Genomic DNA, 57,671 nt, shown 5'->3' with positions numbered 1-57,671 from the left:
GATTAATACTTTAATTTCCACTTCTTTTTCAGCATTTTTAGCCATGTTGTTTAAATTCAGCATAATGACTAAAAACACGCCGACCAAAATCAATGTAACGGTAACAGCGCTGATGGATGCAAATGTCATCCATGTGTTTCTTCCGAGAGATTTAAAACTCTCACGCAAATGGCGCCCGAGAATTTTAATCATAAGAACCATACTCCCCTCTTGACTCATCACGCACAATAATTCCGTCTTCGATCGCGATGACCCGTTTCTTCATGGTGTTTACTATTTCTTTATTGTGTGTCGCCATCACGACAGTCGTTCCGCGGTTGTTAATCTCTTCCAGCGTCTTCATGACTTCCCATGATGTTACCGGATCAAGGTTGCCCGTCGGTTCGTCAGCTATAACGACGTCAGGATTGTTGACAATGGATCTTGCGATAGAAACACGCTGCTGTTCTCCTCCGGAAAGCTGGTCGGGAAACTGCCGCGCTTTATGCTTCAGCTGCACCAGATCGAGCACTTCGAGCACGCGTTTTTTAATGACTGACTGCTGCTCTCCGATAACCTCAAGCGCAAACGCTACGTTTTCAAATACCGTCAATTTCGGAAGAAGTTTAAAATCCTGGAAAACAACACCTATTTTACGCCGCACGAAAGGAATCTCTTTTTCTTTCACAGCCGCGAGATCTTTATGATTAATCAATATTTGCCCTTTTGTCGGTTTTTCTTCTCTGTAAATCATTTTAATAAAAGTAGATTTACCGGCTCCGCTCGGTCCTACGACATATACAAATTCTCCGGGATGAATCATGACTGACAGCCCGTTAATCGCTTTTACACCGTTCGGATAGGATTTATATACTTCTTTCATCTCTATCATGAAATCACCTAATCTTTTATTTATGTCTTGCAGCCATAGAGTTCGCAAAAATACTGCGGTTTATGGCCGATCTACCAGGAAACAGATGAAAAATCTGAAAGTTCCTTTTCCTCAGTACACTTCATTATACGTCAAATTTAGACATATTACTATTACAGTTTCTTTTCATTCCCAGGCCGTGAAAAAACCTTGCCCCTATAACAGGCAAGGTTTTTCTGTTATTTTTTCTGTGACAGCCATTTTGCGATCTTCGCGGCTTCCTCATCATTTACAAGATGGCTCGGCATATTGCCGCGTCCGTTTTTAATGATGCTTTCAATTTTAGCTTCATCATACTTCCCGCCGACTTCCTGTAAATTCGGACCTCCGCCGCCTTCTAAGTCTTTACCGTGACAGCCGATACAGCTTTGCTGATAAAGCTCTTCGCCCGCTGACGCAGATGCTTTCGATCCGCCTGAGCTGTCAGAGCTTTCTTTTTTCGATTCATTGGAACCGCCGCATGCCGCCAGCAGGACGGACATGGTCAGAACCAGCGCCAATAGCGCCCATTTTGATTTCATATGTAAGATGCACCCCTTCGCTATTATAACCCTGTTTATGCGCGTTTGAAACCCTCGCCGAGCACCTCGCTTGCGTCTGCGACAATGACAAAGGCTGACTCATCAATTTGTTTGACGATTTGTTTCAGTTTTGTGAATTCGGTCTGGCCGACGACACACATTAAGATCGGCCGGTCATGTTCCGTATACCCGCCAACTGCCGAAATCTTCGTCACTCCCCTGTCAATTTCCGTAAACACAGCCGACCTGACGGCTTCTTCATGCTGCGTTATAATTAAAGCCATTTTGGAGCGGTTGAATCCGACCTGCACGACATCAATCGTTTTGCTTGACATAAATACCCCAAGCATCGCATATAGTCCCTGTTCCACTCCGAAAACGAGCATCGCGCTCAGCACAATTAATCCGTCCATGATGGCAAGGCACGTTCCCAGTGAAAGCCCCGTGTATTTGTGGATGATCTGCGCCGCCAGTGCCGTTCCCCCCGTGGAGCCTTTGCCGAGATACACGATGCCGATTCCCGTGCCGATCCCGACGCCTCCGAAAATCGCCGCCAGCAGTTCATGGGTCGTCGCGGCAGGCAGGTCTCTTGTTAAAAAGACGGCAAGCGGCAGAACGATGGAACCGACAAGTGTCTTCATTCCGAATTTCCCGCCGAGAATGATCACTCCGGCGATAAACAAAGGGATGTTAATGATCCACTGCACGTAAGCCGGCTCAAAACCAAACGTCTCCAAAATGGTGCTGATTCCGCTTACTCCGCCCGCCGCTATACGGTTCGGCAGCAAAAATACGTTAAACACGACCCCTGTAATCGCCGCGCCGATCATGATATATATGTAATCTTTGATCAGCCGGAGCGGCTTATTGTGATTCACATCCATGCAAAATCCTCCGTTCTCCGATTTTCTCTCGATAGCATTTTAAGTCTTCCCGGCCTAGAAGTAAATAACAGCCAAATACCGTATTAATTTGCTAAAGCGCTATTGTGAAAAATGGAAAAAGAGAACGGATAAAAAAACACACCATGCCAAAGGCAGGTGTGTTCCCGGATTAAGACAGTTTAGAGCGTAAGTAGGCATCAATGAAGATATCAATATCTCCGTCCATAACCGCCTGTACGTTCCCCATTTCCGTATTGGTCCGGTGGTCTTTCACCATGGAGTACGGATGGAATACGTAAGAGCGGATTTGGCTGCCCCAGCCGATTTCTTTCTGTTCGCCGCGGATTTCGTCAAGCTCCGCCTGCTGTTCTTCAATTCTGCGCTGATACAGCTTCGCTTTGAGCATTTTCATCGCTCTGTCGCGGTTTTTGATTTGTGAACGTTCCGTCTGGCATGTAACGACTACATTTGTCGGCAGGTGGGTGATCCGAACGGCCGAATCAGTCGTGTTGACGTGCTGTCCGCCGGCACCGCTTGCCCGGTACGTATCAACTTTAATGTCTTCGGTACGAATATCAATGTCGATTTCTTCATTGAATTCAGGCATGACTTCACATGACACGAATGACGTGTGGCGGCGGCCTGATGAATCAAACGGAGAAATCCGCACGAGTCGGTGTACGCCTTTTTCCGCTTTTAAATAGCCGTATGCATTGTGGCCCTTAATGAGCAGTGTGACCGACTTAATTCCGGCTTCATCTCCTGGCAGATAATCAAGCGTTTCAACTTTGAATCCGCGTCTTTCCGCCCAGCGGGTATACATTCTGAGCAGCATGGAACCCCAGTCTTGGGATTCTGTACCGCCGGCACCCGGGTGAAGTTCTAAAATCGCGTTATTTTTGTCATATGGTTCACTGAGCAGCAGCTGAAGCTCAAATTCATTCAATTCCTTCGTTAATGACTTCAGCTCTTTCTCAAGCTCCTGCTGAAGATCCGTATCAGGTTCTTCTTTTAAAAGATCATGTGTCATTTGGAGCTCTTCATGAGACTCGCTCAGCTGATGATAGGAGTTCACGTATTCCTTCAGACCGTTCGCTTCGTTGATGACAGTTTGGGCCTTCTGCTGGTCATTCCAGAATTCCGGTTCCGCCATCTTTTCATCTAATTCTGCAATGCGGGCTTCCTTTGATTCGAGGTCAAAGAGACCCCCTGAAGTCCGCTAAACGAGAAGCCATATTTTCGAGCTCTGCCCTGATTTCTGATAATTCCATTCCATTCACCTCATTAAAAGATCCGGGGCGCCATAAGACGCAGACCCGGTCATGTTCGATGCATACAGTCGTGACTATTCTGTCCGGCCGCAGCAATTTTTATATTTTTTTCCGCTTCCGCAATGGCAAGGCGCGTTGCGTCCGATATCTACGACTTTGCGCACCGGCGCTTTTTTCGCTTGTTTGGCCTCATCGCCGTCCTGCGGCTGGTGAGCCGTCGTTTGGCCCTGAACAACTTCTTCGCGTTCCAGATTGCTTTCAATCTCGGCCTTCATGACGAATTTCGCCACCTCGTCCTCAATGGACTCAATCATGTGCTCAAACATAGCGAAACCTTCCATTTGGTATTCACGCAGCGGATTTGTCTGCGCATAGGCGCGAAGGTGAATCCCTTGACGCAGCTGATCCATCGCATCAATATGATCCATCCATTTTGAATCGACGGCACGCAATACGATGACTTTTTCGAATTCACGCATCTGCTCTGTGCCGAAATTCTCTTCTTTTTCATTATATTTTGTCATGATGCGATCCATGATCATCTCATGCATTTCATCCGGTTCTTTTCCGAAGATATCGCTCTTTTCTAGCGCGCCTTCATCAAGATACGTTGTATTCACAAGCTCCACGAGGCCGTCAAGATTCCATTCTTCCGGAAGCTCCTCTTTCGGCGTATAAGCGGCAATTGCACGCTCCAGTGAAGACTTGATCATGCCTTCCACAATGTCACGCAGGTTTTCAGAGTCAATGACTTCAAAACGCTGCTTGTAAATGACTTCGCGCTGCTGACGGAGCACGTCGTCATATTGGAGAAGCTGTTTACGTGAATCGAAGTTATTTCCTTCGACACGTTTTTGAGACGATTCCACGGCGCGTGACACCATTTTGCTCTGAATCGGCGTGGAGTCATCCATACCGAACCGGTCAAGCATCGCCATCGTCCGTTCAGCTCCGAAACGGCGCATCAATTCATCTTCCATTGAAAGATAAAATTGTGTGATACCCGGGTCTCCCTGACGCCCTGAACGTCCGCGGAGCTGGTTGTCAATCCGGCGGGATTCATGGCGTTCCGTACCGACGACTGCAAGGCCGCCAAGCTCTTTTACGCCTTCACCGAGTTTAATGTCGGTTCCGCGTCCTGCCATGTTGGTCGCAATTGTGACAGCGCCTTTTTGTCCCGCTTCTTCAATGATCTGAGCTTCACGCTCATGGTTTTTCGCGTTCAGCACCTGATGCGGAATTCCTTTATTCTTCAGAAGTTTAGAAATCAATTCAGATGTTTCAACGGCAACCGTACCGACAAGAACGGGCTGTCCGGTCATGTAGCGCTGGGCGACATCCTCCGCCACCGCCTTGAATTTCCCTTCCATTGAGCGGTAGATCAAATCCGGACGGTCTTCACGGATGACCGGCTGGTTGGTCGGAATGGACACAACCTGCATGTTATAAATATTGCGGAATTCTTCCTCTTCCGTTTTTGCGGTACCGGTCATGCCGGCAAGCTTTTCGTACATACGGAAATAGTTTTGGAACGTAATTGTCGCCAGAGTCATGCTTTCATTTTGAATCTCCAGGCCTTCTTTCGCTTCAATCGCCTGGTGAAGGCCTTCGCTGTAGCGGCGTCCTTTCATCAGACGGCCGGTGAAGGAATCGACGATGACAACCTGGCCGTCCTCAACAACATAATCCACGTCTTTCTGCATCGCCGCATGGGCTTTTAAAGCCTGATTGATATGGTGGTTCAACGCCACGTTTTTGACATCAAACAGGTTGTCGATGCCGAACGTTTTTTCAGCCTTCGTCATTCCTTCTTCCGTCAGCTGAACGCCCTTCGTTTTGACGTCATACGTATAATCCTGATCTTGCTTGAGTGTGCGGACAAACGCATTTGCCTGCACGTACAGTTTTGTGGACTTCTGAGCTTGTCCGGAAATAATCAATGGCGTTCTCGCTTCATCGACTAAAATGGAATCGACTTCATCAATAACAGCAAAATGAAGCGGGCGCTGCACCATTTGTTCTTTATAAAGCACCATGTTGTCACGCAAATAATCAAAGCCGAGTTCATTATTCGTTGAATATGTGATATCGGCCGCGTAAGCTTCGCGTTTTTCGTCTTTTGACAACGAATTCAGGTTCAGGCCGACTGTAAGCCCGAGAAACTCGAAAATTTCTCCCATTTGCTGGGCATCACGGCTTGCCAGATATTCGTTGACCGTTACGACGTGAACGCCTTTTCCCGTCAACGCGTTTAAATATACCGGAAGGGTGGACGTCAGCGTTTTCCCTTCCCCTGTTTTCATTTCGGCGATATTCCCTTCATGAAGGGCAAGGCCCCCCATCAGCTGCACTTTAAACGGGAACATGCCGGTTACGCGGCGTGAAGCTTCACGAACGACGGCAAATGCTTCGACAAGAAGGTCATCCGTCGTTTCTCCTTTTTCAAGCCGCTCTTTAAATTCTGCCGTTTTTTGTTTAAGCGCATCGTCAGAGAGATTTTCATAATCTCCTTTTACAGCATCAATGTCATTCGCTATTTTTTCGTATTTGTTCAGCGCACGTTTGGTCGGATCAAACATTTTATTTAAAATCCCAAGCATCTATAACGCTCCTCTATGTTCACATGCAGATTTCGCATGGAATAAATGATAATTTTCTGTCCATGTATACCTCTCATTATCATAACATACCTTTGGTTATTTCCAAAGAATTTGCAGATAAAGTATAGAGAAAAACCTTCCGCGCGTTCACGGAAGGCTGGATGGTTTATTCAGTCGGTTCAATTAATCCGTATTTGCCGTCATTTCGGCGGTAAACGACATTTGTGAGATTCGTTTCCGCGTTGGTGAATACGAAGAAATTATGTCCGAGCATATTCATTTGGAGAATCGCTTCTTCATTATCCATCGGTTTTAAATTAAAACGTTTCTGACGGACAATTTCCGGGCTGTCATCTTCAATTTCGTCCTGAACCGCTACGTTTGTATCAGCTGCGCTTCCGTTCTCGAAGTAATGTTTCGGAAGACCCTGCTCGCGGAATTTTCGGTTGACTTTTGTTTTGTGCTTTCGGATTTGACGTTCCAGCTTGTTTGTTGCGAGATCAATTGCATTGTACATATCCTCGTTATGCACTTCGGATCGAAGCGCCAGATCAGTCATCGGAATGGTGACTTCAACTTTGGATTCCTTATCATTATAGAATTTTAAGTTGACGTTCACATCGGCATTGACGCTCTGCTCGAAATATCGTTCCAGCTTGCCGATTTTTCTTTCCACATGATCCTTTAACGCAGGTGTAACCTCAATGTTTTCTCCTCTGATATTGTAGTTCATCAAAGAACGCCTCCCTTTATCTAAGGATATGTAACTATTTCTCTTTTTCCCCTTCTGATCCCTGCTGAAACGTTAAAATAATGTGTAAATTCGGTGAACGATGACGAATGGTGTCGGCTTATATCCGCTGCTTCCGGCAGGATTATCAGTATATGCAGAAGACGCAGGCAAAAGACCTGCCGCTTGCAGCAGGTCTAGTGAAGAACATACGGTTTGATGCAGTCGTGCGTCTGCTCCATCCACACCTTATAATGCGGCAGAAAGATGGTTTTTAAAAACTCCTGAAATGGAGCGGACGGGAAATCATAATCATTTAACATGCTGAAATCCTGAAAAATCTCGTCAAATGACCGAATCGCCGTCTCCACGCATTGGCACTCAACGATAGACAAGAGAAGCGCATGAGAGGAATCGAGATGAAAAAAAGCCTGAATCAAATCGTTGTAAATCCGTTCGCCCTCCGTCTTGAAAAAATCATCCTGTGTATCCAATAGGTAGCAAAGCCCCTCATCAATGGTAAAAAGAAGCTGGTAGTATGCTGACACCAAATGGTAATCGTTCAAACTTCTCAAAACACTCACCTATTTGCGTTTGTCGTAATAACGGCCGTCACTTGTCGTTTGATGATACGGATTAAAATACGTATTATGGTACACCCGTTTTTTCTTGAGTGTTTTTATTTCATTTCGGATGCTATCCTGGAGCCGTTTCACTTCTCCGGTAATCAAGCGGTCCATCGCGGTCACCTGCTGAAACAGCGTTTTTTCTTCGTCGGAAAAAGGCGGCTTTATGCCCGCAAGCATCTCCTCCCTTTTCTCCGTAAATGCTGTAAAGCTGCTGATGAGGCCGTCGCTTTCCGGGGCATCCTTCAATGCGGCGTACATGTTCTTCGTTTCATTATACAAAGAAAGGACATTGCTGTTCATCAGGCAAGGCCGCCCGCGCCGTGGCTGTTTTTCCGTTCGCTCTGCATGGCCTGTTTCCACGTATCACGAAATTCAGTAACTAGCTTTTCCGCTTCATCTAACAATCCTTCATTATTCTGCACGTTCGCTTCAATCAGGCGGCGGCGTATGTAATCATAGATTGATGACATTTGTTCAGAAATCTCAATCTCCCGGTTTAACGTGATGCTGAGCTCTTGAATGATGTTTTGCGCCTTTACGATATTTTCATTTTTGGCTTCAGGGTTGTTTTGCTTCATCGCCTGCCTTGCCAGCTTAATGAATCGCAGGCAGCCGTTATAAAGCATAAGGGTCAGCTCTTCCGGAGCGGCTGTAAAGACGGATGTCTGCTGATAAGCAGCAAAAGGATTATTTATTGCCATTTTTATAAAACCTCCAAGGTTATGATGTTGAAGATCCTAACATTGACGTGAGATATGAAGATTGGCTGTTCAATTTCTCCAATGCCGTATCCAGTGCGCTGAACTTTTTATAATATCTCGTCTCGATGTCATCCAGCTTCGTTTTCATATTGGAAATATTTGTTTCTATTTCATCCAGGCTTTTTCCGATGGCAAAGCTGGTTGATACCGAGCTTTCCGTACCCGCCTGTTTTGAAATTTGAATCTGCATTTTATTTAATGTGTCTTTTAATCTCCGGGCAATCCCCTGTTCCTCCGGGTTTTTGGTTTTCGCTGTATCAGGGCTGTCTGCATTAAACAGTTTAGCCACGAGAGCAGGATTCTCGGTAATTTTCTGTTTCAGTTTCGCTTCGTCTTTAATGACAAGCTTTCCTTGATCCGTATAACTATCAGACGTCTCAATTCCGAAATCGGCAAGCTGATATTTTTTTCCGTCAATCGTAACCGTTGAGTACAGATCAAGCCGCATCTCCGCCAAACCGTTCTGCAGCGTGCTGTCGCTCCGTAATAAACCGCTTTTGGCTTTTGCCTCCCACTGCTCAACCTGCTTATCGGTCATCGCTTCTCTTTGTTCATCGGTTAACGGCGTATAATCACGGTATTTTGATTCTGTCACCTTCTCGTTTGCGCTTTTAATTAACGTATTGTATTTATCAACGAAATCTTTAATGTTGTTAAAAATGCCGTCCGTATCAGTCGTGCTGTTAATCGTAACCGTTTTATTGCTGTCCGTCACGCTGTTCAGCGTGTATTTGATGCCGTTGATCGTAAAGTTATTTGACGTTTTTGTCATTTCAAGCCCGTTGAACGTAAACTTCGCGTTTTTCCCTTCGGCATTGGCCGTAAGTTCATTCGTTGTATCATCAACGGCAAAACCGAGCTGATCTTTCAGGAAGCTTTTAGTTGCGTCATCACCTGCGGCAAGGGCAAACCCTTCTCCCGTTTTATTGGAAGTAAACGCGATCGTATCCACATAATCCGTGCCGTTGGAGATTTTCTCTTTTAAGGCCGTCACCCCGAGGCCCGAGCTGTTTAGTTTGGTGACCACATCATCAATCGTATCGGTTGCGGCGATCGTGACGTTTACCTCAGTCGGCTTCGTTTCGCCCGGATTTGTGACATTGAATTTCAATGTTTGGCTTTGACCCGAAGTGAAATTGATGGCCCCTGAGGATTTATAAGTCGTCGGCGTAGCCAGCTGCTGTACAGACATGCTCGTTGAAATATTCTGTTCAGCACTGACAGCCGCCGCGCTGACACTGGAATCCGAACTTGTTACTGTTTTTTTATTCCAGTTTGTGGACATCAGCATATTATTAAATGTAGTGGAATACATGTCGGCAATCTGGGTATTCATTTCCCGATAAGCATCGCGCTTCCATTCAAGCGTCTGCTTTTGCTGGTTTAATTTATTAAGCGGCTGCTTTTCGGCATCCATCATTTTTTTCACCAGAGAATCTACATCAAGACCGGAATTAAGGCCTGTGATTCTTGTGACCATATGTACCCTCTCCTTTTCGGCGTTTAGTCGTAGACGGCTCTATGATAACAGTGAGTTTCCGACTGTTTATCATATCACAGCTCCATAAATGTATGATCTTATTCTTATATCGGTCAGATTAAAAGGTTTTCAATAATTTAACTGCAAATTATAACGTTTCATTTTGTCAATAGGGTTCTTTGGCATGATGAGGGGGAAAAGCTGCAGAAATAAAAAAAGACCCTGGAGAACCAGGATCTTTCCGTCATTAACCTTTAAGCAATTGAAGAACTTGCTGAGGCTGTTGGTTAGCTTGCGCAAGCATTGCTTGAGAAGCCTGAGTAAGGATGTTGTTTTTCGTGTACTCCATCATCTCAGAAGCCATGTCTACGTCACGGATACGTGATTCAGCAGAAGTCAGGTTCTCAGAAGAAGTACCAAGGTTGTTGATTGTGTGCTCTAAACGGTTTTGAACCGCACCAAGTTTAGCGCGCTCGCTAGATACTGTGTCGATAGCTGTTTTGATTGTTGTAAGAGCTGAAGACGCAGCTTTAGCTGAAGATGAGATGTCGATACCTTTTGTTACTTTAGAATCTCCAGCCACAGCACTGTCAGCTTGATAAACTAATTTATCAGCAGCATCATAGTAGCCATTCGGTCCTTTAGAACCGTCAGTTACAAGTGTTGCTTCATTTCCATCTTTATCTGTAATTTTAGATCCGTCAGCATTTGCTGTATAAGTTGTACCGACTTTCAGGCTTTCAGAATCCATTTTATTGATAGACAGGCTCATTGTTTGGCCTTCGTTAGCTCCGATTTGGAACGTAAGGTTTTTCGCAGTTCCGTCAAGAAGTTTCTTCGTGTTGAACTCAGTGTCAGTAGAAATTCTTGTTACTTCAGATGATAATTGGTCCATCTCTTTTTGAAGCTCAGAACGGTCTGAATCTGTGTTTGTATCGTTCGCCGCTTGTGTAGCAAGCTCGCTCATACGCTGAAGAATGCTGTGAGTTTCGTTCAATGCACCCTCAGATGTTTGGATAAGAGAGATTCCGTCTTGAGCATTTTTAGACGCCATGTCTAAACCGCGGATTTGAGAACGCATTTTTTCAGAGATCGCAAGACCCGCAGCGTCATCACCAGCGCGGTTGATGCGAAGACCTGAAGATAATTTTTCCATGTTTTTTGCAGCAGAGCTTGAACCTGCATTCAGCTGACGGCTAGTGTTAAGAGCCGCGATATTGTGGTTGATTCTCATTTTGTATTTCCTCCCTGAATTGTTTTTCGCACGTCCTTGTGCATTTGTGCAGCATCATTTTTGAAGAAAATTTTCCTCTCATTGGCTACACTATATATATCGGACGGCCGCTTCTATTGTTTATATTGAAAATAAAAAAATCCTCACTTTTTTTGTGAGGATAAATTAAGTAATAAATCAGTATTAAAAGATACAGCTCTGTTATTCTCTTCCAGGATAGACAAGTATATTTCCTTCCGATGAATATCCACGTGCTGCGGCGCTTCAATTCCCAGTTTCACTTGCTCTCCTTCGATGGCAATCACCTTGATTTCAATATCCGGCCCGATTTGAATGGACTCATTCACTTTTCTCGAGAGAACTAGCATGATCCTCCTCCTATCAAATGTTTTGTTTCATAGGAAGCATCATGTAAAATGATTTGTTTCGCCTTCATTTCCTTTTTATTCACGATAATCGGCGCTTTTAAATTGGCGGTCGTGTTTTCAAAAGGCTCTTCCAGCGTTAAAATCGCCATCACTTCGACGTCCTCTATATCTTCAATGTGCAAAAGCTCCAGAGTCGATTGGTCAATGTCAAATTCGTATCCTTTAAAGAAAATAAACGGACTGGCGACAATAAAGGCGATATGCTCCTGTTTGACAGACTGCAGCGCCAAAAACGGTGAATCTTCCGACAAAGGAAGAACAACAAATTGAGTCTCGTCATTAAATCCCGGCAGCCCGTTTTCAAATGAGATAATCTGCCCTTCGTCTATTCTGATTTCTCCGTGATATTTTGTTTTAATAATCATGCTTCACAATCCTTTACCACTTTCATCTTTTATTCTGTATTACCGTCGTCAACCGAAATCGTCACTTTAGGGTCTTGCCTCATATCAATCTGAACTCTCCCCGGTGTGTAATTCCATACCGGTTTATGGGCGGTGGCTTCAATTGAAGGTTTGCGGGCTTCAATATCAACCGTAAGCTTTGAAGGAATGCAGTCAATGTCAACGAGAAACTGCGCAGGCAGAAAGTCGCTGAATTCGCCGAATGGATCGGGCGGACTGACATCCGCTGCCTGACGGGCCATCACATTGCCGGTTTTCTTTTCGATAGCCGCCATTTCCTTCCCTTCTCTGACTGTTTTCGCAATAAACTCACTGCATGCTTGCGCACCTTTCTGGGCGGCTTCAGCGTTCAGCTTTTCAAATGATTTCAGATTTAAGTTCTCCCACGCCCTCGTCTGATCAATCGTCAGTTTGGCCGGCGTGCTTTCAATGTTCAGCTCTGCCGGCGGCTGCTCGATTTCCAGGTCAGCGGGCGGCTGTTCCATCTCGATTTCTTCCTTCTGAAAGGTTATACCGATTTTAGCAGGCACACTGTCAATAATCAATCTCGGCATCTGCATAGAGACCCCTCCTCTTTAGAGTGTTCTAGTAAAAAAAGCGATCTCCCTGTTGTGAGTCGCTTTTTTTATATATAGAAGACGTTTCATCTATTATTTCAGAAAGTCGATCAGTGACGGCTGAATGATATTCGCATTTACTGACAGCGCAGCTTTATGAACCGTCTGCTGAGATAAATAATCAACAATCACATCTTCCATTTCTACATCTTCATTATCTGACAATACTTTTTCAGCGGTAGCAGCTTGAGATTCCAACCTTGTCTTAATGAGTTCCAAACGGTTTGTTCGGGCGCCGATATTGGATTTTTCAGCATTCATTTTGTCAGTAAAACCGTCGATGTCTGACAGAATTTGATTTGAATCTGCTTCAGAAAGCGTACCTTTGCTTAAAGAAGCTTCTAATGAGTTGAGAAATTCAAATACATTATCTCCATTTTGAGCGACGCCCCCGAAAGCTGATTTCGGGTCAGAATTCACTTTCAGCACTGCCCCGTTCGAAATGTTGATGTTAACATCCGAAGCACTCGTGTAATTTTCATAGTTGTACGTATACGTGCCGTCGGCATTTTCAGTGATCGGCGGGACATCTGAATTTGTTCCGTTAAACAGGTAACGCCCGTTCACTTGAGTATTCGCGACAGAAACGAGCTGCTTTTTCAGCTGGCCGATTTCTGTACCGATTGCTTTTAATTCCGTTTCACCGTTCGAATCACTTTTTGCCTTAATCATCAAGTCTCGGATTTTCCCCATAATATCCGTCTCTGAGTTTACGCTGGATTCCGAGTTTTCCAGCCATGTGAAACCTTGCGAAACATTCCGCTGATACTGGTTGACCTGCGCAAGCTGAGTACGGTACTGCATTCCCTTCATTGCGACGACCGGATCATCAGAAGCTTTGGTGATTTTTTTCCCCGTAGACACTTGCTGCTGAAGCCGATCGAGCTTGTCATAACTTGAGCCGATAAATCGAAGAGAATTTTTTGCGATCATCCCTTGAGTTACTCTCATTTACTTATCTCCTTATCTTCCTCCGGTGCCCATACCGTTAATAATTTTATCGTATATTTGATCCTGCATCGTTATGATTCGCGCAGCGGCATTATAAGCGTGCTGAAACTGAATCATATTTGTCATTTCTTCATCTAATGACACGGCGCTGACTGATTGTCTCCGCTGATCGGCCGAAAGGGTGTTGCTTTCAGAGTTGTTCATAAGATTGGCCGCTTTTTGTGAATTAACGCCCAGCTTGCCGATAAGGGATTCATAAAAGTCATTAATTGTAGTGGTTTCACCGTTAATTGTCAGCTTGCTGTTCTGCACGGCTGCCAGGTTTGTCGCGTTTGTGCCGTCGCTTTTTTCTCCGTTTAACGACGCTGCGATATTGTCTGTAGACGCAAGGACTTTGTCACTGACTTTTATTTTCGCTGCCGCCCCTTTTACCGGCACCGCTTCATCCCCGCTGAAATCAAAAAATGCTGTGCCCTGTTCGCCTGTATAGGTCTTTCCTTTTTCGTGGACTGCATTAAACGCGTCAGCAAAGGAGAGCGCCATATTATCAAGAGCAGTCAGCATCTCAGGATAAAGGCCTTTTTCTTCTCCATTTGACATATAGCCGTATGACTCAATAAGACCTAAAAGTGAGCCTTTGCCGGTAAATGCATCCGCATTAACCGCATTGCTGCCGACGGATACGCTTGACACAAGACCGCTGTCCTGGTCGTAGTTGATTTTCATTTCTGAAACGGTTTTTGTATTACCATCAAGCAGTGTTCCGAGAGAATTGTTGTTTCCGTTCAGCAATTCCACGTTGACCGTGCCCTCAGCAGTCGCCAAGGCATGTCCGCCCGACTTATTATATGAAACTTTTATATTTGCCATAGAAGATAGTTGGTCAATCAATCTGTCTCTTTGGTCATATAAATCATTAGGAAGCATACCGCTCGGCTCAACTGCCGCTATTTGAGTATTAAGGTCATTCAGCTGATTTAAAATTGAATTGGCCTGATCCGCTGTGTTATCCAGGTTCTTTTTAATATCCCCCTGAATGTTAGTCAAAGAGCTTGATATATAGTTAAAACTCTCGACAAGAGATTTCCCCTGCTCCTGCAAGACTGAGCGCGCTCCCGTATTTTCCGGGTTCGTCGCCAGGTCCTGAAGGGCATTCCAAAACGAACTGAGTGATCCGTTTAATCCGTTATCATCAAGCTCTTTCATGACGCCTTCCATTTGCGACAATGAATTGGAACGGGCTGTATAGTAGCCTAATTTTGTATTTTCAGTTCTGTACTGATAGTCTAAAAAACTGTCTCTGACACGCTCCACTGAACCTGCTTTGACCCCGGTTCCGATTTGGCCGGCCGTCAGCTCACTGTTTTTTGATACAGCGGGGTAAGGGCTCGTCGATTGTAATGTGACGCGCTGCCTTGTATATCCTTCTGTATTTGCATTTGCAACGTTATTTGAAACTGTGCTCAATGCAGTCTGCTGCGCACTCAGTGCACGTCTTGCTGTTTCGAGCCCCATAAATGTCGATGGCATTGAAAATCCTCCGTTCTAAGCTTTTGAATCGAATAATGTCAAACGGCTGACAGGCTGGCGCGCCGCTTGCGGCTCTTTATAATTCATATTCTCTTTTTCATCCGGCATGATCATATCGAATGCCCCTGAGATGAATTGCAAAGCCTGAATCGTGAGCTGCTTATTCATCTCGTTCACTTCTTTCAGACGGTTAAGAAGCGCAGATAAAGAGTGAAATAATCCTTCAAGCTCCTGTTTTTCACTGCCTGAAGTTCTTGAGATACATGCAGCAATTGTGTTATCTTCATCGCGGCTGAGAAACTGGGAAGTTAACTTGATTCGCTCTTCTTCAGTCTGCCCGATTGCCTGAATATACTTTTGCTCTTTGGTTAATATGTTGGAAAGCTCTTTTGTTTTACCTGCTTTCAGCGCTTCCGTTTTCTCCTCAGACAGCGTGAGCAGATGTTCATGCAGTGCGCAAAGTCGCTTCAGTTGATCGATAATTGGCTTTGCTGACATTGGCTTTCTCCTTTTTATTGCTTTTTATAGAAATTCATTATTTTTTCAGCGATGCTGTTTGAATCTATTTTATATGTTCCGCTCTCTATATCCGCTTTCAGCTGAGCGATTTTTTCCTGACGTGTTTTAGTGACCGCATCTGACGCATTTTGAAGCTCTTTTGCATGAGAAGAAATTTCCACTTTGTCTTTCGGCTTTGCAGCCTCTTTTTGTACGGCTTGCTTTTCGTAATTTTTTTGGTATGGATTAACGGATTGTGTTCCGTACTGATTGATTTTCATTGGATTCCTCTCGCTTTCTGTTCGCAGTCTAATTCTTTTATCGACTGCGTTATCAGTTAGTTTAGGGAATCAGGTGTTTTTGGTATTATAGGCATAGTATGTGTCTTTAGTACCATTTTTCTCTTTGAATTCAGCAGCTGTTTCTTGGTTCATATGATCTAATTGCGACTCGATATCAGTCTGACAGGACTTGCAGAATTTCCCCGTCCTGATCGGATTTCCGCACCTTTCGCAAGGGTATGCCAAATTCGGAAGATGGCTGATTTGAATCCTTTTTTGTTTGATAAACTTGAGGATCAGCTCTTCTTCCACACCTGTTTCCTCAGTAATCTGCTGCATCGTCGACTGTCTGTTGATCTGCTTTCTTAAAAATTTATAGACGGTTTCAAATGCTTTTTCTTCTTCTTTAATACATGCCTGGCATACGGTCTGCAGGTTCGTTTTAAAAAATAGAGCATTGCATTTTGGACAATTTGCCAATTCACCCATCGTTTTAACTCCTATTCCTTCATTTATCTGCCTTATATTTCTATCAATTATATCGGCAGAAAAAATGAATGATTTAGCTCCTGATTAAAGTAAAAGAGGAGACCGATAACGCTTTGCCTGCTGTCAGCAGAGCTTCGGCAGCTTGATGCAGTGTGGCGCCCGTCGTATAAATATCGTCTATTAAAATGACGTTCATACCTTCGACGGAGTTTTCAGCAGCTGAAAACTTTTTTTCTGCGGAGAGCCTTTCTGTTTTGCTTTTTTTGGATTGTTTTTCATTGTTCAGTCGGATGAGGGGGTAAATGACGGGCATTCCGAGCAGAGAGGCCAGCAGCTCGGATTGATTGAATCCGCGTTCCGCCAGCCGTTCGCCGCTCAGCGGAATAGGGACGAGGGTATGTGTATTTGCCGGGTATGCCGCTTTAAAGCCGGCAGCAAAATCACGTTCAAATGCTTGAATGATTTTCGCATCACCCCGAAATTTAAACCGGGTCAATGCATCCTTCATCGCATCATTATACAAATATACCGAACGGTTCTGCCGCAGCAAAAAACGCTTTTCCGTTTTTGATTCCCGCGACATGCAATCAGTGCATTTTTCATTTGACTCCTGAGACCTTCCGCACAAACAGCATACGGGACCTTCAATTTTTTCGAATTGATTGCTGCATGCGCTGCATACCTCTTGTTCCGGCGCAAGGGAAAATAGAGATCTCCAGGTCAGTGAACTTGAAATTGGTGAATCACACAATAAACAATTCAGAGATATTACGCTCCTTCCCGATTTTCACAGAACTCGCTTGGTTTAACTGAAACAATCGCGGCTGATTCAGCCAGAATGACAAGCAGCGCCGTATTTTTCTGTTTATCAACCATCTCTGCTTTTGCATAAGCAACTTTCTTTTTATCAGTAACATATGCCGGTTCAGCCCGGTTTAATGAAAGAGCCAGTACATCATTTTTGCATACGCGGCATGTGCATTTCATATGAAGCTGAGGCATATGGCGGTCGAGAAGTTCCCTTAATATGATTTCTTTAGAATTGACAAGCATGTTGACAGCTCCTCATAGGAAAGTATGAGTATACTGTATCACGTTTTCTGAAATTAACTAGTCCAACAATTTACTTTTTTGTGCCAATTTGTTCATATGTTCTATATGTTTTTTTGCTTTTTTCATTCCGTTTGTCATTCCGAAATGAAACATGACGACATCACCGCTGAAATGTTTATAGTGCCTTCCCGTTCTGCCTGCGATCTGCACGAGTGCGCTCTCAGTAAAGATAGGTGCTTCCGCGCCGAGGACACATGTCTGAACTTTGGGTACGGTAACTCCTCTTTCTAAAATCGTAGTTGTTACCAGCAGATCAAGCCGGCCGTCTCTGAACCGTTTCACTTTATCCTTTCTGAATGTGTCTTCCGCATGTACGCCTTCTGCCCTTACGTTTAATTTCTGAAAATAATCCGTTGTCTTTTTCAATACGTGTACAGACGGAACGAAGAAGAAAACTGGCAGCCGTGATTGAAGTTTTTGCCGGACCCAATCCGTTACTGAGTGCGGCAGTTTTCCTTTCTCAAGCTTCTTCTTCCAATTGCCGCACCACAAAAAACGTGGCTCCGGGAGAGGTTTTCGATGATATCTGGCCGGTATGCGGACGCTTTTCAGCAAACCGGCTTCAGCCTTCTTTTTTAATGCGTCTGAAGGAGTTGCCGTTACATAAACAAGGGCGCTGTTGTTCTTTCTGGCTTTATCAACCGCGAATCTTAATGTCTCATCGGCTGAAAAAGGAAATGCATCCACTTCATCTATTATCATGACATCAAAAATATCACGATAGCGCATCAGCTGGTGAGCGGTTGAGATCATTAGCGGAGTTAAACTGCCTTTGTCTTCACTGCCGCCGTACAGAGCTGAAACTTCAACATTCTCAAATGCTTTTTTCAGTCTCGGCAGAAGTTCAAGCACGACATCTGTACGCGGAGTCGCGACACAGACCCGCAATCCGTGATTCAGCGCAAACTCTATACCCGGAAACAGCATCTCTGTTTTCCCTGATCCGCAAACCGCCCAGACTAACAGCTCTTGTTTCTCTTTTATTGCTTTTATAAGCGCGCCGGCCGCCTGCTTCTGTCCGTCTGTCAATGTTCCTTCCCAAGCAAGCTTTACAGGCGCCCAGCTGCTTTCTGAGGTTTGATTCCAAGAATATAATGACGTCAGTTCATCAGCCCTTCCCATTACGACACAGGCACGGCAATAGGTAATATGTCTTTTGGCAGAAGGCGCCCAGAATGCGGCAAAGCAGGATTGGTCAGACTGGCCGCATCGGCGGCAGACGAAACGGTTTTTCCTGCGGATGACAGACGGCTCGGCCGTTATATATTCTTTTTCTATAAAAGGACTGATACGCTGATCTGAAAACGGTATCTCAGATCTCAACAAATGCCTGCCGTAAAAGAAATCCCGCACCTCTGAAAATTCTGAAGCATCTTCGGACATCTCTCTGCCTCCTTTCTGCTCAAAGTATGCCTGCCGGGAATTTTTCTGTCGAATCCCGAAAATTAAAAAATAAAAAAATCTCCGCCCTTGAAAACGGAGATTTTCACTTAGTTTTTAAAGCACCAGCCGATTCCGATGGCGCCTTCGCCCAAATGCGTTCCGATCACGGCACCGAAATAGCTGTTATAGAATTCGACATGAGGGTATTTACCGCTTAATTCTTGAATAATATCCGCGGCTTCTTCCTCCCTGTTTGCATGAATGACAGCTGCCCGCATCGGGATTCCTTTACTTGCATCCTCCCCAAACAGCTCAAAAATTCTAGAAATCGCTTTTTTGCGTGTCCGAATCTTCTCAAAAGGAACAATTACCTTGTTGTCAAAATGAAGAATAGGCTTTACCTTTAACAGACCGCCGATAAAAGCCTGAGCACTGCTTAAGCGCCCGCCCCGCTGCAGATGTGATAAATCGTCAACCATAAAATACGCACGGACTGTTTTCTTCATTTCTTCCAGCTCTTTTAAAATCTCTTCCGGAGAGTCAACACCGTCTTTAATAAGCTGTGCCGCTTTTAATGCATAAAAACCTTGCGCCAAACAGCTGATCTCTGAATCAAACGGATAAACTTCGATATTATCAACCATAGCGTTTGCCGAAGCGGCGCTATTATAAGTTCCGCTGATTCCGCTGGACAAATGTATGCTTATGACTGCATCATATGTTTTGCCCAGTTCTTCGTACAATGCGATCAATTCACCGAAAGAAGGCTGTGACGTAGTCGGCAGCTCATCATGATTTTTTACTTCTTTATAAAAGCTTCTCCAGTCGAGCTCTGTTTCTTCGCGGAATGTTTTTTCACCGAAAACCACTTGAAGAGGAATCATATGAATATGATGTTCTTCTCTCATCTCTTTCGGAATATATGCTGTACTGTCTGTTACAACTGCAATATTCATCACTTTACCTGCCTTATTAAGTACTTAATAAGTATTTTAATAGATATGAAGCTGTAAAAAAAGACTTGCCTATTATGGCAAGTCTTCTCATACATGACTAACGCATCTCTACCCAGCCGTTTTTAATGGCTACGACAACGGCTTGTGTCCGGTCGTTAACGTTCATTTTCTGCAAAATATTACTCACGTGGTTTTTCACTGTTTTCTCACTGATAAACAATGATTCACCGATTCCGCGGTTGCTTTTTCCGTCTGCAAGCATTTGCAGCACTTCACATTCCCGTCTCGTTAATATATGTAATGGTCTCCGAATTTCCGGATAAACCTCATGCTGAGGATGAGCGGAAACTCCGCTTGTCGCAAGACGCCGGAATTCGTTGACAAGATTGTGGGTTACTTTCGGGTGAAGGTACGAACCGCCTTCGGCTACCACTTTCACTGCCTCAATTAAAGTATCCGCGTCCATCTCTTTCAGGAGATAGCCTCTTGCACCTGTTTTTAAAGCATGGGTCACATAGTTTTCATCATCATGGATGGAGAGGATAATCACCTTAGATTCAGGGTACAGCTCAACAAGCTGTTTAGTAGCCTCTACTCCATTTACATTCGGCATATTGATGTCCATTATGACGACATCGGGATGATAATGCTCGACGATACGAGCCGCTTCATCTCCATCGTCACCTTCTGCTACCACTTCAAAGGTAGGTTCAAAATCCAATATTCTTTTTACACCCTCACGGAATAGTTGATGGTCGTCGATAATAACAATATTTACTTTAGTCACACGCTACGCCTCCTTATCCTATTGTTCTATATACGCCGCTGTTCGGTCAATATGTCTTTTGGCTCTATTTAACAAATTATAGGCCGAGAGATAATGGAACCTTAATCATGATAAATGTCCCAAGACCTAATTTAGAGTCTATCGTTATCGTTCCTTCAAGCAGATCTACTCTTTCTTTCATTCCCAGCAAGCCGAATGACTTGTTTTTCTTTTGTTTAGCTTCCTTAATATCAAAGCCTTTTCCGTTGTCCTTAATGATAAGAACGACAAAATCAGCGGTTATTTCCACTTTTACCGTAATTTCCTCTGATTCTGAATGTTTGAGGGCATTTGTAACGGCTTCCTGAGCGAGACGGAAAAGCGCCACTTCAAATTGCGGGGCAAGCCTTTTGTTCTCCGTGTCTCCGATGCACTGAAAATGTATTTTCACCTTTCCGTTGTATTCTTCAGTTGTATAAAGATATTTTCTCAGTGTCGGAATCAGCCCGAGATCGTCCAATGCCATCGGTCTTAAATCATATATAATCCTTCTGACTTCGTAAAGAGCGTTCCGCACATTTTGCCGAAGATTTCTGATTTCCTGAAAGCCGTCCTCCGTGCCGCGGTCGCGGAAGATCCGTTCTATCAATTCCGATCTCATCATGACATTTGCCAGCATTTGCGCGGGACCGTCATGAATTTCTCTGGAAACTCTTTTTCTTTCTTCTTCTTGGGCTTCGATAATTCTTAAACCGAAATCTTGCTTAGCCTGCGCATCGGCAAGAAGAAGCCCCACTTGGCGAAGGTCTTGATTCAGGTAATTCAGAACGACGGTTATTTGGCTGACCAATGATTCTGACCGTTCAATGATTTCCTGAAGCCCCAAAAGCCGGCGTTCTAAATCATCTCTGCGCTCCCGCAGCTGTTTTTCACGTTGCTGGATCATCGTCAGTTCCACTTGAAGTTTGTGCGCCTTTTCATAGGCGTTGCGAATTTCTTCTTCGCTGAACTTATGGAAATTCCTGCTTACTTCAGACAAGCGGTTTCGTGCATGCCGAGTATGAACTTCAAGTTTGTCTCCCAGTTCAATGACATCGTAGACCTGCTGTTTGATCTGTTTGAGTTCTTCGACCAGCTGTTCATATTGCTGGCGCGACTGCTCTCCGATTTGAAAAACCTCGTCCTTGCTCCCGTCCACGGTTTTCAGCATTTTCATAAGTATAGAATCCAAAACTTTGGAGTCCATCTTCGATTTATTCATCGGTCTCCCTCCGTAACGGTGTTGTTATGTATTTTTATTATAAATGTAATTGAACTGCAATTTATGTCGAATTATAATGAAAGAATGCGTATATTCTAGAAAAAAACATTTTTATATAGTATCTTACTCTTTCATGATACCAAAATATGCGCAAAAATTCTAAAGTCTGTTCGAATTTGTAGAAACAAGTCTTTTAATGCTTGTCAGGAGGGTCCAGCAATCATGCTGCACAGCTATTTAACTGTTAAAGAAACGGGTGAACACGAGATTGTGATTGAAAAATCACGTTTTATCTGCCACCTGAGCCGTGCTGCTTCTGAAGAGGAAGCGCAGGAATTTATACAAAAGATAAAAAAACAGCACTGGAATGCGACTCATAACTGCTCAGCTTATCTGATCGGAGAAACGGATCATATACAAAAGGCGAATGATGACGGAGAACCAAGCGGCACAGCAGGCGTACCCATGCTGGAAGTGCTGAAAAAACGCGGCCTGAAAGATACCTGCGCGGTGGTTACCCGGTATTTCGGCGGAATAAAGCTCGGAGCAGGCGGATTGATTCGTGCATACGGGAAGTCAGTGTCTGAGGGGTTAAATCATATAGGGGTTACGGAGCGGAAGCTGATGCGGATTATGCACACATCGGCGGATTATACGTGGCTCGGCAAGATAGAGAATGAATTGAGGGAGTCAGTTTTTTTACTGAAGGATATCCATTATGCAGATCACGTCGAATTTGAAACGTACGTTGAAGAAAAAGACAAAGGCGAGTTTATAAAATGGATGACAGAACTGACGAACGGCAAGAGTAAGAATACAGAGGGAGAACTGACGTATTTAGAAACAGACGTCAGCCCTAAAGGAGACTAATGTAATGGCTGAACGTGTAAGAGTGCGTGTTCGAAAGAAAAAGAAAAGCAAACGAAAGATTATTTTCAAGCGGATTTTGCTGCTGCTTACCCTCGTTTTGTTAGTCGCTGCCGGGTTCGGCGGGTACAAAATATACAAAACGATCAATGCGGCAGATAATGCATATGATGCCCTTTCCCGCGGAGATAAATCAAAACTGAGGGATGAAGTCATCGATATGAAGAAAAAACCGTTCTCCATTTTGTTTATGGGGATCGAAAATTATGCCACTAGCGGAAAAGGCGGACGATCAGATTCTCTAATTGTCGTTACCCTTGATCCGAGAAATAAAACAATGAAAATGCTGAGTATTCCACGTGATACGCGGGTGACGCTTGCCGGCGACACAACCGGTAAAAAAACAAAAATCAATTCGGCTTTTGCTAAGGGCGGAGCGGATGAAACCGTGGCGACCGTAGAGGACTTATTAGACATTCCGATTGATAAGTATGTCACTGTGGATTTTAACGGATTTAAGGATGTTATTGATGAAGTCGGCGGAGTCAATGTAAAAGTGCCGTTTGACTTCGACGAGATGAGTGACGTCAGTAAAAAGAAACGGATTTACTTCAAGAAAGGAAACATGCATTTGAACGGTGAGCAGGCTCTGGCTTACGCGCGGATGAGAAAGCAGGATAAGCGCGGAGACTTCGGCCGGAATGACCGTCAAAAGCAAATCCTCAATGCGCTGATCGACCAAATGTCGAAGGCTGGAAATATTGCTAAAATTGATAAAATCGCTGAAACAGCGAGCAATAACGTACAAACGAATATCCGAATCACTGAAGGGCTCGCTCTTCAGCAGATTTACAGCGGCTTTACCAGCAAAAAGATTGATACACTGACCATAACAGGATCAGATTTATATTTAGGCGGAACCGCAACTACGCGCGGAACGTATTATTTCCAGCCGGACCCGGTCAATCTCGAAAAAGTACGGCAAACCTTGCAGAAACATTTAGATTATCCGTCCGGAAAAGGCACCGCAACCGATTCTGCTTCTGACAGCACCGGAACGGACAGTACGACTGGTTCAACTTCCGGCGGCACAGGAACAGACGACGGCACGACTGATTCGACTTCCGGCAGCACAGGAACAGACGGCACAACTGGTTCGACTTCCGGCAGCACAGGAACAAGCGGCACAACCGATTCAACCAGCGGTACTCCAGGTGCAAACGGAACGGACAGCACACAGTCCGAGAGCACAAATTCAAACGGCACAACAGGCTATTAACAGCAAACCCGATCCTTTGAGAAGGATCGGGTTTTTCTATATAATAAGAGAATAGCAGAATCCATAAAAAAGCAGACCATTTGCATGATCTGCTCTTTTTAATTTTTCTTTACCAACCTCTTGTAAAACTTGGTAAATGGTTTAAATTGTTCATTTACTAACCCTGTGACCTCTGCTATGATTTGCATAAATACAATCAATACAAAAATAATAAACAGCGAAAGCCATATGGTCGCGCTTTTCAGCAGGATTGCACTGACGCTGAAAATAAAGCCGATTAAATAAATGATGATGACAGCCGTACGGTGTGAAAGCCCGAAGGCCATCAGCCTGTGGTGTATATGTGACTTATCAGGCGCCGAGATCGGCTGTTTGTTTAAAATTCGCCTGATGACAGCGAATGTCGTATCAAAAATCGGCACGCCCAAAATAATGATCGGAATGATGATACTGAATAAAGTAACGCTTTTATAAAGACCCAATAATGAGAGTACTGAGATGACGTATCCGAGAAAGAGCGATCCGGTATCTCCCATAAATATTTTTGCCGGGTGAAAATTATAAAATAAAAATCCGAGTGTGCTTCCTATCACTACGAGAGAAAGTGACAGAATCAGGATTTTGCCTCCGGATAACGCCATTACTGCGATGGTGGACAGTCCGATGACTGACAGGCCCGCAGCGAGTCCGTCCAAACCGTCTATCAGGTTCATCGCGTTCGTGATACCGACGATCCATAACACAGTCAGCGGGTAAGCGACCCATCCCAATTCTAAGCGTTCCGTTAAAAACGGCACGGAGAAAAAGTCCATTTTCAGTCCCGTGCTCACAATCATAATGGCCACGGCTAACTGGACGAAAAACTTTACCTTTGCGCTTAATTGGTATTTATCATCAAGAATTCCTAAAATAACAATAATAAACGCGCCCACCGTGATGGCGGTCATCTTCGTTTCATTATATATGCCGGCCGCGAGCACCCCTGCCGCTACGCCGATAAAGATAGCCAATCCGCCCATACGGGGCATTATTTTATCATGTACTTTTCGGTTGCTGGGCTGGTCAACTGCACCTATTTTGATCGCAATTTTTTTCACGATAGGAGTTAGGATTAAAACCGTTAGCAGAGAGACAAAAAACGCAACAACTATGCGAAACATGCGTTCGTCAAGCATAAAGAAGTCTCCTTTGGAATTATATGAAGTCTTTTCTGATATTGAACCGTTCCTTCCATTATAATTCTTACTAGTTATTATAACAAGCATCATCAAAAAGAAACACGCAAATCAAAAAATGCGCTTTCCCTTTTAATGGGATTGCGCATTTTTCAATATACCCGTGCATTCGAGCATTCGGCCGAATAAAACGTTCCAATCCCGTCTCCGGGCCAATTCACGGCGCAACGCCTCATATGATCCGCTCCGTTCCGATGCCAGCAGGGCGTCACAGGCCGCGATGAACTCTGCGGGGTCGCTGCCTTCAACGTATTCATAAACGAAAGGCCTTTTGATTTTTGCCGTAGAAGTAAGGTTGCACCCGACAACCGGTTTCCCGGCGGCTAAAAATTCAAAAAGCTTGAGCGGAAATACCGCGTCATTATAAGGTGAATTTTTATAAGGCATAATGCCGATGTCGACGAGCTGCATATAGGACGGCACTTCATTCGGCGCGGCGGGTCCCGTCCATATAACATTCGGGCGTTCCAGAAGCGACTTGAAATCCGGGTCATCGTGAGCCGTGTTCGGGCCTACCAATAAAATCGTCCAGTCCGGCCGTAAATCTGCGGTTTCCGCCAAAAGCGCGAAATCAAGCTTCGGTTTGATTCCGCCGATAAAACCGAGAACGTTTCCGTTTCTTCCCCGTAAAATGTCTTCATCCGGCTGTTTATTTTCCCGTGAAAACAGGTCATATTCCACTCCGTTTTCAATGGTGAACACTTTCTGGCGCGGATTCTCCAGCTTTTTTCCGACCTCCTGGTGCAGAAAGTCAGATGTGCAGGTAATGGAATCCGCCCGCTGAATGATTCTCATTTCCGCCTGTTTAATGATGTTTCTTCTGACATTTGACAGCACGCCGGCACGGCCGCTGATCGGAGCGGCCCATAGATCGCTGCAATCGTAAATCACTTCATCCCAAGGGTAAAGATCTGATAGAAGCGGAAAACCGGGGAAGGTGTACCATAAGCAGCAGCGGGCCCCTTCTCCTTCTTCCTTCAGCACGGCCAGCAACGATGAAAGCTTATGCCTGTAGCACATATCTGTATACCTGCCGAATCGGAATGCTTTTTGCCGGAAGAGATCCTTTACCGCGAACTGCCGGATTCCCTCGGAAATTACGGTCATCTGTCCGTCATTTTCCCGCGGAGACGGACATACCCAAATGACGCTTTTCGTTTCTTTTTGCCGGGCGAGAAATTCAGCCAGCCGGTGCCGTCTGTATCTCAGCCGGTCATGACCCCATTCCGCCGCTCCGACGATTACGTGAACAATCGGTTCCACCTTCATCACCCAGCCCCTCTGACGCCTACAGCCTTTTCATGACCGCGTTTTTCGCATATTGCATAAAACACCATGAAGCCTTGATAAAGTGCAGGCGCTCAATTTCTCTATAGACAAACCATGTTTTTTTGGCGGCTTTCCACTTGTTGCTTGAAATCGAATTCTGCACAAGTCTGTATTCTGAAAGACACTCATTCAAACCGTAAGCTGTAAATCCCCTTTTCAGCAGGGAAAGCCAAGTCGCCAAATCCTGCCGCGTTCTGATATCAGGCATTTGAATCTGCCCCGTCTGCTCTCTGTCAATCATGACCGTTAAACATCCGATAATCGTGTTTTTTAAAGCTTCATCATATGACAGGCTTTCAGGCGCTTGAATCGTTTTATCCGTCGGCGTTCCGTCCTGCTCCATGACGCTGTAGCCCGTGAATGAAAAGGCGCAGGACCGCTCTGACATAAACGCCAGCTGTTTCTGAAGCTTTTCCTTCTTCCATCTGTCATCGCTGTCCAAAAATGCGACATAACGCCCCTCGGCATGCTCGAGGGCTGTATTTCTGGCAGCAGCGGCTCCCTTGTTCTCGTCTAAATAAACGACGCGGATCCGCTCATCCTTTTGTTCATATTGCCGTAAAATATCTCTCGTTCCGTCCGTTGAACAATCATCCGCAATGATCATTTCCCAATGCGGATGGCTTTGATGTAAAACGGATTGAATCGTGTCTTCGATATATTCACTTGCATTATAAGACGGTGTAATGACAGATACGAAAGGTTTCCAGTTTGTCATGGTCACATCTCCATCGCAGATTTTTAAAAGGACTCTCTAAAAAACTCAGGAATGACAATGAACATAAATGCAACTGCAATGCCGATCAAAACACCCAGAACCGCTTTCTTTTTCGGCGGCATGCCTTGTCCCGCCGTTTCACTCACCGGCTCTGAATTGATGACGCCGGCTGATTTCAGGTTCAGCTGTGTATTTTTCAATTCGTATAAAAATCTTTCCTTATCCACTTTGGCATCCGCGCTGACGGTTTCTCCTTCAAGTGCATCAATGCTTTGCCGGACCACTTTTGCCCGTTTCTCAAACAGCTCCTGATCATTCTTCAGAAATGTCTTCATGACGGCCTGAAACACCGATTCGGTCTCCTGCTTGTTTTGATCGCTGTAGCTGACCGTGATCAATGAATCTGATTGTGTTTCGACAGTCAGTTTACTTTTCACGGCCGTCCTTTCTTCGTCTGTTTTGTCAGGCAAAGCCTGTTTTAAAAAAGCATCGCTCGTCAAAAGGAGCGGAATTTCTTTTGTGTTGTTATAAAGCGGATGATCATAGTTTCCGGCGGCAATCGCGGCTTCCGATGTGAAACTGCTGCTTCCGGTGATTTTTGACGGCAATAGATAACCCGCCGCCCCCAGCACTACGGGCAGCGCAATGATCCAAATGATATTCTTTTTGATACGCCGGATTATTCTTGTCAACATATCCTTCATCTCGCATCTCCCTGTTTTTCATAGTACGCCGTAACGGCAGGCTCCTTTTGTAAACGTCTCAGAATATTGACCGCCGCAATCACGAGTGAGAGAAATACCCAGTGGAAAAATAAATTTGATACGGAGCTTGGGCTGATGCTGCTTACCAAAAAACCGGCCATTGCCGTGATGAGTCCTTCTGTGATCAGTCTTGACTGATTTTCCGATTTTCTTTCATGGCATTTATAAAGTGTCCAAAAAAGGTACAAATAGACTGTCAAATAGCCGAGCATCGCAAGCACGCCGAAGTTCGCCATAATCTCGACGAGCCAGTTGTGCACCTCAACTACGCCGCCCGTATCATAAACGGGCTCGGCTTTTAAATAGTACGAGACGTTTCCGGCACCCACTCCGAACCCCCAGGAATCAATTACGTAGTAAAAGGCGTTCTTTAAAAGATTCGCCCGCGCGAGGTTCGATGGAAGCGGGTGCTGTCCCGGCATCGCCTGCGGAGCTGAAAACAGATTCAAGACGGCATTTGTGATACGGCCCGCAAATAAAACCGCAAACAGCGCAGCACCGGCTCCCGCTGCGTACAGCGCGAGTTTTTTCAGCAGGGACGGCAGCAGGATGAAGACGTATACAGCCGCCCCCGCGCATATGCCCAGCAGGCTCGCGCGCGAACCGGTCAACATGATTAAATACAAAGCGCTGATCGCAAAGAGCAGGCTGACGGCTTTTACATAGCCGTTTTTCATATTTTTCACCGCCGCCGCGTACAGAAAGAAACTGATGCACAAAAATGTCGCAAAATCATTTTGATTAAAGAAAACGGACGTCGGATAATGCTGTTTGTACTGCGGCCCGTTATAAAGCGTAGAGCTCGGCAGTTGGTGGTGAGTAAAATGGTTGTAAAAGCCGATCGCCATCACAAAAATGGTCATCACAAGCCAGATGCCGTAAAAAACCATCAGCTGATCAAAGCGCTGAATAAACATGACGATGAGATAAATCAGAAACATGCCCATCGCCATTAAAGCTAAATATTTGATCCCGTACGTCACGGATTTTGCCCACAATAACGATATGAGACCGTATGTAAACCATAAGGCGAAAAACATCAGGATGCCTTTTACATTCACTCGATTCCATCTGTCAATATGATGACGGTTTGTCAGGATGCCGGCGATGTGAAGAGCGCCCGCTCCGATTAATAACAGCCGGTATATAAATAAGCTGAAAAACCCGAGATGGATCGCAAAGAAGGCCTGATTTAAAAATGTACACGCGATCAAGACATAAATGAGCCCCATAAACATCTGACCGTTTGTGGCAAAGGCCGATAGCAAAGCAAGACCGGCAATCCCGATCATGGCGGCAAGCAGCATCACGGTGATTTTTCCGAAGCCGGCATCCGCCCTGACCGCCTCCACCATGATAAATCCTCCAGTAATGACAGCGGCAAGCAGCACAAGAACATGTGCCGCTGAACGTTTGATAATCACATGGCAAACCCCTTTCCAAAACCGGCAGCCGAGCCGGACTGCCGAGAGCCTGAAGACAAATCTTTTTCTATCTTGCCAGTTCTTTTATTTGCCGATCGGCATGAACCGCCGGACGTCCGACGGAATGATAAGTGAATCCTGAAACCCGCATATATTCCAGCGGGAACATATTTCTGCCGTCAATGATGACCGGCTGTTTGAGCAGCTGCTTCGCCCTCTGAAGATCCATCTCCTTGACTTCCGGCCAATCGGTTGTAATCAGGCATGCATCCGCATTTTTGATGGCGCTGTACAGCTCTGTGTAATAGTCAATGCCGCCGTTTCCTAATACCGCAGACGCTTCGGGAATCGCGATCGGATCATACGCTTTTACGTGAGCGCCCTGCTCTTTAAGACGCGGAATGATATCAAGAGCCGGGGCGGAGCGGACGTCATTTGTGTGCGGTTTAAAGGCCAGCCCCAGTACGGCCACGGTTTTCCCTTTTACAGAACCGATGGCACGGTTTAATTTTTCCGTTATGAGAACCCGCTGCTTCTGATTGGTTTCAATGACGGCTTCCATCATTTGAAACGGATATCCGGCGCTGTTTGCGATATGCAATAAAGCCGTTGTATCTTTCGGAAAGCAGGATCCGCCGAACCCAATGCCCGCCTGGAGAAATTTATTCCCGATCCGGCTGTCAAGGCCGACGCCTTCTGACACGTGAGAAATGTCCGCGCCGACACGTTCGCAAATATTTGCGATATCGTTAATAAAAGATATTTTGGCGGCTAAAAAAGCATTTGCGGCATACTTAATCATTTCCGCGCTTTCAAGATTGGTCTTAACGATTTTCGTACGGAACGGCTTGTGAAGCTCTTCAATAACCGAAGCGGCATGTTCGCTTGTGGCGCCGATAACCGCCCGCTCCATCTGCATCGTATCCCGCACCGCCGAGCCTTCGCGGAGAAATTCAGGATTTGACGCGACATCAAACGGATATTTCCCCTTCGACGCTTCGCTGACGATTTGGTAAACGAGCTTTCCCGTCCCGACCGGAACGGTGCTTTTGCTGACAATGATTTTGTATCCGTTCAGCTGTTCCCCGATTGTTTGCGCCGCGGCCTTGATATAGGTCAAATCGGCTTCACCCGTCTTTGACATCGGTGTACCGACGGCAATATAGATGATATCAGCGGCTTTCACAGCCGGCCCAATCTCTGACGTAAAGGATAACCGCCCGGCACTGACATTTTTTTCAGCTAATTCCTCAAGCCCCGGTTCATATATCGGGATGACTCCGTTTTGCAGGCTTCTGATTTTCGCTTCATTGATGTCACAGCAAGTCACATGATGGCCGATTTCCGCAAAACAAGTTCCAGATACGAGACCTACATACCCTGTTCCTAATACAGCGATTTTTTTCACAGCTTCATCCCTCTTTCGAAAGGTTCTCCTCTTGCCCGGCCCGATTCATGACGGTCCGGTATTTCTCTTTCAGCGCTTTTGCGTTTTGGCTTGCGTCAAAATACATGCGGACGGTTTGATAAAGTTCTTCGGCTGTTTGCGTTGTCCATGCCTCTCCTTTTTCATATTGCAGGATGGATTCCGCCAGCGTTTCGGGTGAACCCGGTCTGATCAGCAGCCCCCGGTGTTTACCGAATAAAGAAGCCACTCCTCCGACATCAGTGCAGAGCACCGGCACCTTCAGAGCAAGCGCCTCAATGACCACAGTCGGCATGCCTTCGCTGTAGGACGGCAGGGCCATGATATCCGACGCCAGCAGATAGTCCTGTATCTTGTCATTCGGCACTTGCCCCGTGACGATGTGAGCGGCTTCCCGCAATGAGGCTGCGGCGGGTCCGTCACCGACAAAGACGGCTTCAAATCTTTCATCCAATGACTGAACGGCTTTTGATAAGTCGAAAACACCTTTCTCTTTGACAAGCCTGCCGATGAACGCGATCAGCTTTTTATCCGGAGGAAGGCCGAGCCGTTTTCTGATGGCTTCTTTCGTCTCGTTTCTTTTTTGGAAGGCGTCAAACGTGATGCCGATCGGAAGCACGCTGCAATCCGCTGCGCTGATCTTCTTCATTTGTTCCCGCAGACTGCCGCTGACGGCATAAATATCGGCAGCCTCCCGCACCGCAAATGTAAATGCGCGATGAGCGCTTTTGCTGTAATGCGGATAGACATTGACATCGCTGCCATGCAAGGTCAGGACATACGGAATTCCCAGAGCCTTTGACACAATGGCGGCCGCTCCGCCTGACGGCATGGCGAAATGCGCGTGAATCAGATCAGGCTTCAGGCCGTTCTTTTTGATCGCAGAAAGAACCGATGCCGCCATTCTTTTATGCGGCTGCGCCCATTTCAGCTGCCCGGGGACCGCCTGATAAAACGGCCGGTGTACGGACACGCCTTTCCGCCATTCATGCGCAGGCCTTATATCCTTTTGCCGATATGTCTTTTTCAGCAGCCGGAATGGCGCGGCGAGTTTCGGCCGCGGACAGATGACGGTCATCTCCGCGCCAAGCTTGCTCAGTTCTAGCGCCTGTGTTTCATGAAAAACGCCTTCCCCCGGCTTTTCACTGCTCGGATAGACACTTGTCATCCACAATACCTTCATAGCAAACGCCCTTTTCTTAATTTACTTTTCATCTGCGGATAAGCTTTGATTAAAAGAAATAAATAACACAATGCGCCGCAGGCTACTGAGATCGCCAGACGCAGCTTTACATCAAGGCTGATCCGCTCCGTTCCGAGGCTGGCTGTAAAGGCGATGACACCCATCGCCGCCGTAAGCAGAAACGGTTTGGCCACGGCTTTGAAGTAAGCCGACAGCCGCAGCTTAATGACATATGCCAACAGCCAGCGGCCGATCAGGAAATTCAAGATGCTGATGAATGCGTACGTCCAAGCTACCGTCAAGAGATTTCCGGACAGCACGGCAGCGTACAATGATGCACCATACAGCAGCATCACCCCGGCGTCCCAATAAAACGCCAGATCGGCCCGCCCTTTTGCCAGCAGCACAGATCCGTTCGGGTTCATCAGGACCCTTAAAATCCCGACAATGGCGAGAACATTTAAGACCGGGACAGCCGCAAGCCATTTTTCTCCGAATACCGAAGCCACGAATGCATCCGACACTGAAACCAAACCGAGCAAAAGCGGAAAGGATATCAGCGCGAGCATTTTGGTCATATTGAGAAAGCCTTCTCTGATGGCGCTGTTTTCATGCTTGTTTTTCGCAAAGACGGGAAACGCGACTCTTGTAATGATTGGATTAATTTTCAATACCGGAAGCGTGACGATCTGATAGGCCAGATTGTAAATGCCAAGGGTCTCAGCGCCGATAAAACTGCCGATCAGAATCATATCAATATTCGCCCCGAGCCGGTTCACAAGCCGGGAAGACAGCTGAAAGGCTCCGAAAGAAAAGAAGCCTCTCATTCCCTTCAGATCAAAAACGAACGACGGACGCCATGTTTTTCTGCAGGCCATCCAGTACAGAATCCCTTTCGACGATTGCAGCAGCACCTGGGAAATCACATACGCGAGAATCGGGTCCGTATAAAAAACCGCAGCCGCCAAGTAAACGAAGGACAGCACATTTGAAAAGATTTCAATTTTGCTTAACGTGTTAAATGCCAGCGCTTTTTGCAGCATATACTGATATTGCTGACCGATCGGTGCGATTAAAAACATGACGGCCAGCACGCGGACTAAATAGTCAAGCTCCTCCCGCTGATAAAAATCAGCAATGAGCGGGCTGCTGAAAAACAGCAGCGCAAACAGTGCAAGCCCGGTTATGATATTCAGCCAGTACAAGGAAGACATCTGTTTTTCAGTCACATGATCTTTTTGAATGAGCGCGGCGCCAAACCCCATATCAAGCGCAATTTGGGCGAACACCGCTACCGTTGTGATCATGCCGACAAGGCCGAATTCAGCCAGTGACATGACCCGCCCGAGCAGGGCGAATTGAACGATTTGAATGACCGTAATACACGCTGTCGAAATACTTGTCCATTTAGCGCCGCTCAAAATTTGATTTGTAATACTAGGCATCGTTTTCCCTACTTTTTGTCTGCTGACCAGAATTTTTATCGTGCCCCGTCACCGGTCCAGATTACTTTGCACGTTTTGAGCATAATCTTCAGTTCCAATGAAAAGGTCAGGTTGCGGATATAGTATAAGTCAAACATCAGCTTTTCCCTCGGTGTCATGTCATATCCCCCATTGACCTGCGCCCAGCCGCTTAATCCCGGCTTAACAGCCAGCCGCTCCGTAAATCCCGGGATTTCTGCCTGAAACTGTTCCGTAAACACGGGCCGTTCGGGGCGAGGGCCGATCAGGCTCATTTCTCCCCGAAGCACATTTACCAGCTGCGGCAGCTCATCAATACGGGTCCTTCTGATAAAAGCGCCGACCTTTGTCACGCGGGGATCCTTTTTCAGCGCCCAGACCGCACCCGATTTTTCAGCATCTATTTTCATAGAGCGGAGCTTATACAAATAAAACGGCTTCCCGTCTTTGCCTACCCGCTCCTGCTTATAAAAAGCCGGGCCGGGCGACTCCAAACGAATCAGTATGGAGAACAGGCCTATTATCGGAAGCGCCGCCAAAAGCCCCGCAAGCGCAAACACAATATCCATGAATCGCTTAAAAGCCAAATAACGGGCCGTTTTTTCCGTTACGGCAGCGGAAGTCCCCTGCCGCACTGCATAGTTATTATTTACATTCATGCTTTTCTCTGCTCCCACTGACACACACCTCACGATTTGTTGGGATGTTTGATGACCTATGCCGTGAGTTTAGCAGATGGATGTTAATTGGAAGTAAAGGAAACGTTAATGTTTATTAGAATGTTTCGATTATTGTTTTTTTATTGTAAATCTATTCATATCCATATTTGAGTCAAAGCATAATGAAAAAATAAAAAAACAGACCGGTATGAATCGGTCTGTTTTAAATGGAAAATATTATCTGAAATAGGAGGAGACGCCTTGGGTGATCCCCGCCGCGAGTCTGTCCTTTTTCGTTGATTGTTTTAAAATATTGGCATCAATCGGGCTTGTGACAAAACCGGTTTCTAACAAGACACTCGGCATTTTAGAATACTTAATGACGTAAAATCCGGCAGTTTTCACACTGCGGTCACGCGTGCCGAGAGCAGAAACCATTCTCGGCTGAATATTTTGGGCAAGTCTCAGACTGTTTGCGGATTGGTAGGTTGGATCATAATATGTCTCCGTACCGTTTGCACTGCTGTTATCATTCGCGTTTGCATGAACGCTGATAAAAATATCGGCGTTCGCCTTCGCCCCTTTGTTCACTCTCTCCTCAAGCGAATCAAAGGTGTCGCCCGTCCTCGACATTACAGTAAGCGCACCAGCACCGTATAATTGATTGTTTAGGCGTGTTGCGATATCAAGGTTCACATTTTTTTCAAGCAGGCCATTGCCCGTTGCTCCTGAATCCTGGTAGCCGTGTCCCGGATCAATAAAGACCGTTTTGCCGACAACTGGATTTTTAAGCTGCGATGCCGCATTGTTGCTTAAAGATGATGCACTCCCTATGACGGTGAAGCTGGTGATGCGTTTACTTCCGATATACGTCCGGACGTCCTTTGACAGACTGTCCCCATTCGTCATAAGGTGAACTCTTCCCTGTTTGGCACTTAAAACGCCTGCGACAATGGTATCCGGCTCTTTAAAACCATTGGTAATAAACGTATAGCCTGTGCTGAGGCTTGTCTTTTTCGCAAGATTCACAGACAGGTTATAGCGGTTTTTGCCGCTGATTCTTGAAGGGTTCGGCAGCTTATTGTAAAGTGAGCTGCTGATGCTGCTTGTCCCGCCGATGACAATCGTATTTTTAATCCCTAAGCTTTTGATCGCATTTGACGTAGATCCATTCAGTGTTGAATCATTGGTGAATAAGATCGGATATTTTTTAGCGGACGCATAAGAAATCGCAGCCATTCCATCTGCATCAACAAACCCGTTGACCACAAGAGCTGTAGAAGATCTTGTCATTTCACCCGCCACTTTTGCGGCTGTGGCATATCTCGTGCTCCCGGATAATCGTTTGACACTGATGCCTAATTTAGCAATTTGATTTGCGGTATTTTTCGAAACGGCAGGTGTGCCGCCTACGATAATCACATTTTTCGTTTTTAAATCAATTAATCCCTTTTTTGTGCCCGCAGACAGCTGATCTTTATTTGTAAACAGCAGCGGCGCATTTTTTTGATATGCAAGCGGCGCAGCGGCAATTGCATCGGCATATGAAGTTCCGCCGGTGATAATTACCGTTTTCGCTTCACCCCATGATTGTTTTGCCGCCAGTACAGCCGTATCATACCGGGTGCTTCCGCCTATCCTTTTAACCGTGTTGTCAGCCAAAGCGGAAGGGACAAATAGAATGACCCCGAGAATGAAAACGGGGAAGCATTTTATGATGAATTTCAATCCGATCTCCTCCACAGAAGTTTAGTAGTTTGTAAGTGCTGTATTAGGATAATAGAACGCAAGAATAGAAGTATACGGCTCTCCGGCCTCTGCTCTTTCTCTCGCTCCGTATTGACTCATTCCCACGCCGTGTCCGTATCCCTTTCCTGATATGGTGATTTTCGCAGAATCAGCGGACGCACTGACGTATGTACTTTTAAAAGATGAAGCTCCGATCATCGTTCTGAGTTCTGACGCCTTCACCTCAAAGGATGCAGTCTTGTTCATGACATAGCCTTTCGACTTGTCATTCACATGGTATGTCACCTTCACCGCGGCGTCTTCTGCCCGCTGCCCTTTTGTTTTTCCGGTGAGCGAGAGATCAGAGATGCTTGCAATTTTTATGGAATTTGCATTGGTTTCTTTATTTTTCATCAGCCAATTTTTTATTCCGTTGAGCTGCGCAGCATTTGCTTCGTTTGTTTTGGACCACCAGGATGCGGGGTTTTTCATATCCAGACCGGCTGGCAGCTGCTGTTTCTGCAATGTTAAAGACCAGCTGATTTCCGGATCTTTTGTATCCTTTTTGGCTACTAAATACGGCACTTTTGAGCCCCATACTTCATCGCCGGCTTCAGTGTAGCCGCCATTGCTTGACGAGTAGGTGGCATCTATCAATCTGCCGGAATAAGTGAGCACTTTCCCCTTTGTTCCGTCAACGGCTGCGGTGGCGTTTGGATACCAGCTGTATCCCCCGTACACCTGAAAAGCCGTTGAATCCGCAACTGTTTGTCCCGTCTTGCTGATAGAGTAGGTGCGGGCGGCAACAGCCTGAGCCTTCAGCGCTTCTGTCGGCCAGCTTCCCGGCATTTCATTCGGCAGGACACCTTTCAAATAATCCTCAAAAGGAATGTTTTCATTTACAGGTCTTACATATTTGCCGGATTCCGCAGAAAAACTCATATTCCCCAAATACGGTTTTCCGTCAATGCTGATTGTGTTCGATGTTGAATATTTTTCAGGAACCGCCTTGAAAGACGTTTTTCCGCTGTTAATACCGGCAACGCCTAGTTTGCCGCCGGATGTTTCAATGCGGTACGTTTTTCCGTTTACGAGATAAAATTCTTTTGCGTAAGCATCCTTAACTGAATCTGCAATTGAATTCGTGCTGCCTATTAATGTATAAGAATAGGTGCCTTTTGCTTTAAAAAGGCTGGCTTCGTCGGCCGGCGTTTCACTTTTTTTGATGTATACAAGCGGCATATGATTTGCGGCGGCAATATTCGAGCCGACAACGATGTCCGCTAATTTTGTCCCGTTGGCAGCAACTGCTTTGCTTGCATCCATGCCCAGCGAAGTGACTGCATTTGCTGATATTTGATATCTGTTTGAACCGGTAATTCTTTTTGTCACTGAAGCTTTCTTTTTAATTTGATTCTCCACATCTTTGCTGACGCTTGAAGTGCCTCCCATGATGATCACTTTTTTAGGCAGATTGTAGCTCGGGAGGGAGTCTTTTTTCGTCAGGAGAATCGGATAGCCGTTTTGCGCGGCATAAGGTGCGATTGCCAGCGCATCCGTATAAACATCTCCGGTTACTACGATTGCCTGGTCATAGCTGCCCATTTCGGCCGCGATATTTTTGGACAGATCATATCTGTTTTTTCCGCTGATCCGTTTCGTGCGGCCGTATTTTTTCAATGTTTTTTCCGCGGCTGACGAAATACTGTTCGCCCCGCCGATGATTAAAATATTATCCGGGTTGTATTTTTTGATTTGCGCTTCCGTGCTGCTGCTGAGTTTTTTCGATTCAGTCAGCAGAACAGGCGCTTTCAGTTTATTCGCTAAAGGAATGACGGAAAGCGTGTCCGCAAAATAAGCATCCGTATTCACGACGACTACGTTGGACGGATTTTTCCAATACTTTGATGTCGCGGCGTTTGCTGTATCATATTTGGATGCGCCTCCCAATCTGACAACGGAAGACACACCGCTTCCCGTCAGTTTATAAGTTCCGGAGGGTTCGATATTCAGAGTCGATTTATTACCAATATAATTCGTCAGTTTTACTGAGATATCAGAACTGGCCGCAAAAGTGCTTTCCGGTAATAAAGCCAGGCTGAATATCACAGAAAAACAGACAGCCCATATTGTTTTCTTCAATTTTTATCCCGCCTTTTGCTGATCATGATGTATTATTTTGCTTTCTCGATTTCCTTGATCTCTTTTTGGCCTTTATCATTTGTGAAATAAGTAATGCTGACTTTGTCATTTTCGCTGAATTTATTCAGAACATCAGAGAAGTCATCAGAAAATTCAAAGCTGACAGGCTGATCATCCACTTTTACTTCAATTGTGTGCGTATCCGCCATACCGACATAATATGCCGTTTCTTTTTGAGCCTGCGTTTCCGAAGAACCGCTTCCCTTCTTTGATTGATCCGCCGTTCCGCATGCTGCTAACACAATTGAAAAAAGCAGTATTAAGAACGAAGCTGCAACAGTTTTTTTCATTTTTTTCACCTCATCTTTATTTATCGTCTTATACTAACTTTTTTTTAAGGTAATTTTAAGGTCTTTTTGTAACCTTTTTTTTAAGAATTTCGTCTATTACACGGTTAGAAGTAAAAATATGACTGGATTTATAAAGATTAGTAAATTGCATCGTGAAAGTTAATAGAAAAGGTGATGACAAATGAGGGCTGAACGAAAAAAAAAGAAGAAAAAAGTTCTTCTGACAATTGTAACGATCATCGGGCTGTTAGTTTTAGCATCAGGAGGCTACGTCTACTACTTGTGGCATAAAGCAGCTTCAACGGTGGCAAGCATTCAGGAAGACTTAAAAAAATCGGACAAACGCGACACAGATATAGATCTCGGAAAGAAGGACCCGATTTCTGTTTTAATCATGGGCGTCGATGAACGAAAAAATGATAAGGGACGCGCGGATACGATGATTTATATGACCGTCAACCCTAAAACGAATACAACAGAAATGGTCAGCATTCCGCGTGATACGTATACGAAAATCCCCGGCAAAGGTACGATGGATAAAATCAACCACTCCTATGCTTTCGGCGGGACGCAGATGGCCGCGGATACCGTCGAGAACCTGCTCGATGTGCCGGTAGATTATTTTGTGAAAGTAAACATGGAGAGCTTCAAAGATACAGTGGATACACTCGGCGGGATTACGGTGAACAGCACGTTTGCCTTCAACTACGACGGGCACTCTTTCGGAACGGGGAACATCAGCCTGAACGGTGAAGAAGCACTTGCCTACACGCGTATGAGAAAAGAAGATCCCCGGGGGGATTTCGGCAGGCAGCAGCGCCAGCGCCAAGTGATTGAAGGGATTATCGCTAAAGGGGCAAATATTTCGTCTGTCACGAAATTCGGCGATATGTTTAAGGTTATTGAAAACAATATGAAAACAAACATGTCATTCGATGATATGTGGACGGTCATGACTGACTATAAAAACGCCCGCGGCAAAGTTAATCAGCATGAACTGAAGGGAACGGGAACGATAATCAACCATATCTATTACTACAAATTAGATGAAGCAAGCCTCGCTTCAGTCAAAAAAGAATTAAAAGAAAGCCTGAAATAATAAAAAACTCTGCCTGCGATGCAGAGTTTTTTATTCTGTAAAAGGCTGCGGACGTTTTTTTCTATAGCCGTACCGATAAAGCAGTTCCTCCGCAATCCGTTTTGACGCAGACCCGTCACCATAAGGGTTGGACGCCTTTGACATCCGTTCATATTCAGCCTGATCGGTTAAAAGCCGTTTTGTCAGCTGATACACGGTTTCCTCATCGGTGCCCGCAAGCTTTAATGTTCCTGCTTTCACTCCCTCGGGGCGTTCGGTTGTATCCCGGAGCACCAAGACCGGCTTACCGAGGGAAGGCGCTTCCTCCTGCACTCCGCCCGAGTCGGTCATAATGAAATGGGCTTTCGCAGCGAAATTATGGAAATCCACAACCTCCAGCGGCTCTATTAAATGCACTCTGTCCGAATCAGCGAAATGGGCTTCTGCGGCCTCACGTACTGCGGGATTCAAATGGACGGGATAAACGACTTGTACGTCCTCAAACTCTTCAATGACTCTTCTGACGGCCTTAAACATCTGTTCCATCGGTCTTCCTAAGTTCTCACGTCTGTGCGCTGTCAGGAGGATCATCCTGCTTCCGTCCAGTTTATCAAAAATCGGATGAAAATAATCTTCCCGCACCGTCGTTTGAAGCGCGTCTATCGCCGTATTTCCCGTGACAAATATGGAATCCGGCTTTTTATTTTCCGCGAGCAGATTCTGTTCAGCCTGGCTTGTCGGCGCAAAATTCACATCTGCGATCACGCCCGTCATCTGCCGGTTGATTTCCTCAGGGAAAGGAGAGTATTTATTTTGCGTACGCAGACCGGCTTCCACATGGCCGACCGCGATTTGATGATAAAAGGCGGCAAGGCTTCCCGCGAAAGTTGTCGTCGTATCTCCGTGGACCAAAACGATATCTGGTTTTACTTCTTGGAACAGCTTGTCCAGTTTCAGCAAGGCATGAGATGTAATTTCAGAAAGCGTCTGACGCTCTTTCATAATGTTCAAATCATAATCAGGCTTAATGCTGAATGCTTCAAGCACTTGATCCAGCATCTGTCTGTGCTGTGCGGTTACAGTCACCAGTGAATCAATTTCCGGATATTTTTCAAGCTCTAACACGAGCGGAGCCATTTTAATTGCTTCAGGTCTTGTACCGAATACGGTCATTACTTTTAGTTTTTTCAACGGTTTGTCTGCACCTCGTTTTATATGTCGGATATTCCCTTCATGTTAACATATTTATGCCGTTTCTTAGATATTGTAAAGCTTAACGGCAAACAAAGCAAAATCCTTTACAAGACTCTTTGAAAGCGGATTAAAAGGTGTGAATTTTAATCAATTGTGGTAAAGTGGAAAAAGACTAGGTTATAGTTCTGAAAAAAAGATTCAGCAGAAACAAGGATGGTGTTATTCAGTGAAGAAAGTACGCAAAGCCATTATTCCGGCAGCAGGTTTAGGCACACGTTTTTTGCCTGCCACAAAAGCAATGCCTAAAGAAATGCTTCCAATCGTTGATAAGCCGACAATTCAGTATATTATCGAAGAAGCTGTCGAATCCGGCATCGAAGACATTATTATCGTAACCGGAAAAGGAAAAAGAGCAATTGAAGACCATTTCGACAATGCGCCTGAACTGGAGCGCAATCTGGAAGAGAAGGGTAAAATCGAACTGCTGCAAAAAGTGAAAAAATCATCAAACATTGCAGATATCCACTATATCCGCCAAAAAGAGCCAAAAGGACTCGGTCATGCGGTTTGGTGCGCACGCAACTTCATCGGCGATGAACCTTTCGCCGTTCTTCTCGGCGATGATATTGTCCAGGCCGAAAAACCGGGACTTCGTCAGCTGATGGACGAATATGAAAAAACATTGTCTTCCATTATCGGGGTTCAGCAAGTTCCTGAAAGTGATACACACCGCTACGGAATAATCGACCCGTTAACAAATGAAGGACGCCGTTACCAAGTCAGAAATTTCGTAGAAAAGCCTGAAGCGGGCACAGCTCCTTCCAACTTGGCGATTTTAGGAAGATACGTTTTCACTCCTGAAATTTTCATGTATTTGGAACAGCAGGAAGTCGGTGCAGGAGGAGAAATTCAATTAACGGACGCCATTCAAAAGCTCAATGACATTCAGCGTGTCTTCGCTTATGATTTCGAAGGAAAACGTTACGACGTCGGGGAAAAACTGGGGTTCATCGAAACGACGCTTGAATTTGCCTTACAGGACAAAGATATCCGTCATAAATTAATTCCGTTCATGAAGGATCTTCTTGAAAAAGAAGAAGCTGACGAATAGAAAAAGCTGCCGAATCCGGCAGCTTTTTTTATGTGATCTTTACTTTTTAGATGTTACGGTCAGTGTTTGATCAGCATTGTTCACAGAGAAAGTATATTTCTGGTTTTTAAGCATGAACAAGTTCTGATTGATTTTGCTGCCGCCTTTGTTACTTAAAGCTGAGATGTCTGCGGGACGCGATAAATGAAAAATCACTTCGGAGACTGTATCATTGTCAATCACAAAATCCGCTTTCGCATCGGATACTTTTAATACTTTCCGTCCGTCATCCGTTTGCCCGTCAGCTGGATTTTTCAATTTACTCCGCACGTCGTCAAGGCTCTTATTGATATATGAGAGAAACTCTTCTGTCGTTTCGCTTGATAAACTGCTGCTGAAATCGCTGAGCTGAACATCCGTCGTTTTTAAAGCGTTCACTTTATGCAAATCAGCCTTTTTCATAAAGTACTCTTTATCGTTTAATCTCACTTTGGCCGCTTGGTTATTCTCGGCTTCTACCCGCACCTTCGTACCGAAATTTACACTTGCCGAGATTTTCCCTTTTATATCTTTTCCGGCGTAAAGATCCGCGTTTTCAGCTTTTACCAAAGCAGGTTTATTCACAGACTCATAAAGGCCGGCATCGCTCTGTTTGACGTCGCCGAAAGAGGCGATCGCACGCAGAGGCTTGTCTGAAAACATCGAAGCGGCAGCTCCTGCAGCCAGCAATGCAAGCAGCGTAATCTGAATCGTATTGGCAATGAATTTGGGCTTCGCTTTCTTTTGCTGCGCCTGAGTGATTTTCTGTTCCTCGGCAGCCCGCGTTCTGCCTTCAATCTGCTCATTTTGATATTTCTTTTTTTCTTTCTTGGAAAGCTTGTTGAACCAATCCACAAAAGCTTTATATTCTTTCACAACCGCTTTTGTTTCATCAAACATACGCATTTCGCCGTAATGCATCCAAGCCACCCGATCACACATTTTCTCAATCTGTCCGATGGAATGACTGACGAAAAAGATCGTTTTGCCGCGTTCTTTAAATTCCGTAATGCGGTCCACACATTTTTGATAGAAAGTCTGGTCCCCTACTGAGAGCGCCTCATCGATAATAAGGATGTCAGGGTCCATATGCGCCGATATGGCAAAACCGAGACGGGATTTCATACCGCTTGAATAGCTTTTAACAGGCTGATCTATAAAGTCGCCGATATCCGCGAATTCAACGATTTTTTCATAAAGCTCGTCTATCTGCTTATTGTTGAGACCCATCATCAAGCATTTCAAACGAATGTTGTCCTTACCGCTTAATTGATTGTTTAATCCGGCAGAAATGGCGATTAAAGACGGCTGCCCGTTCATATCAATCTCACCGCTTGTCGGCGGAATGATTTTTGCAAGCAGATTGGACATCGTTGATTTTCCCGAACCGTTGATTCCTACGAATCCGATCGTTTCCCCTTCATAGACGTCAAAAGAAACATTTCGGACAGCGAAAAAACCTTTTTGATTTCTGTTTGGGAAAAACAACCCTTTAATTTTGTCAGACTGTTTTTTATATAGAAAATACTGTTTTGAAACATTTCTGAACGAAACTTTTAGTTTCATCGTATAATCTCCTTACTATATTAAAGAAAGTCAACAAACTTATCTCTGAATTTCATATGAAGAAGTGAACCGACTGTTAACAACAGCAGTGTGACGAACCAGAAATACAGCGTATATTTCATATCGTGGAAAAACCACTGCCCTTCCATAAAGCTGTCTCTAAAGCCCTCGATAATATAGAAAAGAGGGTTTAACTTCAAGATGGTCAAAACTTCAGGTCTGTTTCCAAATTTCTCTGCAATGTCCCAGAAAATCGGCAGAAGAAAAAAGAGAAGCCTTGTGACGGCCTGAAGCAAAAACTGATAGTCCCTGATTAATACGCTGATGGTCGAATTAAACAGGCCGAAAGCAAACATAAAACTGATCATGCAAAACAAGTAATAAATATATTGCAGCCAGTGAAGCGTCGGAAACAGTCCGTTGCTCAGCAGCACAATAATATAAATCGCCATCATCACAAAGTAACTGAATAAATTCGATGCGATCACTACAGAAGGCAGTGAACTGATCGGAAAGTTCATTTTCGATACTAAATTTATCCGTTTAAAAACGCTGTTAGATGCATCCAATATCGTCGGACTGATAAAGAACCAAGGAATTAAGCCGGCCAGCATCCAGACGATGAACGGTACGCTGTCTCCATTTCCAAGCACCATATCATGTCCGCCGCGAATCCCGAGACCAAATACGAACCAGTAAGCCAGCATTTGAATCATAGGGTTGAGAAACTGCCACAATATACCCAAATAGTTCACTTGATACTTTGATTTCGTTTCGTACACTGCAAGCCGCATAATCAGCGGAAATGAGTTGAATTGCTCTTTCAGAATTTTTACCAATGCATTCATTCTAATCTTCCTTAGTCGTAAGTTTTGGTCATAGCTTTGACTTACAAAAGCACCGCTCATAATTGTAACAGATTACGATGTATTTTTCACTTCATAACAAGCCTGCGTCCGGTGAGCGCAACATGCCGTCTTTTAAGCAAAAAAGCATAATTAACGTGGTTAAATTATGCTTTTTTGCACTTATTTACTTGTCCCCGAAAATCACTTTTACGGCTTTTTCAGACGATTCCCCGGTCTCTAAATAGCAGAACTTCTCATAAAAAGGCCCGAACGAATCCGGAAGCTTATAATTGTCTGATTCCGTTTCATTCACCCACTTGATAACGTCACCCGTTTCTTTGACCAGCGGGCCGGGCGCTTCTTTTTCAAAGTCAAAGTAAAACCCTCTGAGTTTATCCCGATACGTTTCGATATCAGGCACATAAAACAGCATCGGTCTTTTCAGATTTGCATAGTCAAAAAAGACAGATGAATAGTCCGTTATGAGTAAATCAGAGACCATATACAGCTCACGGATATCTTCGTAGCTGGAGAAATCATATGCAAACCCTTCATACGGTCCGAGATCAAAGTTTTCCGCAACCAGATAATGCATCCGTAAAATAATGGCGTAACGGTCGCCGATCGCTTCTCTCAATTGGTGAAGGTCTAAATCAAGGTCAAACTTGTATTTTCCCTTCTTATAAAATTGGTCATCCCGCCATGTCGGTGCGTAGATGATCACTTTTTTATCTTGCGGAAGGTTCATTTTTTCTTTCAGCGCTTTGATGACAGAAGGACTGTTATCCGTCTGAAGGAAGTCATTCCGCGGATATCCAGATTCAATCATGGTTTTATTAAACTGAAACGCCCGAGCGAAAATTTCTGTTGAATAGGCGTTCGGTGAAATCAGATAATCCCATTTTGAAGCCTCTGTCGTAAAATTGCGCTTATATTTTTCAGTGTTTGTTCCCGGCATATGCACTTCATCCATATCAACGGCAAGACGCTTTAAAGGCGTGCCATGCCATGTCTGGACATATGTCGTATGCTCAGGTTTCGGGATCCACAGCGGCATACGGCTGTTGACAATCCAGTACTCGGCTCTTGCCATGGCAAACAGCCATTTAAACGTAAAACGTTCGATATAAGGAATTCCTTTATCTTTAAATGTCTGTGAATAAGCGGGATTTACACTCCAGCACAGACGGTATTCAGGCATTTCTTTGCTCATGTATTCGTAAATTGCCCGCGGATTGCAGCTGTACTGTTTTCCGGCAAAGCTTTCAAACATGACAAATTTCTGTTTGACGGGCAGTTTCCCTGCAAGCCTGAATCCTGCTTTATAAGTGTTTTGTATTCTTTTCTCAATAAACTTTTTCAGCTTATTCTTTCTTTTGCGTACAAAGGATGCGCCCCGTTTCAGCTTTCCTTTTACAAAATACTCCACACGGGTGCTGAAACTGTAATCATTCATTCTCAGATGGAGATTTTTCGTTTTCTTTTTCGTGAAAACATGAAATCTGGCAGGTCCTTTTTCCGTTTTCAGAATCGTGAATTGGTTAGGGTTTACTTGTTCAGATTTCAGTGCCTTTAACGGCTTGCTGTTGGTGATAACCTCTTCACCCGTTCCGGCATCTTCAAAAATGAATTGAATATGGAATTGAAAGATAAGCTGCTGATTCAATTCTTTATAAATGGCATTCAAATCAATTTTTGTATCAAAGCCTATCGTGTCAAGTGCCGTTGTATCCTGAACATATTCATCAAGGTCGTGTCTCGGCACGTCATGAAGCGGATACTTCAGAATGAGAGGCTCCTCTTCTTTTCCTTTTTTCATTTTCAGAATCAGGTTTTTTTCTTTTATCTTTAAATTTTCTGCTGCATTCAGCCGGAATGCAAAACCTTTCAGATGTAAGCTGCCGTCAGATTCAAGCTCCATTTCATCAATTCGCGTGACGAACTTTCTCTGCAGCAGCTTTAAGGAGAAATTCCCTTTCTTGGTCGTGTAAGGGAAAAAGAACATATGATGAGCCTCATCTTTATAAGAAGACAGTTCAATAGGTTCAAGGCTGGATTTTAACCGTTTTTTATTGATATCACTGTCATCATTGATAAAGGAGACATAGAAATCAAGACATCCTTTGCCGTCCGTATGTTCAGAAAGCAGCTCCGTGCCCATGACAGCATGGTACTCCCCGCCTTCTCCGGGCAACCGTTTCAGAGGGACGGAAAGTTCCGCTTTTGTCTTACGATTTATAATCTGAAGAGAAGGCTCTTCCTCTAAAGCGGCATTTTCACAGGATATCGTAATACTGAATGTATCGTCCTTTATATTAAGATGTTTTAACTTGTATCTGACAGGATTTTCTATACCCATAAAATAAGTCTACTCCTCTGTTTCAATTAAACATATCCAATCATAATCATCATTTTGATACTTTCAGCGATAGGTTCTCCTTCACCGTCCGGTAGAATTGATAGTGCAGTCCGTTCGCTTCTGCTGTTACCTTTTCATCGTCTTCTCTGTTTAACATGACCCGTTCATAATCGTTATAAATGACATACATAATATAACCGCCAAGTCCGACTTTTTCAATGTCACGTAACGGGAGTTCAAGGACGTACCGCCCGTCTCCCAGTGACTGTACCGGAAACTGGTGGTATACTTTCATTTTTTCTCTGTGCTGAAACTGAATATATTGGGCATTATTTCTGTCCTGTCCGAACAAGCGGAACGTAATGCTGAATTTATCATCGGCGAACACCGCGCTTTCCGTTTCCCCGTGCATGCGCAATTCGACCAGTTTATTTTCTTCATCCGTCAGCGGGCTTTCTAAATAAGCCAGTCCGTCCCGGGTCACGATGTTTTTATCGGGCTCTTTTTTAGACCATCGGAACAGCTTTTCAACTTCATCATACCGTTTTTGAATCAGCAGGCGGTAGGCTGTTTTATGGATCGGATGAAAAAACGTCTCGGAAATATCGTACTTCGTCTTCTTTAATACATTCAGAATTTCATTGAATTTATTGTAGTAAGCTTCTTTATTTTCGCTTTTCAGGAAGTGCATCCGATCGAAAAGCCGCGTAATGGAATCGAATTCAATCAGGCGGTTCATCGCCATCTTTTCTTTCTCAGTATCTAATTTTTTGTTCAGAATATACTTCATTACGGCTATGTTCGTATCGGTTTTTTCCATAATATTCGTCTTTTTTGTCAGCGACTCATTATTGTCCATTCTGTTCAGATAATAAACCGGTTCTGTTGACGTTGAAATATCTCCGCACGACAAAAGAACATCCATAAAAAATTGCTTATCTTCAGCAAATTTCATTTCCGGATATCTGATATCATTATCTCTTAGAAATTGTAAGTTCATCATTCTTGCCCGCGGGCCGAGATGATAGAAAATATGCCGGATTGAAAAAGGCGATACTTTCGCTCTGTTCAGTGAGGACTCATGTTTCCCGATTGTTTTTTGCCCGTTCACCTGCATTTCGATCGTTTTTCCGACCGCATAATTCACATGATCTCTTTCAAGCATGTCGAATAAAATTTTAACGCCGTTCGGCGCAAACCAATCATCCGCATCTAAAAAGGTAATGTACTTTGCATTTGCAAGCTCAATTCCCAAGTTTCTCGGATAAGCGGGGGTTCCCGTATTGTCTTTCAGAAATACGACCGTAATATTTTCATACAGCTCGGCGTATTCAGTCAGAATGTTTCTGGAATCATCAGTTGAACAATCATCGACCAGAATTAAAGAAATATGCTGAAAGCCGATATTTTGAAGGATTACTGAATCAACTGTTTTCCGCACATATTCTTCTGCATTATAAACGGGAACGACTACCGCTACCTTCTTTTCATCCGCCAATGCTTCTTTGTTTAAAATGGTATATTCACGTTCTTCTATGGACGGCTTGGACTCTTTTTTATTCAATTTAAAAAAGTTACTAAGATTCATTTTAAATTCTCCTCTTATTGTCTAGCTTTTTTAAAAAAAGCGCATAACAAATATAGCGAAAATAACCTTATATTACAAGAAGTACTCCCTATCCGGAGGGAGTACTTCTTTATCATCTGCATATCCGAATGTTTCAATTACACCCCGGCAATTTCTTTTTTAATCTGAGTAGTGGAAATGCCTTCAGTTCTAGGGAGATAGATGACTTCGCATTGATCTTTAAGGAAGTCGAACTTGCCTTCCCAATCGTCTCCCATTACGAACACGTCGATGTTGTGCTCCGCTACGTCCCGGACTTTTTGATCCCAGCTGTTTTCCGGAATAACTTCGTCGACATAACGGATCGTTTCAAGAATTAACTTTCTGTGTTCATAGCTGTGGTAGGCCTTTTTTTGTTTTTGAAGGTTGAACTCATCTGTTGAGATGGCAACGACAAGATAATCTCCAAGCTGCTTCGCGCGCTCGAGCAGTTTAATATGACCCCAATGCAGTAAATCAAACGTTCCGTAAGTAATGACCTTCTTCATGAAACAAAAGCTCCTTTCTATCATCATACGTATAACAAGCAACTGCCCTGAAATGCTGTGCAGCTGTATCCTTAATCACTAAAGTGCCAATTTCGTACTCATGGAACCTCATTATATCACATAGCCCTGAAAAGGTTAAGCTAATGTAAAACGAAGTTAAATTCCACTTATTAACAAATGTTATTACAATAGGAGTTTAGCAGGGTTTTTGCGCGTATGATTAAAGAAATTGTTATCTTATTTATATTTTTGTAAAACTATTGTTAAGTTTATCTGAAGGTATTATGTTAAAATAAAGCTTAGCTTAAGTCACGAAAAAGTGAAAGAAAATCCCGTACAAAAAGGAGGACGGCAGATGCAGACTGAAATGGTGCACAACCTTTCTTATGTTAATGGAAATTTACAGGAGTTTATTTCATATTTAGACACTTATTATATCGCACAAAAGCAAGGAGCCGTCATTGCGACGGTCAATCCAGAGATCGGATACGCTGCGGCGAAAGACAAAGGTTATCATCAAGTCATTTCTTCCGCGGATTTCGTCCTGCCGGATGGTATCGGCGTCGTGTTAATGTCACGTTTGACGCAGCACCCGCTGAAATCAAGAATTGCGGGATTCGATGTGTTTCTGTCGCTGCTCGGTCTCGCAAACCGGCAGTCTAAAAAAATATTTTTATACGGAGCTAAGCAAGACGTGCTTGACGCCGTTTTGAATCGGATCGATAAAGAGTATCCGAATATCGAGGTTGTCGGAGCCAGCAACGGCTATGAAGCCGATAAACGCTTCGTCGCCAAACAGATTTCCCGGGCGAAACCCGATATCGTGTTTGTCGCCTTAGGATATCCGCATCAGGAGCAATTTATTTATGAATACAAACATCTTTTTCCTCAGGCTGTTTCAATCGGTTTGGGCGGAAGCTTTGATGTGTTCAGCGGAACGGTGAAACGCGCCCCTGAATGGATGATCAAAACAAATCTGGAATGGCTGTACAGACTGGTGACGAATCCGTGGAGATGGAAAAGGATGCTGAACATTCCGAAGTATGCTTTTACCGTTTTGAGAAACAATAAATCAAATAAGAGCCTGTACTCCAAGCAGGCTGAAGATCAAACGAAACAGCTTTAAACAAATAAAACAGCAAAAGAGATTGGTAATCTATGAACTTGCGATCTTTATTCGCCGCTTTCTATTCTATATATCTGTCGGTTCTCGGCGTTTTGTTCAAGCCTGTAAAGCCAAAGAATCACCTGACCCTGCTGGTATCTTTTGAAGAAAATGCGCAGGCTCTCATCCGTTCTTACAAGGCGCATGCTGAATCGCTTTCTTATGAAGTGACGGTTCTGTATACGAGACATGCCGTCAGTCTGAAAAAGGAGCTGGAAGGTCTCGGCTCTTTTTATCTGAACGAAAAAAACCCTCTGCATCTTGTGAAGGCCGTTTTCATCCTTTTTAAGAGCAAAGTGGTCATAACGGATAACTATTTTCTCCTGACAAGCATCTTAAACCGCCGTCCGCAAACGACATGCATTCAAGTATGGCATGCGAACGGCTCTTTGAAAAAGTTCGGCCTTGAGGACGTGACGAACCGAAGCCGGCCGGCATCAGATATCAGCCGCTTTAAAAAAGTGTACAGTTCGTTTGATTTTGTCACCGTCGGTTCAGATGAGATGGCTGACGTTTTTAAAAAGTCGTTCGGTATACGGGATGCCCAGCTGTTAAAAACGGGAGTTCCCCTGACTGACGTCTATTATGAAGAAAACAAGCCGGGACCGGAGCGCAAATGGCCGAAAAAAATCATTCTGTACGCACCGACATTCAGGGATTATGATATGCAATCCTTCCGGCTCCCATTCACCGAAGAACAGCTCATAAACGAATTAAACGGAGAGTATATGCTGCTTGTAAAGCTTCACCCAGCCGTTTTGCATCATATTTCAGCTTCGTTTGAAAGCGAATCAATCAAGAACGTGTCTGACATGCGTCTTCATGACCTTTTGAAAGCGGCTGATATTTTAATTACGGACTACTCTTCCGTGCCCTTTGAATTCGCACTCTTAAATAAACCGATATTCTTTTTCACCTATGATCTGGAGGAATACGATCAAAAACGCGGTTTGATCGACAATTATGCTTCGGTCATCCCCGGAAGAGCTTGTCATGACAGCAAAGCCCTTCTCGAGGAAATGACGAAAAAGCCATTTCATGCAGAAGAAATGAAGCGGTTCTCGGACAAATGGAATATGTATTCAGATGGGAATTCGAGTGAAGCGTTATTGAAATTTGCGGAAACAAAAATGAAAAATTGTGCTGAAGCACCTGCCTGAATCCGAGGCGGGTGTTTTTTTGCATGAAGAAAGGCTGAAGCAACAACTTCAGCCTTTTTTTTACACTTTCATATACACAGGAACATCATAGTAAAGCGTGTAGTCGTCCAGCAGTGAGTATAAACTGTACATGCGGTTTACCTGCTTATACGCCCAGCCGATGTCTGTCGCATACTGATGGGACGCGGCTGGAGACCATCTCATTTTATACAGGGTATCCTGGTTGTATGCGGAGTTGTGAATATATGACGCACCGATAAATTGGGCTCCGCCGATAATCGCGGCTTCCGGAGTAAACCAGCCTTGATTATATGCGTATTGTGCGCCGTAATAATTCGGGTTGCTGTCATAAGCCCCGATGCCGTACATGTTATAAACCTTTTTTCCATTATACGTAATGCCGTTTGCAAGCTCTGACGTGCCATTGCCCGTTTCAAGCAAAGCATGCGAAATCAAATACACTTCATTGATGCTGTATTTTCCGGCGGCTGTAATAAAGGCCTGGCCTTTGCCTGTCAGAATTCCTTTATTGACCAGCACTTTTTGATTCAATTCAGATGCGTTCAATCCCGCTGTCTGAGAGAGCTTCAGAAATTGAAAATAATACTTGCTGTCTTGTGCGAAGTGATCAGGATTGACGTATTGCTCGACTTCATCACTGCTGGCGTTTCTCCAGCCCATGCTGAGTTTGGCCCAGCCGTTTGTCTGGCCGGTGATGCTGACTTTATCGCCTTTTTTCAACTGCCCGATAATATTGCCTGAGCTGACTTCCGGGGTTGATCGGACGTTCAGGACGTCGGCTGTGACCGTCCCGGAAGCCGTATTGATGTAAGTAAGCGACGCGTAAGCCGAGGCATCAGTCTGCGGGCTGACTGTCATTTGTTTTTTGACCATATCTGCAAGCGAGATGTTGTAATTGGTATTCATAATTTGCGGTCCGTTTTTTATTTTCAAAATAGTCATCGTCCATCCGTACAGCTTTTTCAGCTTTTGAGAGGCGGCATCCGCAGACTGCGAGCCCGTGAATTGATCGCGGAGATGGAGCTCATAAACCGGATGGCTTTCACTCGTATAGCCGGCCTGCAATTGTTTGGCGCTGAAATAGCTCATGCTTTTATTTAAAACGGTTTTACCAGTGAACTTTTCGGTTTTGATGACGTACTGTGAATAGGCGGTTTTCCCCGTCTCCTTTGCAGTGCCGGCCGCTTTGTTTTGTTTGAAAAAGGCAGTCACGCGGTCAATGTCTTCCTTCTTAAGCAGCGGCGCCGTTTCAATCCTGAATTGTGTATACGCTGTTTCACCTGTTTTCTGTGAAGAAGCGTATACTTTTTTCCCTTTGAAGAAATCCAGCGAACGATTGATCTTTGCCGTATCAAGCAGTGATTCAGTTGTGACTTGGTACGTTGTTCCCGTTTGCTTGGCTGCTGTTTTGGAAACAGCACTCAGTTTATATCCGGCCAGAAGATTCAATCCTTTTTTAATCTTCGATTGGTCTGCCGTCTGCTGAGAAAGCAGCTGATATTGGTTCTCTGCTGTTTTTCCTGCCGCGGTTCTTGCCGTCTTTACATGCTGCCGGCGGAAAAACGCCTCCGCTTGATCTGCCTGTGCGGCGGTGAGCTGTCCTGCTGTAATCTGGTAAACGGACGCTGACGCTGTCTTTTTGACAGGCGTTGTGTCGCAATGCCATTTTTTCTTTTTAAAGAAGGATTGAACGCTTTGCAGCTGCTGAGCCGTCAGTCCGCTCATCTCGACCGTGTAATTATTTTTCGTGCCGGCTTTTTGATAGCTGCCGCTGACGCCTGTATTCTTCTTGATTTGGCTGACGGCATTTTGCACGGCGCTTACTCCGTTAAAATATCCTGACCGCACGTTGTACACGGCTGCTGTTTTGCTTTGGGCATACGTTTGAACATTCCCTTTGATACCCGTTTTCTGCTGGAGCTGTTTCGCTAAGCCGGCCGCTTTATTTGCATCCGGAATGCCGGAAGCTGTCACGGTGATATTCGGGCTTCCTTTTGTTATCACCTTCAGCGACGATTGTAATCCTGTTTCCTTTTGAAAATCAGTTTGGATTTGAGCAGCTTTTTGATCGCCGGTAATTGTTCCTGATTGGATCTGAAACTGGGCTGTTTCCCGCTTGATCGGACGGTATGAAGCTTTCACGCCCGTCTGCTTCGTCAAATCTTGAGTGAGCGTTTTCGCGTCTGCTTCGGCTTCGATCTCTGAAGTCACGACCTGCATGTACGGCTGCTTCGTTCCCGACTCCTTGACGGCGCCGGTCACGCCCGTTTCTTTCGTCAATTTGGCAAGAAGGTTTTTCGTCTGCTGTCCGTCTGATAGAACTCCTGATGTGACGGTCACGTACGGCTGTTTGCTTCCGCTTGCGCTGTAAGTGCCGGCCACACCCGTCTGCTTCGTAAAATCTTTCAGCACGGCTTTCGCGTCCGTTTCATCGTGTAAGCCTGAAACGGAGATTTGATAAGCAAGCGGCGCATTACCGGCTTTCTTTGCGTCAGCCTGCCACCCCGTATCCTTTTTCAATTTCGCTGCCGCTTGAAGCGCATCATTCTCAGAAGCGAATTGCTGCTTCGTTTCCAGCTCATAAACGGAATAATCGCTGTATGCAGCCTGGGCGTGCTGTGTAACGGTGCTAAAGACAAGGAAAACGCCGGACAATAACATAGGTGCAACGAATCTCTTTTTCATTCCTTCTCCTCTTTCTGATTCAATTGGTTTCTATCAAACTAGTTTATTTATCGGCCGGCTTTCTTCATTTTTACAGAGAGAAATCATCCAATTATCCAAATAAAAAAACTTAATCCCATCGCTGGGATTAAGTTGGGTGATTTATATATGAGAAACGATGATTGTGCATTCTCCGGTTATCGTAAAGTCAGGCATCTGATCCGGCAGTATGAAATGCGCGCCTTTTTCAAGTGTTGCGGTCTTGCCTTCACAAGTGATGGAGCCGCTTCCTTCTATAACGCTGCACAGCATAAACGGAGCGTCCTGGGTCATTTCCGCCGTCCCGCTGATATCCCATTTGTAAACAGAAAAATATTCTCCCTGCACAAAGGTTTTGATGGTGATGCCTTTTCTCGTTTCAGTTGATTCATCTAAAAATCCGTCCACATGAGGAACGGTGGCGGCGTTGACGGCATCGCGGATATGCAGCTCACGCGCCGCGCCGTTTTGATCTGTGCGCCCGTAATCATATATCCGGTAGGCGGCATCTGAATTCTGCTGTATTTCCAGCACGAGCGCCCCGGCGCAAATGGCATGTATGGTTCCGCTCGGCACATAATAAAAATCACCGGGTTTGATTTTCACGCGGCGCAGCAGGCCTTCCCAATCACCGCTGTTAATCATGGTGACAAGCTCTGCTTTCGAACGGGCCGTATGACCGTATATTATCTCCGCATTTTCTTTACAGTCGATAATGTACCAGCACTCAGACTTCCCCGTTTCGCCCAGTCCATGCTCCTCGGCATCATAATCGTCAGGGTGGACTTTGACGGACAGGTGATGTTTGACGTCCAGTATTTTCGTCAGCAGCGGAAAGCAGTCCCCTTCCGTTCCGCCGAATAATTCTCTATGCTGATTCCACAGTTCGATCAGGGTTTTCCCTTGATACGAACCGCTTTTGACCGTGCTCATCCCGTGCGGGTGGGCTGATATCGCCCAGCATTCGCCGGTTGTTTCTGAAGGTATACTGTATCCGAATCGTTCGCGTAATAACGTGCCGCCCCATATTTTTTCTTTACATACAGGCTGTAAAAAAATCGGCTCTTGCGTCATGTTCGTTCCCCTCCCATTAAAAAGCGGCTCATATCCCATTCCCCCTGTACCTATTTTAAAACACGGAGAGAGCCGCCAGTTAAAAACAATATGTATAAATGACTGACCTGCTCATTATACCATTCGGATGGGGCGGAATGCTCAGTCATTTCCTATTCCAGAATAAAATCCCTTGTTTGTCGCAAATTAAAATAACTGATGAAAGGGGGGAAACATTGTGACGATAAATGCTGAGCTCGGACAAAACCTTCAAGCGCTGAAAAAACGGTTCGGCCAAAGCGATGACATGATGTTTTATTCATTTACGTACGGAAACGGTAAATGTGACGCCTGTCTTGTGTATATAGACGGACTGACTGAAAATCAATTGCTTGCCGAATATATTATTTCGCCCGTGCAGGCGGCCGCCCGGCATCAAGAGGAACCGGCTGAAACACCTCCGGCATCCATTTCTTTCGGGTATCACCACACCCGGCTTTCTTCACTTAAGGATGTTGAGGCAGACATTCTTTCCGGCAAATCGGTTTTGCTGGCGGAGGGATGGAAGGAGGCCCTTTCCTTTGATACGGAAACATTTAAAATGCGTGATGTCGAAGAACCGGCATCAGAAGTGCTGGAACGGGGGCCGAGGATAGGTTTTGTCGAAAAACTTCGGACGAATACGGCGCTTTTGCGTGAGCAGTCCCGTGACCCCAATCTCCAGATCAAGGAGCTGACACTCGGCGAACGGACAAAAAAACGGATCGCCGTTGCCTACATTCGGGATATCGCGCCTGATGATGTCGTAAAAGAAGTGATGAAAAGACTGGAGTCCATCACCATTGATGATATTCCGGAATCAGGATCGATCGAACAGCTCATTGAAGATAACACGTATTCCATTTTCCCGACCATTTTGACGACCGAACGGCCTGACCGGGTTATGGGCGCTCTTTTAGAGGGAAGGGTCTCCGTTCTTGTAGACGGAACGCCATTTACCCTTTTGGTGCCCGCTACCATTGATGAATTTATCCACTCCCCTGACGATTATAATCAGCGGTGGGTTCCGGTTACCTTTCTCAGGCTGCTTCGGTATTCATGCATTTTAATCACGATTTATTTACCCGGCCTTTACATCGCGCTCGTTACGTTTCATACCGGGCTTTTGCCGACGAGAATGGCGGTGACGATTGCCGGAAGCAGGTTGAATGTCCCGTTTCCCCCTTTTGTTGAAGCGTTTATTATGATTTTTACGATTGAAATGATCAGAGAAGCTGGGCTCAGACTGCCGAAGCCGATCGGCCAGACGATCGGCCTGATCGGGGGAGTGGTGATCGGCCAGGCCGCCGTACAGGCGAATATCGTCAGCGCGATGATGGTGATTGTCGTATCCGTTACGGCATTGGCCTCTTTTACGGCGCCCTCCTATGTGTTCAATTTCCCGCTGAGGCTCATCCGCATTTTTTCGATGATTTTATCGGCGATTTTAGGTTTATACGGACTGATTATGTGTTATCTGCTGGTCGTCGGCCATCTGATGCGCCTGAAAAGCTTCGGCCAGGATTATATTATTCCGATCATGGCGCAGCCGGGACAGGACTTAAAGGATACGATTGTCAGGCTGCCGACACCGCTTTTTAAAAAACGGCCGACCCGAAAAGAGACAAAAGATAAAATCAGACAAAGGTGATCCCCATGATAAAACCGGAAGACAAGCTGTCTTTTATGCAGACCCTTCTCATGGTAAGCGGAACAATGATCGGAGCGGGCGTGTTAACATTGCCGCGCTCGGCCGCAACAGCGGACAGTCCGAGCGGATGGATCATTATTCTGTTGCAGAGTGTCGTGTTTATCGGCATCGTCCTGCTCTTTATGCCGTTTTTGCAGAAGAACAGCGGGGAAACCATCTATGAGCTGAATCAAAGCATCATGGGCCGCGCTATCGGTTCTCTTCTGAATTTATTCATCAGCTGTTATTTTGTCGTCACCGTCTGTTTTCAAGCCCGGTTTCTCGGTGAAGTCATCAATTACTTTTTACTGAAAAATACGCCGATGGGTGTCGTCATATTCATTTTTCTGGCGGTCGGCATTTACCATGTGACCGGCGGGGTCTATCCCATTTCAAAGCTCTATGCGTATCTCTTTCCGGTTTCGATCATCATTCTGCTTACACTGCTCATATTCAGCCTGAGACTGTTTAAGCTGGATTTCGTCCGCCCGGTCTTTGATGGGGGCTACAAAAGCTTTTTTGAGCTGTTTCCGCGAACCCTTCTGTATTTTTCGGGGCTTGAAGTGATTCTTTTTCTGGTGCCGTTTATGAAAAACCCGAAGCAGGCGAAAAAGGCGGCTGTCTTCGGCATCGCAGGCGCGAGCTTATTTTACAGCTTTATACTGCTTATCGTGATCGGCTGTATGTCGGTTGCTGAAGCCAAAACGGTGACGTATCCGACAATTTCCCTGATTCACGCCTTGGAAATCCGCGGTATTTTCATCGAAAGATTTGATATCTTTCTTTTAATTACGTGGACATGCCAGCAGTTCACCTGTATGCTCGGTTCTTTTAAAGGAGCGCATCTCGGATTCAACACCATTTTCAGGCTGAAAAATAAAAACAATGGCTGGCTGCTGGGGGGATTATTGGCGGTGACATTCGGCCTTTCAATGTACCCCGATGATATCAACAGTGTGTTTGCATTCGCTAATATTCTCGGATATGCGTTTTTTGCCGTCATTATGATTCCTTTTCTCATTTGGTTTGTCAGCTGGATGAAGAAAATAGCGGGGAGGAAACAGACGTCATGACACATTTCATAAAATGGGCGGTGGCGCTTTTCATACTGATAATGCTTTCAGGATGCTGGGACGCGAAGGAAGTCGAAAAACTATCGTTCGCCCGGGGAGTGGCCATAGACGAGACGAGTGACCGCCGATATAAACTAACCTATCAAAACCTGCTGCCCCAAAGTGAAAACAGCCAGGCTTCCGGCCGGCCCGTGTTTGTCAATGTGACGACGCG

Annotated in this window: 55 protein-coding genes (2 of these 55 running past the window's edge); 9 read left to right on the top strand and 46 right to left on the bottom strand. The window is 45.1% G+C overall.

Annotated features, from left to right (window positions below; translation table 11 throughout):
• The 26 genes from ftsX to degS form a co-directional block, all read right to left on the bottom strand.
• A protein-coding gene (gene ftsX / locus ACH32G_RS07565; RefSeq protein WP_016937789.1) for a permease-like cell division protein FtsX crosses the window boundary here: on the bottom strand, positions 1 to 192 show its 5' portion. 699 nt of this gene lie to the left of the window's left edge; 192 of the gene's 891 nt are visible here — the first part of the coding sequence; it begins with the start codon at positions 190 to 192; its stop codon lies off the left edge, out of view.
• Positions 185 to 871, bottom strand: a complete 687-nt coding sequence (gene ftsE, locus ACH32G_RS07560) for a cell division ATP-binding protein FtsE (protein ID WP_003151418.1) — start codon at positions 869 to 871, stop codon at positions 185 to 187. The genes ftsX and ftsE overlap by 8 nt, the downstream gene beginning before the upstream one ends.
• Before the next feature lie 218 nt (positions 872 to 1,089).
• Positions 1,090 to 1,431, bottom strand: coding sequence for a cytochrome c551 (gene cccB, locus ACH32G_RS07555; protein WP_003151417.1), 342 nt, complete (start codon positions 1,429 to 1,431; stop codon positions 1,090 to 1,092).
• Between the two features lie 35 nt (positions 1,432 to 1,466).
• Positions 1,467 to 2,315 (bottom strand): YitT family protein, encoded by an 849-nt coding sequence (locus tag ACH32G_RS07550; RefSeq protein ID WP_047475774.1) that lies wholly within the window; start codon positions 2,313 to 2,315, stop codon positions 1,467 to 1,469.
• A gap of 169 nt (positions 2,316 to 2,484) precedes the next feature.
• A protein-coding gene (prfB, locus tag ACH32G_RS07545) for a peptide chain release factor 2 (RefSeq protein ID WP_155816738.1) occupies positions 2,485 to 3,586 on the bottom strand; the annotation gives its coding sequence in 2 pieces (ribosomal slippage) (positions 2,485 to 3,513 and positions 3,515 to 3,586; 1,101 coding nt in all).
• 74 nt (positions 3,587 to 3,660) lie between these two features.
• The gene (secA, locus tag ACH32G_RS07540) at positions 3,661 to 6,186 is read right to left on the bottom strand and encodes a preprotein translocase subunit SecA (protein WP_047475776.1); all 2,526 of its coding nucleotides are present in this window, start codon (positions 6,184 to 6,186) and stop codon (positions 3,661 to 3,663) included.
• A 166-nt stretch (positions 6,187 to 6,352) separates the two neighbouring features.
• Positions 6,353 to 6,919: a ribosome hibernation-promoting factor, HPF/YfiA family gene (gene hpf, locus ACH32G_RS07535; protein WP_016937784.1), complete on the bottom strand. Its 567-nt coding sequence runs from the start codon at positions 6,917 to 6,919 to the stop codon at positions 6,353 to 6,355.
• 194 nt (positions 6,920 to 7,113) lie between these two features.
• Complete coding sequence (locus ACH32G_RS07530) at positions 7,114 to 7,491, bottom strand: hypothetical protein (RefSeq protein ID WP_060964154.1); 378 nt, start codon at positions 7,489 to 7,491, stop codon at positions 7,114 to 7,116.
• Between the two features lie 9 nt (positions 7,492 to 7,500).
• On the bottom strand, positions 7,501 to 7,845 hold the full coding sequence (locus tag ACH32G_RS07525) for a flagellar protein FliT (protein ID WP_448814169.1): 345 nt from the start codon (positions 7,843 to 7,845) through the stop codon (positions 7,501 to 7,503).
• The gene (gene fliS, locus ACH32G_RS07520; protein WP_045926616.1) at positions 7,845 to 8,246 is read right to left on the bottom strand and encodes a flagellar export chaperone FliS; all 402 of its coding nucleotides are present in this window, start codon (positions 8,244 to 8,246) and stop codon (positions 7,845 to 7,847) included. Before fliS ends, ACH32G_RS07525 begins: the two co-directional genes overlap by 1 nt.
• Positions 8,247 to 8,265: 19 nt before the next feature.
• Positions 8,266 to 9,786 (bottom strand): flagellar hook-associated protein 2, encoded by a 1,521-nt coding sequence (locus ACH32G_RS07515; protein WP_016937780.1) that lies wholly within the window; start codon positions 9,784 to 9,786, stop codon positions 8,266 to 8,268.
• Positions 9,787 to 10,033: 247 nt separating this feature from the next.
• Positions 10,034 to 11,020: a flagellin N-terminal helical domain-containing protein gene (locus tag ACH32G_RS07510; RefSeq protein ID WP_016937779.1), complete on the bottom strand. Its 987-nt coding sequence runs from the start codon at positions 11,018 to 11,020 to the stop codon at positions 10,034 to 10,036.
• Between the two features lie 143 nt (positions 11,021 to 11,163).
• A complete protein-coding gene (gene csrA, locus ACH32G_RS07505) occupies positions 11,164 to 11,388 on the bottom strand; it encodes a carbon storage regulator CsrA (protein ID WP_003151402.1) in 225 nt (74 codons plus the stop codon).
• Positions 11,382 to 11,813 (bottom strand): flagellar assembly protein FliW, encoded by a 432-nt coding sequence (gene fliW, locus ACH32G_RS07500; RefSeq protein ID WP_016937778.1) that lies wholly within the window; start codon positions 11,811 to 11,813, stop codon positions 11,382 to 11,384. The genes csrA and fliW overlap by 7 nt, the downstream gene beginning before the upstream one ends.
• 29 nt (positions 11,814 to 11,842) lie before the next feature.
• Positions 11,843 to 12,412, bottom strand: a complete 570-nt coding sequence (locus tag ACH32G_RS07495; RefSeq protein WP_049627496.1) for a DUF6470 family protein — start codon at positions 12,410 to 12,412, stop codon at positions 11,843 to 11,845.
• A 90-nt stretch (positions 12,413 to 12,502) separates the two neighbouring features.
• Positions 12,503 to 13,420: a flagellar hook-associated protein FlgL gene (gene flgL, locus ACH32G_RS07490; RefSeq protein WP_016937776.1), complete on the bottom strand. Its 918-nt coding sequence runs from the start codon at positions 13,418 to 13,420 to the stop codon at positions 12,503 to 12,505.
• A 12-nt stretch (positions 13,421 to 13,432) separates the two neighbouring features.
• A complete protein-coding gene (gene flgK, locus ACH32G_RS07485) occupies positions 13,433 to 14,950 on the bottom strand; it encodes a flagellar hook-associated protein FlgK (RefSeq protein WP_327814667.1) in 1,518 nt (505 codons plus the stop codon).
• 15 nt (positions 14,951 to 14,965) lie between these two features.
• Entirely contained in the window at positions 14,966 to 15,448 is a 483-nt protein-coding gene (locus tag ACH32G_RS07480; RefSeq protein ID WP_045926612.1) for a flagellar protein FlgN, read from the bottom strand.
• A gap of 14 nt (positions 15,449 to 15,462) precedes the next feature.
• The gene (gene flgM / locus ACH32G_RS07475; RefSeq protein ID WP_016937773.1) at positions 15,463 to 15,729 is read right to left on the bottom strand and encodes a flagellar biosynthesis anti-sigma factor FlgM; all 267 of its coding nucleotides are present in this window, start codon (positions 15,727 to 15,729) and stop codon (positions 15,463 to 15,465) included.
• Between the two features lie 69 nt (positions 15,730 to 15,798).
• Positions 15,799 to 16,218: a TIGR03826 family flagellar region protein gene (locus tag ACH32G_RS07470; protein ID WP_016937772.1), complete on the bottom strand. Its 420-nt coding sequence runs from the start codon at positions 16,216 to 16,218 to the stop codon at positions 15,799 to 15,801.
• Positions 16,219 to 16,291: 73 nt separating this feature from the next.
• Positions 16,292 to 16,981 carry a phosphoribosyltransferase family protein gene (locus tag ACH32G_RS07465; protein ID WP_448814285.1) on the bottom strand — a complete coding sequence of 230 codons (690 nt, stop codon included), beginning with the start codon at positions 16,979 to 16,981 and terminating at the stop codon, positions 16,292 to 16,294.
• Between the two features lie 5 nt (positions 16,982 to 16,986).
• The gene (locus tag ACH32G_RS07460; RefSeq protein ID WP_016937770.1) at positions 16,987 to 17,271 is read right to left on the bottom strand and encodes a late competence development ComFB family protein; all 285 of its coding nucleotides are present in this window, start codon (positions 17,269 to 17,271) and stop codon (positions 16,987 to 16,989) included.
• A 57-nt stretch (positions 17,272 to 17,328) separates the two neighbouring features.
• On the bottom strand, positions 17,329 to 18,714 hold the full coding sequence (locus ACH32G_RS07455) for a DEAD/DEAH box helicase (RefSeq protein ID WP_099744540.1): 1,386 nt from the start codon (positions 18,712 to 18,714) through the stop codon (positions 17,329 to 17,331).
• A 107-nt stretch (positions 18,715 to 18,821) separates the two neighbouring features.
• A complete protein-coding gene (locus ACH32G_RS07450; protein ID WP_047475787.1) occupies positions 18,822 to 19,670 on the bottom strand; it encodes a DegV family protein in 849 nt (282 codons plus the stop codon).
• A gap of 97 nt (positions 19,671 to 19,767) precedes the next feature.
• Positions 19,768 to 20,457: a two-component system response regulator DegU gene (gene degU, locus ACH32G_RS07445; protein WP_003219701.1), complete on the bottom strand. Its 690-nt coding sequence runs from the start codon at positions 20,455 to 20,457 to the stop codon at positions 19,768 to 19,770.
• Between the two features lie 76 nt (positions 20,458 to 20,533).
• Entirely contained in the window at positions 20,534 to 21,697 is a 1,164-nt protein-coding gene (gene degS / locus ACH32G_RS07440) for a two-component sensor histidine kinase DegS (RefSeq protein WP_095241245.1), read from the bottom strand.
• 222 nt (positions 21,698 to 21,919) lie between these two features.
• Between degS and ACH32G_RS07435 the strand changes: the two genes are divergently transcribed.
• Together ACH32G_RS07435 and ACH32G_RS07430 are read left to right on the top strand one after the other, a co-directional pair.
• The gene (locus ACH32G_RS07435) at positions 21,920 to 22,567 is read left to right on the top strand and encodes a YigZ family protein (RefSeq protein ID WP_045927194.1); all 648 of its coding nucleotides are present in this window, start codon (positions 21,920 to 21,922) and stop codon (positions 22,565 to 22,567) included.
• A 4-nt stretch (positions 22,568 to 22,571) separates the two neighbouring features.
• Positions 22,572 to 23,843, top strand: a complete 1,272-nt coding sequence (locus tag ACH32G_RS07430) for an LCP family protein (protein WP_448814168.1) — start codon at positions 22,572 to 22,574, stop codon at positions 23,841 to 23,843.
• A gap of 98 nt (positions 23,844 to 23,941) precedes the next feature.
• Here the strand turns inward: ACH32G_RS07430 and ACH32G_RS07425 are convergent, their stop codons facing one another.
• The 12 genes from ACH32G_RS07425 to ACH32G_RS07370 all read right to left on the bottom strand — a co-directional run bounded on the left by ACH32G_RS07425 (position 23,942) and on the right by ACH32G_RS07370 (position 38,264).
• The gene (locus tag ACH32G_RS07425) at positions 23,942 to 25,018 is read right to left on the bottom strand and encodes a glycosyltransferase family 4 protein (protein WP_003151382.1); all 1,077 of its coding nucleotides are present in this window, start codon (positions 25,016 to 25,018) and stop codon (positions 23,942 to 23,944) included.
• A gap of 132 nt (positions 25,019 to 25,150) precedes the next feature.
• Entirely contained in the window at positions 25,151 to 26,347 is a 1,197-nt protein-coding gene (gene tuaH, locus ACH32G_RS07420; RefSeq protein WP_448814167.1) for a teichuronic acid biosynthesis protein TuaH, read from the bottom strand.
• Positions 26,348 to 26,366: 19 nt separating this feature from the next.
• A complete protein-coding gene (tuaG, locus tag ACH32G_RS07415; protein WP_016937764.1) occupies positions 26,367 to 27,125 on the bottom strand; it encodes a teichuronic acid biosynthesis protein TuaG in 759 nt (252 codons plus the stop codon).
• A 23-nt stretch (positions 27,126 to 27,148) separates the two neighbouring features.
• Complete coding sequence (tuaF, locus tag ACH32G_RS07410) at positions 27,149 to 27,829, bottom strand: teichuronic acid biosynthesis protein TuaF (RefSeq protein WP_045927197.1); 681 nt, start codon at positions 27,827 to 27,829, stop codon at positions 27,149 to 27,151.
• Entirely contained in the window at positions 27,826 to 29,313 is a 1,488-nt protein-coding gene (gene tuaE, locus ACH32G_RS07405) for a teichuronic acid biosynthesis protein TuaE (protein WP_448814166.1), read from the bottom strand. Before tuaE ends, tuaF begins: the two co-directional genes overlap by 4 nt.
• 67 nt (positions 29,314 to 29,380) lie before the next feature.
• Complete coding sequence (gene tuaD, locus ACH32G_RS07400) at positions 29,381 to 30,721, bottom strand: UDP-glucose 6-dehydrogenase TuaD (protein WP_448814165.1); 1,341 nt, start codon at positions 30,719 to 30,721, stop codon at positions 29,381 to 29,383.
• Between the two features lie 4 nt (positions 30,722 to 30,725).
• A complete protein-coding gene (gene tuaC, locus ACH32G_RS07395; protein ID WP_188154384.1) occupies positions 30,726 to 31,922 on the bottom strand; it encodes a teichuronic acid biosynthesis protein TuaC in 1,197 nt (398 codons plus the stop codon).
• Positions 31,919 to 33,367 (bottom strand): teichuronic acid biosynthesis protein TuaB, encoded by a 1,449-nt coding sequence (tuaB, locus tag ACH32G_RS07390; RefSeq protein ID WP_448814164.1) that lies wholly within the window; start codon positions 33,365 to 33,367, stop codon positions 31,919 to 31,921. The genes tuaC and tuaB overlap by 4 nt, the downstream gene beginning before the upstream one ends.
• A gap of 35 nt (positions 33,368 to 33,402) precedes the next feature.
• The gene (locus ACH32G_RS07385; RefSeq protein WP_049627509.1) at positions 33,403 to 34,062 is read right to left on the bottom strand and encodes an exopolysaccharide biosynthesis polyprenyl glycosylphosphotransferase; all 660 of its coding nucleotides are present in this window, start codon (positions 34,060 to 34,062) and stop codon (positions 33,403 to 33,405) included.
• A 219-nt stretch (positions 34,063 to 34,281) separates the two neighbouring features.
• Positions 34,282 to 35,772 carry an N-acetylmuramoyl-L-alanine amidase gene (locus ACH32G_RS07380; RefSeq protein ID WP_448814163.1) on the bottom strand — a complete coding sequence of 497 codons (1,491 nt, stop codon included), beginning with the start codon at positions 35,770 to 35,772 and terminating at the stop codon, positions 34,282 to 34,284.
• A gap of 21 nt (positions 35,773 to 35,793) precedes the next feature.
• Entirely contained in the window at positions 35,794 to 37,914 is a 2,121-nt protein-coding gene (locus ACH32G_RS07375) for a SpoIID/LytB domain-containing protein (RefSeq protein WP_448814162.1), read from the bottom strand.
• Positions 37,915 to 37,946: 32 nt separating this feature from the next.
• The gene (locus tag ACH32G_RS07370; protein WP_264819237.1) at positions 37,947 to 38,264 is read right to left on the bottom strand and encodes a LytA; all 318 of its coding nucleotides are present in this window, start codon (positions 38,262 to 38,264) and stop codon (positions 37,947 to 37,949) included.
• Between the two features lie 181 nt (positions 38,265 to 38,445).
• Between ACH32G_RS07370 and tagU the strand changes: the two genes are divergently transcribed.
• Positions 38,446 to 39,363 carry a polyisoprenyl-teichoic acid--peptidoglycan teichoic acid transferase TagU gene (tagU, locus tag ACH32G_RS07365; RefSeq protein ID WP_095241236.1) on the top strand — a complete coding sequence of 306 codons (918 nt, stop codon included), beginning with the start codon at positions 38,446 to 38,448 and terminating at the stop codon, positions 39,361 to 39,363.
• Between the two features lie 30 nt (positions 39,364 to 39,393).
• Here the strand turns inward: tagU and wecB are convergent, their stop codons facing one another.
• Positions 39,394 to 40,533, bottom strand: coding sequence for a non-hydrolyzing UDP-N-acetylglucosamine 2-epimerase (gene wecB / locus ACH32G_RS07360; RefSeq protein ID WP_095241235.1), 1,140 nt, complete (start codon positions 40,531 to 40,533; stop codon positions 39,394 to 39,396).
• 229 nt (positions 40,534 to 40,762) lie between these two features.
• On the opposite strand from wecB, the gene galU reads away from it, so the two are divergent.
• Positions 40,763 to 41,647: a UTP--glucose-1-phosphate uridylyltransferase GalU gene (gene galU, locus ACH32G_RS07355; RefSeq protein WP_016937752.1), complete on the top strand. Its 885-nt coding sequence runs from the start codon at positions 40,763 to 40,765 to the stop codon at positions 41,645 to 41,647.
• Between the two features lie 39 nt (positions 41,648 to 41,686).
• Here galU and tagH read toward each other — a convergent pair whose 3' ends face one another.
• From tagH to tagD, 5 genes are all read right to left on the bottom strand, one after another.
• Positions 41,687 to 43,231, bottom strand: a complete 1,545-nt coding sequence (gene tagH, locus ACH32G_RS07350; protein WP_448814161.1) for a teichoic acids export ABC transporter ATP-binding subunit TagH — start codon at positions 43,229 to 43,231, stop codon at positions 41,687 to 41,689.
• Between the two features lie 20 nt (positions 43,232 to 43,251).
• Complete coding sequence (locus tag ACH32G_RS07345; RefSeq protein ID WP_016937750.1) at positions 43,252 to 44,079, bottom strand: ABC transporter permease; 828 nt, start codon at positions 44,077 to 44,079, stop codon at positions 43,252 to 43,254.
• Between the two features lie 184 nt (positions 44,080 to 44,263).
• Complete coding sequence (locus ACH32G_RS07340; RefSeq protein WP_448814160.1) at positions 44,264 to 46,438, bottom strand: CDP-glycerol glycerophosphotransferase family protein; 2,175 nt, start codon at positions 46,436 to 46,438, stop codon at positions 44,264 to 44,266.
• Positions 46,439 to 46,487: 49 nt separating this feature from the next.
• A complete protein-coding gene (locus ACH32G_RS07335; protein WP_327814690.1) occupies positions 46,488 to 48,026 on the bottom strand; it encodes a glycosyltransferase family 2 protein in 1,539 nt (512 codons plus the stop codon).
• 137 nt (positions 48,027 to 48,163) lie between these two features.
• Entirely contained in the window at positions 48,164 to 48,553 is a 390-nt protein-coding gene (gene tagD, locus ACH32G_RS07330; protein ID WP_016937747.1) for a glycerol-3-phosphate cytidylyltransferase, read from the bottom strand.
• Positions 48,554 to 48,908: 355 nt separating this feature from the next.
• Between tagD and ACH32G_RS07325 the strand changes: the two genes are divergently transcribed.
• Positions 48,909 to 49,679 (top strand): WecB/TagA/CpsF family glycosyltransferase, encoded by a 771-nt coding sequence (locus tag ACH32G_RS07325; RefSeq protein ID WP_016937746.1) that lies wholly within the window; start codon positions 48,909 to 48,911, stop codon positions 49,677 to 49,679.
• Between the two features lie 32 nt (positions 49,680 to 49,711).
• Entirely contained in the window at positions 49,712 to 50,878 is a 1,167-nt protein-coding gene (locus ACH32G_RS07320; RefSeq protein ID WP_448814159.1) for a CDP-glycerol glycerophosphotransferase family protein, read from the top strand.
• A 60-nt stretch (positions 50,879 to 50,938) separates the two neighbouring features.
• Here the strand turns inward: ACH32G_RS07320 and ACH32G_RS07315 are convergent, their stop codons facing one another.
• A complete protein-coding gene (locus tag ACH32G_RS07315; protein WP_448814158.1) occupies positions 50,939 to 53,584 on the bottom strand; it encodes an N-acetylglucosaminidase in 2,646 nt (881 codons plus the stop codon).
• A gap of 141 nt (positions 53,585 to 53,725) precedes the next feature.
• The gene (gene manA, locus ACH32G_RS07310; protein ID WP_448814157.1) at positions 53,726 to 54,676 is read right to left on the bottom strand and encodes a mannose-6-phosphate isomerase, class I; all 951 of its coding nucleotides are present in this window, start codon (positions 54,674 to 54,676) and stop codon (positions 53,726 to 53,728) included.
• A 217-nt stretch (positions 54,677 to 54,893) separates the two neighbouring features.
• Between manA and ACH32G_RS07305 the strand changes: the two genes are divergently transcribed.
• The 3 genes in view from ACH32G_RS07305 to ACH32G_RS07295 are tightly spaced (at most 5 nt apart) and all read left to right on the top strand, a layout consistent with a single transcriptional unit that may run on beyond the window.
• Entirely contained in the window at positions 54,894 to 56,345 is a 1,452-nt protein-coding gene (locus tag ACH32G_RS07305; RefSeq protein WP_016937742.1) for a spore germination protein, read from the top strand.
• Between the two features lie 5 nt (positions 56,346 to 56,350).
• Positions 56,351 to 57,457: a GerAB/ArcD/ProY family transporter gene (locus tag ACH32G_RS07300; RefSeq protein ID WP_049627521.1), complete on the top strand. Its 1,107-nt coding sequence runs from the start codon at positions 56,351 to 56,353 to the stop codon at positions 57,455 to 57,457.
• On the top strand, positions 57,454 to 57,671 hold the 5' end (the start) of the coding sequence (locus ACH32G_RS07295; RefSeq protein ID WP_448814156.1) for a Ger(x)C family spore germination protein. 913 nt of this gene lie beyond the right edge of the window; only the first 218 of its 1,131 coding nucleotides appear in the window; its start codon is at positions 57,454 to 57,456; its stop codon lies off the right edge, out of view. Before ACH32G_RS07300 ends, ACH32G_RS07295 begins: the two co-directional genes overlap by 4 nt.

The organism is Bacillus sp. CIS52, from assembly GCF_053545315.1.
This window is presented reverse-complemented; position numbering and strand designations above follow the sequence as displayed.

Coding starts and splice junctions, on each gene's coding strand:
- tagH (WP_448814161.1), bottom strand. CDS start 43,231: ATGAAACTAAAAGTTTCGTTCAGAAATGTTTCAAAACAGTATTTTCTA.
- ACH32G_RS07455 (WP_099744540.1), bottom strand. CDS start 18,714: ATGTCCGAAGATGCTTCAGAATTTTCAGAGGTGCGGGATTTCTTTTAC.
- ACH32G_RS07470 (WP_016937772.1), bottom strand. CDS start 16,218: ATGGGTGAATTGGCAAATTGTCCAAAATGCAATGCTCTATTTTTTAAA.
- ACH32G_RS07435 (WP_045927194.1), top strand. CDS start 21,920: ATGCTGCACAGCTATTTAACTGTTAAAGAAACGGGTGAACACGAGATT.
- ACH32G_RS07335 (WP_327814690.1), bottom strand. CDS start 48,026: ATGAATCTTAGTAACTTTTTTAAATTGAATAAAAAAGAGTCCAAGCCG.
- tuaF (WP_045927197.1), bottom strand. CDS start 27,829: ATGAAGGATATGTTGACAAGAATAATCCGGCGTATCAAAAAGAATATC.
- ACH32G_RS07480 (WP_045926612.1), bottom strand. CDS start 15,448: ATGTCAGCAAAGCCAATTATCGATCAACTGAAGCGACTTTGCGCACTG.
- ACH32G_RS07320 (WP_448814159.1), top strand. CDS start 49,712: ATGAACTTGCGATCTTTATTCGCCGCTTTCTATTCTATATATCTGTCG.
- ACH32G_RS07450 (WP_047475787.1), bottom strand. CDS start 19,670: ATGAATATTGCAGTTGTAACAGACAGTACAGCATATATTCCGAAAGAG.
- ACH32G_RS07550 (WP_047475774.1), bottom strand. CDS start 2,315: ATGGATGTGAATCACAATAAGCCGCTCCGGCTGATCAAAGATTACATA.
- cccB (WP_003151417.1), bottom strand. CDS start 1,431: ATGAAATCAAAATGGGCGCTATTGGCGCTGGTTCTGACCATGTCCGTC.
- fliW (WP_016937778.1), bottom strand. CDS start 11,813: ATGATTATTAAAACAAAATATCACGGAGAAATCAGAATAGACGAAGGG.
- tuaB (WP_448814164.1), bottom strand. CDS start 33,367: ATGCCTAGTATTACAAATCAAATTTTGAGCGGCGCTAAATGGACAAGT.
- ACH32G_RS07495 (WP_049627496.1), bottom strand. CDS start 12,412: ATGCAGATGCCGAGATTGATTATTGACAGTGTGCCTGCTAAAATCGGT.
- ACH32G_RS07510 (WP_016937779.1), bottom strand. CDS start 11,020: ATGAGAATCAACCACAATATCGCGGCTCTTAACACTAGCCGTCAGCTG.
- tuaC (WP_188154384.1), bottom strand. CDS start 31,922: ATGAAGGTATTGTGGATGACAAGTGTCTATCCGAGCAGTGAAAAGCCG.
- ACH32G_RS07325 (WP_016937746.1), top strand. CDS start 48,909: ATGCAGACTGAAATGGTGCACAACCTTTCTTATGTTAATGGAAATTTA.
- ACH32G_RS07340 (WP_448814160.1), bottom strand. CDS start 46,438: ATGGGTATAGAAAATCCTGTCAGATACAAGTTAAAACATCTTAATATA.
- ACH32G_RS07515 (WP_016937780.1), bottom strand. CDS start 9,786: ATGGTCACAAGAATCACAGGCCTTAATTCCGGTCTTGATGTAGATTCT.
- csrA (WP_003151402.1), bottom strand. CDS start 11,388: ATGCTAGTTCTCTCGAGAAAAGTGAATGAGTCCATTCAAATCGGGCCG.
- ACH32G_RS07345 (WP_016937750.1), bottom strand. CDS start 44,079: ATGAATGCATTGGTAAAAATTCTGAAAGAGCAATTCAACTCATTTCCG.
- fliS (WP_045926616.1), bottom strand. CDS start 8,246: ATGGCAATAAATAATCCTTTTGCTGCTTATCAGCAGACATCCGTCTTT.
- ACH32G_RS07300 (WP_049627521.1), top strand. CDS start 56,351: ATGATAAAACCGGAAGACAAGCTGTCTTTTATGCAGACCCTTCTCATG.
- ACH32G_RS07430 (WP_448814168.1), top strand. CDS start 22,572: ATGGCTGAACGTGTAAGAGTGCGTGTTCGAAAGAAAAAGAAAAGCAAA.
- tuaG (WP_016937764.1), bottom strand. CDS start 27,125: ATGACAAACTGGAAACCTTTCGTATCTGTCATTACACCGTCTTATAAT.
- tagU (WP_095241236.1), top strand. CDS start 38,446: ATGAGGGCTGAACGAAAAAAAAAGAAGAAAAAAGTTCTTCTGACAATT.
- flgK (WP_327814667.1), bottom strand. CDS start 14,950: ATGCCATCGACATTTATGGGGCTCGAAACAGCAAGACGTGCACTGAGT.
- tagD (WP_016937747.1), bottom strand. CDS start 48,553: ATGAAGAAGGTCATTACTTACGGAACGTTTGATTTACTGCATTGGGGT.
- ACH32G_RS07525 (WP_448814169.1), bottom strand. CDS start 7,845: ATGAACAGCAATGTCCTTTCTTTGTATAATGAAACGAAGAACATGTAC.
- tuaH (WP_448814167.1), bottom strand. CDS start 26,347: ATGAAGGTGGAACCGATTGTTCACGTAATCGTCGGAGCGGCGGAATGG.
- hpf (WP_016937784.1), bottom strand. CDS start 6,919: ATGAACTACAATATCAGAGGAGAAAACATTGAGGTTACACCTGCGTTA.
- flgM (WP_016937773.1), bottom strand. CDS start 15,729: ATGAAAATCAATCAGTACGGAACACAATCCGTTAATCCATACCAAAAA.
- degS (WP_095241245.1), bottom strand. CDS start 21,697: ATGAATAAATCGAAGATGGACTCCAAAGTTTTGGATTCTATACTTATG.
- secA (WP_047475776.1), bottom strand. CDS start 6,186: ATGCTTGGGATTTTAAATAAAATGTTTGATCCGACCAAACGTGCGCTG.
- ACH32G_RS07315 (WP_448814158.1), bottom strand. CDS start 53,584: ATGAAAAAGAGATTCGTTGCACCTATGTTATTGTCCGGCGTTTTCCTT.
- manA (WP_448814157.1), bottom strand. CDS start 54,676: ATGACGCAAGAGCCGATTTTTTTACAGCCTGTATGTAAAGAAAAAATA.
- flgL (WP_016937776.1), bottom strand. CDS start 13,420: ATGAGAGTAACTCAAGGGATGATCGCAAAAAATTCTCTTCGATTTATC.
- ACH32G_RS07460 (WP_016937770.1), bottom strand. CDS start 17,271: ATGCTTGTCAATTCTAAAGAAATCATATTAAGGGAACTTCTCGACCGC.
- ACH32G_RS07425 (WP_003151382.1), bottom strand. CDS start 25,018: ATGCTTGACGAACGCATGTTTCGCATAGTTGTTGCGTTTTTTGTCTCT.
- ftsE (WP_003151418.1), bottom strand. CDS start 871: ATGATAGAGATGAAAGAAGTATATAAATCCTATCCGAACGGTGTAAAA.
- ACH32G_RS07370 (WP_264819237.1), bottom strand. CDS start 38,264: ATGAAAAAAACTGTTGCAGCTTCGTTCTTAATACTGCTTTTTTCAATT.